Consider the following 41,746-nt stretch of genomic DNA (forward strand, 5'->3'; position numbering starts at 1 on the left):
GCGGTCGCGATGGTCCGCTCGCGATCCAGAAAACCTGCGCCGGCACCCGAAAGTGTTCCAGCGCTCTCGATGGTAGACATGCATTCCTCCCCTAAAGCCGCCCTTCTGAACGGCCTGCCACGACGGTCCTGTTCCTCAGCCTGCAGCGCAGCCTTTGTCCCTGCTGCTCCACAATGATCGACGCGCGCCAGGATCGTCACGCGCATCCGAGACGTTAAACCCCTAACCGTGGGGACTATGCCCGACGCCACGGCCGGGCTTCTTTCGACGGCCCATTTGCTCCGCATATCGCAGGCACGACTCGACCTCCGCGTCTCGGCGGAGGACGTCAATTGGGGCAGAAGTGATGATCGATGTCGATAGACAAAAGGTAGGTATCAACCGAGTGACCGCGAGCTAAGTGGGCGGCGCACCATTGATATTTTCTATCGATCGATCGGCCTTCTCAATCAAGAACACGATGCGCGCGTCGTTGCGCTCGGTGATCTCCACCGTGTCGCCGGTCTCCCGGATCAGGTTCGGAATGTCAATCACCGACAGCGGATCGGTGCAGTACACTTCGAGCTGATCCCCCGGATGCAACGGCTTCAGCGCTTTGCGCGTCTTCAGGGCGGGCAGCGGGCATTTCAGTCCGGTGAGATCGAGCGTCGTTCTGGTCATCGGCGCAACATGGCGGGAGCGACCGATGGCGTCAACGCCGAGCCAGCACCAGCATCACGTTCAGACTCAGAGCAAATCGGCATAGGACAGGAAACCCACGCTCTGCCCCGGCTCGACACGCGTGACCTCCTCATCGAGCTCGATGAGGCCGTCGGTGTCGACCAGAGAGGACAACAGCCCAGCCCCCTCGCGTGGAAACTTGATTGCCTCGAGTGCGCCGTCCTGCGTGCGCCGCAAGGAGGCGCGAACATATTCGCGTCGGCCCGCCTTCTTCTTGTAGGTGAATGCCGCACGCACCGGGATCGGCAACAGCGGCGCCGGCAGGCTGCCCGCAAGCGCCAGCACCGTCGGCCGCACCACATGCACAAAGGTGACGAAACTCGCGACGGGATTGCCCGGCAGTCCGATCAGCGGCGTGCCCGCAATGATGCCCATCGCCACGGGCCGTCCCGGCTTGATCGCCATCCGCCACAACACCAGCGAGCCGATGCTTTCGACCGCGGCCTTGACGTGGTCCTCCTCTCCGGTCGAGACGCCGCCAGTGGTGAGGATCAGATCGTGCGTGCCTGCAACTTGCTTGAGGCCATTCGCAAGCGAGGTACGTTCGTCGCGCAAAATGCCGAGATCGCTGACCTCGCAGCCGAGCCGGCGCAGCATCGCCATCAGCATGAAGCGGTTGGAATCGAACAGCTGCGAGGCCGCGCGCGGCTCGCCGGGCGAGGTCAATTCGTCACCGGTCGAGAACACCGCGACACGTATGCGCCTGACGACGTCGAGCCCGACCAGGCCGAACGCCGCCGCGAGCGCGACATGTTGCGGCAGCAAGCGCTGGCCTGCGCGCAGCGCGATGTGGCCCTGGGGGATGTCCTCTCCCGCAGGGCGGACATTCGCGCCCGGCTTCAGCCCCGGCGGCAGCACGATTCGGCCGGCATCGTCTACGCGCACGTCTTCCTGCATGAAGACAGTTTCGGCATCCGGCGGCATCGGCGCGCCGGTGAAGATGCGCGCAGTATGGTCGGCCTTGATCGGCGCCAGTGCCAGACCGCCGGCCTGGATGCGGCCGTCGAGCGGGAGTGCCCGCTCGGCGCTGTCCGGAAGATCGGCGTTGCGCACGGCGTAGCCGTCAACAGCGGAATTGGTGAAGGGGGGCAACGGCAGCGGCGCCGCGATATCGCGGGCCAGCACCCGCCCATCAGCATCGATGAGTGTCACGGTTTCGAGATCGACAATCGCGTTGACGCGCGTCGTGATCAGGCCAACGGCTTCGGCAACCGACATCATCGGTCCGCCGAAGGCAAAACAATCGTCCGACAATTGCGCCATGGTGCCTCGTCAGCGCATCGCAGCGCTTTTCGCGACTGCTTCCTCGACCGGGATCGCCGCGCGCAGCAGCAATTCCGCGGCGGCGGCGATATCGTCGAGATGGACGGTCGGCAGTCGTGTTTCAATGGCGACATCGGCCGCGATCCCGTAAATTCCGGGATCATCGGGAAACAGCAACGGTTTGTCGTTGGCCGCGCGATGCACCTCGATCTTGCGATGCGGCTCGCGCTTGAAACCCTCGAGCACGACGAGGTCGACGGCTGACAATTTGCTCAACAGTTCCGGCAGTCGCGGCTCCGCCGCCCCGCGCAATTCGTGCATCAGCGCCCAGCGATTTGACGAAGCAACCAGCACCTCGGCCGCGCCGGCCTCACGATGGCGCCAGGAGTCCTTGCCGGGAACGTCGACGTCGAACTGGTGATGCGCATGCTTGATGACCGAGACGCGCAAGCCAAGCGCATTGAAATGCGGGATCAGCCGCGTCAACAGCGTGGTCTTGCCCGCACCGCTCCAGCCCGCAAGGCCGATGACTTTCATTCCAGCTCCGTCTCCGCGAGCGACCAGGTCCCTGATGGAACCACTCTCTCCTCCGTCATTGCGAGCGCAGCGAAGCATCTAGGAATGGATCCACAGCGGCAGCCCGGATTGCTTCGCTTCGCTCGCAATGACGAAAAGGCGGCATTTCGTTCTCTCGCTAGCATGCTTATATCGGCTTGACCCGAATGTCATGCTAACGTCGCGGCCATGATGAAGATCGACAAAGCCCCAGTGCCCCTGATCGTCCCTGATACCGACGACCCGCGCCTCACCGAGAGCGTGAGCGGGACCGACCAGTCCGGCGCCAGAATCGAGATCAAGGTGCCGGTGGAGCGGCCACTGACGCTCTATCTGAATTCGCAGGAGATCGTCACCATGATGACGATCGGCGACTATCCGGAATATCTGGCGCTGGGCTATTTGCTCAACCAGAACATGCTGAAGTATAATGACGCGGTCACCGAGGTCGAATACGACGACGACCTCCAGGTCGTGGTGGTGCGCACCGAGCATCACACCAATTTCGAAGCCAAGCTGAAGAAGCGAACGCAGACTTCAGGCTGCGCGCAGGGCACCGCCTTCGGCGATCTGCTGGAGGCGGTCGAGAGCGTGGCGTTGCCGAAGGCGGAGCTGCGTACGTCCTGGCTCTACCAGATGACGCAGACCATCAACACCATGCCCTCGCTCTATCTGGAAGCCGGTGCGATCCACGGCTGCGTGCTGTGCAGGGAGGGGGAGCCGCTCTGCTACACCGAGGATGTCGGCCGTCACAACGCCGTCGACAAGATCGCGGGCTGGATGTACCGCCACGGCGTCGATGCATCCGACAAGATCCTCTATACCACGGGACGGCTCACCTCTGAGATGGTGATCAAGACGGTCCGCATGGGAATTCCGATCCTGGTGTCGCGCTCCGGCTTCACCGCCTGGGGCGTCGATCTCGCCCGGCAGGTGGGCTTGACGCTGGTCGGCCGCGCGCGCGGCAAACGCTTCATCGCGTTGTCGGGGGAAGAGCGCATCGTCTACGACCAGAACCTCGCTTACGTCGAGGAGGAAGCGGCCAAGCACAAGCGCAAGGGTGAAGGTGGTGACGATTAGCTTTCCGACCACGCAAGGCGTGCTGCTCGCCGGTGGCCTCGCGCGGCGCATGGGCGGCGGCGATAAGCCGATGCGCACCATTGGCGGCCGCACCATTCTGGAACGCGTGATCGCGCGCCTATCACCCCAATGCAGCGGGCTGATCCTCAATGCCAACGGCGATCCCGCCCGCTTCGCCGCGTTCGGTTTGCAGGTCGTTGCCGACGACGTGCCCGGCTTTCCCGGTCCGCTCGCCGGCATCCTTGCCGCACTCGACTGGACCGCGGCGAACCGGCCTGAGGCGAAGTGGGTGCTCAGCGCCGCCGGCGACTGCCCCTTTCTGCCGCGCGATCTTGTCGCACGCTTGCATGACGAACGCATCGCCGCGAATGCCGAGCTCGCCGTTGCGGCGTCGGGCGGCCAGTCGCATCCGGTGATAGGCTTGTGGCGCGTTGGCTTGCGCGACGAACTGCGTCACGCGCTGGTGGTCGAGGATCTCCGCAAGATCGACCGCTGGACCGCGCGTTATCCGCTCGCGACCGTGACGTGGCCGACCGAACCGCTCGATCCGTTCTTCAATGCCAATACGGTCGAGGATATCGCGGAAGCCGAGCGGCTCGCCGCACTGGATGCGGCGTCCTAACCAAGCTCTACGCCGGCCGGAATCCGGCCCGCTCCAGCGCGGCACGCGCTTCGTCCGAGCCGAGCGCATCGAGAAAGGCCCGCACCGCCGGACGCTGCTTCCGCGCCGTCACCAACGCGAAGTCATAATGCTCCTCCGCGAGCGGAATGAAACCGAGGCCGACCGCCTTGGCGACCGGCGCAATGGTCATGCCCCAGTCGGCGCGATGCTGCGCGACCGCCGCGGCCACCGCGTTGTGCGAGCGTGGCTGGTTCCAGTAGCCTTCCGGGCGCGCACCACCGAGCAACCGGTCGATCAGGATGCGCGTGCCGGCGCCCTGGTTGCGGTTGACCATGATGCAGGAGGGATCAGCGAGCGCCGCGACGACGGCGTCCTTCGCGCTGTGGCCTTCGAAACGCTTGTCGCCCTTGCGGAACACGATGCCCTGCATCCGTCGCCAGCCCGGCACGAGTTCGAGACCTTCGACGAGGTAAGGCGCATTGTAGGTCTCGCTCTTGTCGTCGAACAGATGGATCGGCGCCAGATCGCATTCGCCGCGCCGCGCCGCCGCAAGTCCGCCGAGACTGCCGACCGCGATCGAACGCACGGTCAGCCCGGCATGCGCGAGTTGCGCCGTGACGAGATCGAGGCCGGTGCAATGACTGCCGACGATGACGAGATCGGGCACCCGCACATGCGGCGTGAACAGCGTCACCTCGGCTTCGGTCCCGGCCGGCATCTGGTCGGCGAGTGCGTCGATGCGCAGAAAACCGTCGGCCTGCGCGAACGACGTGATCGCACCGGACCCCTTGCCGGAGGGATAAGCGATCAAGCCGTCCTTGCCTTCGACCAGCGAGACCATGACGAATTCGGTGCGGCCGAGCTCGGAAGCAATGCGCACCGGCACGGTCGCGTTCACCTTGGCATCGGAGCGCGGCGGCAGTCCGGCCATTTTGCGCAACACCGGCACGATCATGTCGTGAAAGGTGAACATCGCCGAGGTCGGAAAACCCGGCAGGATCACCACCGGCTTGCCGTCGCACACCGCAAGACACAGCGGCTTGCCGGGCTTGAGCGCAATGCCATGCGCGATGATGCCGGGCTGGCCGAGCCGGCCGATGATGCGATGAGACAGATCGCCCGCGCCTTTCGACGTGCCGCCGGAGAGCACTAGCATGTCGGCGTCCGCCAGCGCACGCCGCATGGCGGCTTCGAGCTGAGCTTCGTCGTCGGGAATGGCGCCGAGGAAAACCGCCTCTCCGCCGTTCTCGTCGATCGCAGCAGTGACGATCGCGCCGTTGGTATCGTAAATCGCAGCAGGCGCGAGCACCTCGCCGGGCTGAACCAGTTCGTCGCCGGTGGAGATCACGGCCACACGAGGTTTGCGCACGACGCTCACCTCGGCAAGACCGCAAGCCGCCAGCATGCCCACCTCGCGCGAGCCCACGATCGTGCCGGCGCGCAGCAGCGCCTCGCCGCGCGCGATATCGGATCCTGCGTATGATATGAATTGCCCGGGCGAGGCGGCGCGACGGACGTCGATGGTGGCCGATCCCGCCGGCTGGGTATGCTCGACCATGACCACGGCATCGGCACCGCGCGGCAGCGGACCGCCGGTGGCAATCGGCGTTGCCGTTCCCGCCGCCACTTGCAGCGCGGGTACGGTGCCGCAGTGAATAGTCTCGCCATTCAGCCCGAGGCGAACTTGCGCACCTTCGCCGGCTGTCGCAAGGTCCGCTGAGCGCACCGCGAAGCCGTCGACGTTGGAACGGTCGAACGGTGGCACGTCGATTGGCGCAGTGATGTCTTCAGCAAGCGACGCGCCGAGCGCTGCTGCGAGCTTGCGTCTTTCGCTTGGGATCGCGCGGGGGAACAGCGCAGCCTCGAAGCGTGCCAGGGCCTCCTCGCGGGAAACGATTTGCAGGAACTGTTCCTGTTCGAGTGCGCTGCGGACTTGCGATTGCGGGATCATGGTCATGCTAAACCCATATCATTCCCGCATCAGATAGGCATCGACCGGCGCGCCCGCTGCAAATCCCTCGTGGCCGGCGGGAACAAGCAGCCATGCATCAGCACGGGCCATTGCCTGGAGCGGCCATTCTCCTACCGCAAGCGGCACCCACGCATGATGTTCCTCGGCCAGCAGGACCATTTCGGCGATGCCGACGCTGGATGCAATCTTTCGCGCGAGCGGCAAGACTATCTGTCGGCGCGGCTGCCGCGCCGACAGAAGGTCGACGAGCGGCAGCACGAGCGCGAGCCAGACCGCGAGCGCATGGTCCGGCGATCCGGGCAAGCCGACGACAGGAATGGTTCCCAGCCGCCCGATCGCGGCGGTGCGTCCGGGCTGGAGCGCAAGACCATGGGCAATCACGTCACCACCCTGGGCCAGCGCCGTGACCGCGGCATCCTTGCGACCGACGCCGCTGCCGCCGATCGTCAGCAGGAGATCGCAGGTAGGCGTCCCCAACGTCTCCGCGATCGATCCCGCGTCTCGCGCGCCGGCCTCGCTCGTCTGCACATCCAGTCCAGCGGCGCGAGCAATGTCCGCGATCAAATGCATGGTCAGCGTTGCACCTGATACATTGACAATGCGCAGCCGCGGACGGCGCACGCTCAGCCGGTCCAGCCCGGCGGCGCGCGCGAGCAAAAGAGCGGCAGGACCGACCGGATACCCCTCTGCGGCGGCAGGCGTTCGTCCGTCGATGTCGCTTCCTGCGCGCCTGACGCCCTGCCCCGGCACGCCCTCCGCCAACACCTGGGCGAGCGGACCAGACACCTCGACTGAATCGGCATCGAGCACACAGTCGCATCCCGCCGGCATCGCGTCGCCGGCATCGACCCAGGCGGGCGCTGTCGGCAGCGGCAGCGGTGAATAGGAGGACGCGCCGACCAGATCATTGGCGCATAACGCCCAGCCGTCCGCGGCAGCGACGTCACAGGATGGTCGCGGCGCGAGCAGCGGATTGCCCGCGGCGATGCAGCCGGCCGCTTCGCTCAGCGGCAACTCCACCGGCTCGAGCGGATCAAGCCCCTTCAGCAACGCGGCGAGCGCGGCGTCGAGTGGCGTCAGCGATGGCGGCAGGCGCTGGGTCATGCGCCATGATGGACCATGCATCGCCCGGTTTGGCAACCGCTGGCGACACGAACGTCAGCCGCCCGATTTGTCCGCATTGGGGAAGAACAGCTGTTGTCCGTCGACCTTGTATCCGGCGATCGCCGCCTGCCCGTCCGGCGAGATCAGCCAGTCGACGAAGTCTTGTCCCAACTCCTTCTTGACGTTCGGAAACTTCGCGGGGTTCACCAGCATCACGCCGTACTGATTGAGCAGCCGCTTGTCGCCTTCGACGACGATGTCGAGATCGCCGCGATCCCGAAAAGCGATCCAGCTGCCACGGTCGGACAGCACATAGGCGTTCGCCGTGCGCGCTGCATCAAGGGCTGAGGCCATGTCCTGCTTGGCTTCGCGATACCATGCGCCCTTGGTACGAGCGATGTCGATGCCGGCGACGATCCAGAGCGCGAGCTCCGCGGCATGCGTGCCTGAGCGGTCGCCGCGCGTCACGAACGGCGCGCCCTTGGCCTCGATCGCCTTCAGCGCGGCCGCGATGTCCTTGCCCTTCACGCCGGCGGGATCGCTCTTCGGCCCGATCAGCACATAGTCGTTGTACATCACGTCAAAGCGCTTCACCGCAAAACCGTCGGCAACGAATTTCTCCTCCTGCGGCCGTGCATGCATCAGCACGACGTCGACTTCGCCCCTTCGTGCCCCCTCGAGCACCTCGTCGGCGCGCCGCGCGATCACCGTCACCTCGATGCCGGTCTTCTCACGGAACATCGGCAGCAGATAGTCGAGCAGGCCGGACTCCTGCGTCGCTGTGGTCGTGGCGAGCACGATCGCGCGGTCCTCCGCGGATGACGCTGCAACGCCGGCGACGAGGCCGCAGAGAAGCGCGAGTGCAACGGAGAGGCGGCGGACGGCCATGATCGGGTTCCCACTGGCTATGACGCGATCATGATGCTGATGGATTGCGCCGCACTCGTGACGCGTTTGCACATTGTGCCCGCAGCGTCGGGAAATTCCGGCAATGCGCCGCGCGCGAAGACCGCAAGATCCACACCACGCGAGCAATTCAGGATCGTTCACCAAGGCAGAGATCGCGCGTGGGGATGTGTTGCAAAGCAGCGAGATGATCGGGCATGGTCGTGGCGGACAAAACTTGAAATGCAGAATTCCACCTGCGTCGAACGTCAAAAAGAAGCAAGAATTTGCATAGGAATGCAGGATGGAATTCCTGACGACCAGCGAAGCCGCCGACTATCTTCGGCTCGGCGAACGCAAGCTTTACGAACTCGTCACCACCGGTGCGATCCCCTGCACCAAGGTGACCGGAAAATGGCTCTTCCCGCGGCACGAACTCGACCTCTGGGTGCTGTCCGGACTGGCGCGCCCGGCCGGCATGCTGATCGCGGAGCCGCCGCCGGTCGTCGGCGGCAGCCAGGACGAGCTGCTGGATTGGAGTCTGCGCGAATCCGTCTCGGGCCTGGGCTCGATGAGCGAGGGCAGCGCACGCGGGCTCGAGCGGTTGCAGCGCGACGAGGTGATGGCCGTGGCAATGCACTTCCACAGCCTCGACGCCGACGGCAATCTTGCCGCCGAGGCCAATGCGACGGTCCTGCGAGACGCTCCGGACCTGCATGATGCATTGCTGGTCGCGTTCGTGCGCCGCGAGCAGGGTCTCGTGCTGCCGCCGGGCAATCCCAAGCGGCTGCGCGGCCTTTCCGACGTGCTCGCGCTCGGGGCCAGGATGGCGATGCGGCAGCAGGGCACGGGCGCGCAGATGCTGCTCGATGTGCTGCTCAGGCGCGCCGGCGCCTCGACGCGCGATTTGCGCCGGATCGAGACGCCGGCCCTGACCGGGCCGGATCTCGCCGAGATCGTCCGCGCGGGACAAGCCGATTGCGGCATCGCGACGCGTGCGTCCGCGCGCTCGGCCGGCCTCGATTTCGTGCCGCTGATCTGGGAGAATTTTGACCTCGCGATGCGGCAGCGCAGCTATTTCCGCCCCGCCATGCAGGGCCTGATCCGGTTCCTCGGCGAAAAGCGGTTGCTCCAGCGCGCCGAGGAGCTGACCGGCTACGATCCCTCCCCGGCCGGACAAATCCGCTTCGCCGCCTGACGTTGACGCCCGCCCCCAAATAGTTGCAAAAGAAACCAATTCAGCCGGGCCATACCCGGGGGTACACCGGCCAACGCGCCGGATCAGGGGAGGACAAATATGAAGCCAACGAGATTTGGACTGCCGGTCGCTGCCGGCTTTGCAGCGACGTTCTTGGCGGCGACGCTGCTGCCGGGCGCCGCAATGGCGCAGGTGTCCGACGACGTCGTCAAGATCGGCGTGCTCACCGACATGAACGGTCCGGCCTCGGCGCCGACCGGCCAGGGTTCGGTGACGGCGGCGCAGATGGCGATCGACGATTTCGGCGGCACCGTGCTCGGCAAGCCGATCAGCATCGTCGTCGGCGACCACCAGCTCAAGGCCGATATCGGCGGCGCCATCGCGCGGCGCTGGTACGACGTCGACCAGGTCGATCTGATCGTCGACGTACCGGTCTCCGCGGTCGGGCTCGCGGTGCAGAACATGGCCAACGAGAAGAAGCGGCTGTTCATCACCCACTCCACCGGCACCGCCGATTTCCACGGCAAGTTCTGCTCGCCTTATGCGATCCAGTGGGTGTTCGACACCCGCGCGCTCGCGGTCGGCACCGCGGACGCGGTGGTCAAGCGCGGCGGCGACAGCTGGTTCTTCATCACCGACGATTATGCCTTCGGCCATTCGCTGGAGCGCGACGCCTCGGCGGTCGTGACCGCCAATGGCGGCAAGGTGCTGGGCTCGGTGAAGCCGCCGCTGGCGACGCCCGACCTCTCCTCCTTCGTGCTGCAAGCGCAGGCCTCCAAGGCCAAGATCATCGGCATTGCGGCGGGTCCGCCCAACAACATGAACGAGATCAAGACCGGCTCCGAGTTCGGCGTGTTCAAGGGCGGCCAGCAGATGGCGGCGCTGCTGGCGCTGATCACCGACATCCACGGTCTGGGCCTGCAGGCCGCCCAGGGGCTATTGCTGACGACGTCGTTCTATTGGGACCTGGACGACAAGACCCGCGAATGGTCGAAGCGCTACTTCGCCAAGATGAACAAGATGCCGTCGATGTGGCAGGCCGGCGTCTATTCGAGCGTGATGCACTATCTCAACGCCATCAAGGACACCGGCACCGACGATCCGCTCAAGGTGGCCGCCAAGATGCGGGAAAAGCCGATCGAGGATTTCTTCGCCCGCAACGGCCGCTTACGCGAAGACAATCTGATGGTGCACGATCTGTGGCTGGTGCAGGTGAAGACGCCGGAGGAAAGCAAATATCCGTGGGACTATTACAAGATCCTCACCACGATCTCGGGCGACAAGGCGTTCGGTCCGCCCGACCCGGCGTGCGCGATGGTGAAGAAGTGAGGGTGTAGCGACGCCGCGCTGACGGTGCACCCTCTCCCCTTGCGGGAGAGGGTGGATTCGCGAAGTGAAGCCGGGTGAGGGGTCGTCTCCGCGAGTCCAACTCGCTGTTGAGTTCGCGGAGAGATACCCCTCATCCGGCGCTTCGCGCCACCTTCTCCCACAGGGGGAGAAGGAAGGAAGCGCGCTACTTCACCACCCCGATCTCGCGAAAGTACTTGATCACGCCGGGATGGATCAGCTCGGGCTTCGGCGCGGCGGCGACGGTGTTCGCGGCCGTAGTCTCGCAGGCTTGCGCGAGCTGCTTGCAGAAGGTCGGCTCGACACCGTGAAGCGTCTTCGCCAGGCGATAGGCGACATCGTCAGGCAAATCTTCGCGTGTCAGCACAAAGCTCCAGGAGCCGAGCGAGGCGATCGGCTCGGACTGGTTCGGGTAGCTGCCGGCCGGCACGGTGAGCGGCTTCAGGAACGCATGCTTGGCGCGGATGCGCGCGATCTCCTCCCCGTCAGGCGCGATGAAGCGCGCGCCTGATGTGCTCGAGGCCACCGCGGCGAAGCCGGGCCAGCCGATGCCGGCGCCCCAGAGTGCGGCGACACGGCCATCCTCGACCATCGCGGGGCCATCGCCGGCGCGGTCGAGATAGATCGCCTTGAAGTCCTCGTCCTGCTTCAACCCGAGACCATCGAGCACATAGCGCGCCAGGATCGGCAGGCCCGAGCCCTTGGCGCCGAATGCGACGGGCTGACCGACCAGATCGCGAATGGTCTTGTAGGCACTGTCCGCGCGCACCACGAACATGCCGGGGTTGGAATAGATCGCCGTGAGGATCTTCAACCGTACCGGCGCGCGGCCGATGCCGGCGAAGGCTTCATAGGCCGGCTCGCCCGCGACCAGGGCGAGATCGAGCGCGCCCTTCTCCAAGAGCGGAATGTTCTCGTTGCTGCCCTTGGTGTTGCGCGGGGCGATGATCACTTGCGGATCGGCCGCGTTCATCACTTGCGCAAAGGCGTTGCCATAGAGCGGAAAACCGCCGCCGGGCGTCGCGGTGCCCAAGCTGATCGTCAGGCTGGGTGTGTTGGTCGGAATGGTGTTGGCTCCGGTTTGAGCGGCAGCGGGGCTTGAAAGCAGCGCCGCGCCGAGAAGGAAAACAAAAGCGAATCTCATGGTCGGTCCCGGCGGGGGCGCGTCAACATCGACTTGCGGCGATGTAGGCAGCGCCCCGATTTTGTGAAAGCATGCAGCCCAACGACAATAGAACATGGGAGGCGTCATGTTGCGAATTTTGCGTAACAGTGTTTTCGGGCTGGTTTTCCTTTCAACGCTGTTGGGCGCCGCACCTCCCGCCTCCGCCGCTTATCCCGACCGTCCCGTGCACTGGATCATCGGCTTCTCCGCCGGCGGCCCGGTCGACATCGTGGCGCGGATCATGGCGCAGTGGCTGACCGACCGCTTCGGCCAGCAGTTCATCGTCGAGAACCGCACCGGCTCGGGCGGCAACATCGCGGCCGCTGCTGCGATCACCTCACCGCCGGACGGCTACACGCTGCTGTTCGTCGCGCCCAACAACGCGATCTCGACCTCGCTCTACAAGAAGCTGCCGTTCGACTTCCTGCGCGACACCGTGCCGGTGGCCAGCATCATGCAGCTCACCAACATGCTGGTCGTCTCCAACGCGTTCCCGGCGAAGACGGTTCAGGAGTTCATCGACTACTGCAAGGCCAATCCCGGCAAGATCTCCTTTGCTTCGTCCGGCAACGGCACCTCGGTGCACATGTCGGCGGAGCTGTTCAAGGTGATGAGCAAGTGCGACATGGTGCACGTGCCCTATCGGGGATCTGCGATCGCCTTCCCCGACATCATCTCCAACAAGGTGCAGCTGATCTTCGACAACCTCCCCTCCGCGATGGAGCAGGCCAAGGGCGGCAACGTCCGCGCGCTCGGCGTCACCTCGCCGCAGCGCTGGCCGAGCGTGCCCGACGTGCCCGCGATCGCCGAGACGTTGCCCGGCTTCGAATCGGTCGGCTTCTACGGCATCTCCGCGCCGAAGGGCACGCCGGCCGACGTGATCGAGATCCTCAACAAGGCCGTCAACGAGGCGCTGAAGGACCCGAAGCTGGTCGCGCGCCTCACCGAGACCGGCGGCATCCCCAAGCCGATGACGCCGGCCGAGTTCGGCAAGCTCGTCACCGACGAGACCGAGAAGTGGCGCAAGGTGGTGGAGTTCGCCGGCGTGTCGGTGGACTAGGCCTGCGGAACTGCCGCGCGCCTGCAGCGCGCCAACGCGACATCGGAGGGGATCGGAAGACCCCTCTCCAACAAAATGTGCGAAAACAACCCCATGCACAGTAGAAAGATCTTGGCATTACAAGGGGTTACAGAATCGAAAACCGAGCCCCCTGGCGCGATTGCCAGAGGGCGGGGACGAAGGCTCGGCGAGATGGGCTTGCGCCGTCGGGCAAAACAGGACTATAAGGGCATCATCGCCAATTTCGGTTATTCAAAAATCCCAAGGCTTGCCGCGCCAACGTTTGCAACCGCCGGCGCCAGCATTGCACCCCCGCCTCCGTCCCTGTAAACGAACCGCGCACCGTTGCCGGCCGCAGCTTTCGCGGCCGTCTCGCGGCGGGGCCTGTAGCTCAATGGTTAGAGCCGGCCGCTCATAACGGTCTGGTTGCAGGTTCGAGTCCTGCCGGGCCCACCACGCTTCGCCCTTCGGGCTACGCGTGGCGCAGCCGCGCGGAGAACGAGGGCGAAGCGTGGTGTCCGGCGTAGCTTGAACGAAGTGAGAGCGAAGACGGACGAACTGCTGCGAGGCCAGCGCAGGCGGCTATGCGAAGGCTGCCGCCCGAGAGCAGACCGTCGAAAGCCGGTTCGTGCTTGCAACTCCAAGGGTCTTTTCGATAAATTTGCGACCATGACCTCCTTTGCTCAAGCCCCGGAGAAAGAGGCTCGTACGCTATGGTGGCTGCCCCTTGTTGCCGCTGTTGCCGGGGTTACGACTGCGACTCCCCTGGCGTGGGACAGCAAGAACTTTGGCACGTTTCTGCTTCTCATCTCACTCTACTTGCCCGCGGTGGCATTGGTTTGCCTCGGACTCTGCATCTGGGCAGGAGTTGAGAGAAACTCACCCCGAGCACGTTCGATCGTCATTTCGCTGGTGGTGATGCTCACGCTGATCGGCGGAACGTTCTGGGCACTGCCGGCAGCGGAAGGATGAACTTCGGTTTCTAGCCTGGTTACGCACTCACAAGGACGCACTGCAATGGTTCGCAGACAGGGACTCGGTAATGCTTGATTGGGAAAGCTGGGGGATGGCAGGTATGGAAAACGACGCTTACCTCGTCTCGAACCCGGGCGATAACCTCACTCAGGACGGCGGAGCTTCGGAGTGGCTCCGCCACGTCGGATCAACTTGCGAAATCGTTGCTTCGAAACGGATGCGCCGTGGAATCTATATCATCACGACTTACAATTGCCCGCTGCAATAAGGAACATGCAGCTGTAGAGCGGAGAGCATCGGTGAAGTTGCGGTGACAGCGCACTCCATGATTGACCCGCTATCGAGCACCCAATTCTTATGAATTAAGTGCACAGTCACCGTAATCCCGCGGTATTGATCTTTCTTGTGGCTCTGTGTGGCATGGCGGTTCTAGCTGAAACGTCATGTCGAACAGACCGAACACCTAAAGGCGCTCCATGCCGAAGATCGAGAGCGGTAAGCCGCTGCATTGCGTTGAGCTAGTAACGGGTGATCGCCTTACGGGAAACGTGTTGATGTCGGACGAAGAGATTCGCGCCGACATTTACAGCTATACGGATTTCTTCCACATTGAGGGGGAGCAACCCGTCTTCCTTCAGACCGAGACGAATGAGATTGTCTCCCTGCATTCCAACATCACGACGACTGCGGGAACGAACTCGCGCAATATCGAGCCCAAGAGAGCTACCCGCCGGCAAGAGATCATCTCAAACGTCGCTGTTGTCGGCCATGATCCATGGACGGCCGAAGACGGAGTAAAGCGGGTTAGCTTCCAGGTGAAGCACTCGAAGCAGTTGATGCATCATAACGCCAAGGTCAAGGCGATCGGCCAGACGAAGTACCCAAATGAGGAGCACTTCACGCTTTTCACCGACACCGCCGGGGGAATGACGCTTCGAGCGTGGTACGGCGCCAGCTATGGCATGGAATTCGACGCCCCCAAGGAACTCTGGCCGAGTTTCGCGATCGAGTTCGAAGAGCCGCGAAGCATCCGGGACTATATCCTGTACGTCTCGGATTACGTCGGCTTCCTGTCGTTTTGCTTCGGCGTGAATCTCAAGCCGTCGGCGATCCGGATCGACCGCCTCTCCTTTACGCAAATGATGGAAGCGATCGAGAAACACGAATATCCCGGCGACCACGAAGTGCACTATGTCTGGCCCGAGGCCGAGATCGACAATCGCGACCTCTGGGTCGGGGGTTCTCCGGTACGATCCTGGGACGATAAGGAACTCGCCTCCTTTCGCGAATGCCTCGTTGCCTGGATGAACCGCGTGGCGGCGTGGCGGCGCCCTGGCGCGCTGATGATAACGAGCTTTGGCCTGAAGAATGTGGTTTCGTCAGAAAGGCTCCTCAACGCCTGCCGCTGGCTTGAGGACATCCCCGTCGCAAAAGCGCAACCCGTTCTCTCGCCGTCGGATACCGACGCAATCGCGGCCACGGCGGCTGCGAAGGCGCAGGAACTAGGGCACGGTCCTGCGATTGCCGAGCGGATCGCGGGCGCCATCCGGTGGATCAGGGCGGAAACGGCCGAGCAGCAGTTCAAGCGTCTTATCGGCACGGTCGAAGCAAAATTCGGCATCGGTGTTCTGCCACCCGAGGCCGTGGACCACCTTAAGCGCGCGATCAGCTTTCGCGGCAAGAGTGCCCATGGCCATTTCAACCCGGAAAGTGACGCCGAATTTCGCGCCTTCTCGAAATCAACGCAGGCGATGGAAGCGCTCTGCTATCTGCTGACGGCCCTGGAGTTGCCGATCGGCGAGGACGGCCTTAACCGAATCGGGTCCAATTCCGTGCTCCGGGACTATCGCATGGCCTACGATTAGCTGCCGGTCGGGCCATGGGAAGAGAGTGGCGATGTATGCAAAGAATCTGGCCCGTATTCTTGGGCTGCTGTGCCAGAACAGCGACGTGTCTTACAGCACGCCGCAGGAATTGGAGCAGCGATTTGAGTCACTGCGTCGCTACGACCGGCTCCCGCGCGGAAGGGAGCGGCGCGAAGAGAAGCTGTCGGGCAAGCATATAGCCGCTGCCGTGTTTGGGCTTGTCCCGACGCATCCCGGTTGGGCCGGGCATGTCGCGATCATACTGGAGGGGTTGCGGCCCGTTGGAGGCACCGAGGCGTCGTTCTTCATGGCCGAGACGCTGAGCGACGTCATTGCTGCGCTTCTGGCAGATGACGGAGCCCGAAAGGAGTTCATCCGGATGACCCTTACCATGGCTGAAACCGGCATGAACAGTCATGGCGGCGCCGAGGTCATGTACCGGCGCAACGGGGAAAAGCAGCGAGTCTATTTTGTACCAAAAGAAGCGGTCTCGCTGATCTCGCCCGGACGCGAAGTCGATTTCGACCCTGACCGCGATCGGATGAATGCGCCAACGCTGCGCGAACTGTCGTTTACGCAGGAGTTCTTTCGCCGGCTGGCCCGGGAATGTGCGCTGGCCGAGCGCTTTCCCGCGCCACCTGACGGCGACGGCTCCGAATACGATTCCGAAGAAGCCGAACAGGAACGTTACCGTAAGCTCGGCGTGCGTAATGGCTCGCGCTATCTCCATGTCGGCGTGGACAATCAGGTCACCTGGCCCAAGGAGGAAAAGCTCATCACGTTCGATCGGTACCAGTTGGTGCTCATGCCCAAGACCAACGAAAACGTGCAATCGGCCCACATCGATCTGACGGCCAACCGCCTCGACGAACGAGGCGCTATGACGGTCATCAACCGCTTTCTTAGCGTGATGGCATGGTGCGACGATAACTTCGCGATTGCACAGCATGGGTGGTCGGGCAATCCCGTCCCCGTTCCGGTCTCAAAGCGCGACCTCGCGTTCACAACAGCGTACGACTACATCTTCGACCGGAAGATACCGGATTCCGAGGAAGCACGGCGCGCCCTTGCGCTCTACCGGGAGGCGCGGAACGCGCAGCAAAATGAATTCGTCAGCTACGCCGTGCTGAACTACTACAAAATCATCGAGATCAGATATCCCGGAAAGGAAGCCGCGCGAAAATGGTTTCTCACGAATCTCGAAACGCTGCGCAGCAAGTCCAAGAGAGACGACGATATCAGCCGCTTCCTCGCCATATGCGGCAGCGAACCGCCGCATAAATATATACACGATTCATGCCGTATTGCGGTTGCGCATGCGGGAAAGCACTCAACGTCCGATCCCGACGATGCCCTTTAGATTGTCCGCCTGCATACGGCTGCCCGCGTCATGCACCGGCTGGCACGCCGCTTCATCGAGCAGGAGTTTGCGGTTTCGGACGTGATGTACTCGGGCGACTGAGGGTATCGCTTTCTACCGACCGACGTAAGATGCGCTATATAAGAGACTTTTGGGCACCTTCAACATCGCAGCGGCCGATAGCCTACAACCGATCTTTTTCGCTTTCGCCGCACCAGCGCTGTCCTCGATGAATTCCACGAGCTCGAAAAGCAGGAAATTTATTTTGCGCCGCCTCAGGAACTCAACGATCCCATGGAGGGAAGCAAGATGTTCGTCTGGCAAGGCGATGCTACCGTCTGGCATAATCTCCTCCGGCACTTCCAAACGCAGACAAGACCGATCATTATCCCGTCGCTCATAGCGGTCTGGTTGCAGGTTCGAGTCCTGCCGGGCCCGCCAGCCTTCGCTCGCTTCGCGAGCTTCGGCTAGGCAAGCCGGAGCCACAAACGAAGGCTGCCGCGCCGAAGCCCAACCGGCGAAGGCGGGCTGCAAAATCAAACTTGGGCCTTGACCGGATTTTCCGGTGGACCGGCTGATTTTGTTGGAGCCAGACATGGTCAGGATCACGATACTCCCCGTTGCGACACGCGATGTCCGCGAGCGCATCCGGCGGCGGATGTGTGGCGCCGCTTCGGCCTCTCTCATGTCGGGACTGATGATGCGAAAGCTTCTGGCGATTTTGGTGATCTCGTGCTGGGCCAGTTTGGCTTACGCACAAAAGGCCGACCTCATTGTCACGAACGCAAAGCTCGTGACGCTGGATCCCGCATCGACGATCGCGCAGGCTCTCGCAGTCCGCGACGGCAAGATCGTTGCTATTGGCGGCAACGATGCCGTGGAAGGCCTGATCGGGCCCGCGACGCGCCGGGTCGACGCAGGTGGACGCACCATCATTCCGGGATTGATCGATTCCCATATTCACGCCGTGCGCGCCGGCCTCACCTACGCAACCGAGGTCAACTGGATCGGCGCAAAGACGATTCCCGAGGCCATGGAACGCTTGCGCCAGGCGGCAACAGCGCGCCCGGCATCCTGGATCATCGTGGCCGGCGGCTGGAGCGAATTGCAGTTTACTGAGAAGCGGCGGCCAACGCTCGCCGAGGTGATGGCGGCCGTTCCCGACAATCCGGCTTACATCCAGCTGTTCTATTCGGCGGTGCTGATGACGCCCAAAGCGCAGCAAGCCCTCGGGATGTCCGCGGATCAGTTGTCGGCCGGGATCACGACCGAACGCGCCGCATCGGGCGACGCCACGGGGTGGCTCAACGGCTCCATCGTCAGTATCTCCGCGCTGTTCGATCGGCTGCCGAGGCCGAATTTCGAGGAGAATGTCGCCGGGACCCGGCAGTTCTTCACGGAGCTCAATCGTCTCGGCGTGACCGGGATCGTGGATCCCGGCGGCTTCAGCATCTATCCCAGCCACTACGCGGCCTTGCAAAAGCTCTGGCGTGACAAATCATTGTCGGTTCGCGTTGCCTTCAGCCTGTTCGCCCAGAATGTCGGCGCGGAATTCGACGAGTACAAGACTCTCACGCCGTTCCTGCCGATGGGATTCGGCGACGACATGCTGCGGTTCAACGGACTAGGCGAGCGGATCACCGGCGCCATGTACAACAACAATGCGCCCGACGCGGCCGCCAAGGACAAGTTCCGCGAGATCATTCGCTGGGCGGCCAAACAAGGGCTGACAGTCACCATCCACTGGCAGGAAGACAAATCCGTCCATCACCTCCTGGACCTCTATGACGAGGTCAACAAGGAGACGCCGCTCGCGCCGTTGCGCTGGTCCATCGCCCATCTCGACAACACCTCGCCCCAAACGCTGGCGCGCATGAAAGCCCTTGGTATCGGCTGGACCATGCAGGACGCGATGTATCTCGGAGGTGACCGTATCGTGGCGCAGGTCGGCGAAGCCGCCCGCAGCATGCCACCCCTCGTCACGGCGTTGCGCATGGGAGTCCATGTCGGGGCCGGCACGGATGCGCATCGGGTCGCATCCTACAATCCGTTCGTGGCGCTGCAATGGATGCTCGACGGCAAGACCGTCGGCGGACTCTCGACGCGCGGCCCGGACGAAACACCCAGCCGCGAAGATGCCTTGCGCCTCTACACCGTGGGAAGCGCGTGGTTCTGCTTCGACGAGACGCGGCGCGGCACGCTGGAGACCGGCAAGCTCGCCGACTTCGCGATTCTCGATCGGGATTTCCTGTCCGTCCCCGTCGAGCAGATTGGCGCCACGGCGTCTCTGCTGACGGTCGTGGGCGGCAAGGTCGTCTACGCAGCGGATGCTTTCTCGAGCGCAAAATAGAGCTGGAGGCTTGTTGTTCAAGGCAGCTGTCGGCTTACCGGCGCGATTGCATCTTTGCGCGGTTTCCGCAGGTGGCCATTTCGCACCAGCGACGGGATCTGTTCTTGGTGCGATCGATGAACAGCCAGTGGCAGTCGTGCTGTGGACATCGTTTCAATCGGTCGAGTTCGTCGCCGCGCAGCAGGTCGACCGCAGCCCAGGCAAGCGGACCAAGGATCCGGTCCCCGTGCGTGAATTCGATGGTGGCCGGCGAACCGGTCAGCAATGCGGCCGTGAAGGTACGGGCCGCAACATCGTGGATCACCGCCATGCCCAGCGCCGGCGGTTCATCGCCGTCCGCGATCGCAGCGCCTACTTTGTCGATCGCGTTGCGCAGGCGCCGGCCATCTTCGGCCAGCAACGCCCGCTGCCTTGCATTAAGCGAAAAATCGACGCCCACCAGTCCAGCATCCCTTGCCCAGGCCAGCATTCCCTCGGCGTCGCGCAAGTGATCGACCTCTTGGTCCGTGCCGCGCCAGCTGATCGTGTTGGCGAAATCGAGCGCCAGATTCCCCGCTACGCGGTGAAGCGGCGGCGGTCGATCGGCGATGCTGCGCAAACGCTTCACGTCGGACGTTCTTCCCAAGGCCGGAGCAGCGCCATCGCGGCGGCCACCAGCATGAGGGCAGCGCCGCCGATCTCGAGCCAGCCGATCGCCTCGCCGAACAACCACGCACCGGTGCCAAGCGCGATGATCGGAGAGACAAAGGCATACAGACCTGCGCGCATCGTACCCCATTCACGCAGCAGCACGAGATAGATCGTATAAGCCACGATCGTTCCGAGCAGCAACAGGAACAACAGGCTGCCGATTGCCGCCGGAGTGAGGAAAGCGTCGAGCGTGTCTCTCGATACGGGTTCCAGCACCAGCGAAAGGCCGAGCAGGGCGGCGCCGCCGATCGCCGCCTGCACCATCGTCAGCGCCAGGGGCTTCACCGGACCGACCAACGGACGCGCGACCACGCTGCCGACGCAATAGCTCACGGTCGCGGCGACGATCGCCGCGAGCCCAAGGCCGCTCGCATCGGACTCGGCCCCGAGCCGCGCCCAGAACAGCCCGATGACACCGACACAACCGATCGCGAGCACGACGGCATGATGCCAGGTCGGCCTCTCCTCGCCGGTCAACGCGGCGAGGGCGAACAGCAGGACCGGAATCAGGGTAAGGTTGACCAGCCCCGACAGCCCTGATGGCACGTGCTGCATCCCCCAGAACAGCAAGCCGTAGGTGCCGGTGTTGACCAGCAGAGCTGAAACGATCGTTGGCCGTGCGCGGCCTTCGGCGAATGCGGCGCCGGCCCCGCGCACCCCGATGGCCAGCAGTGCGGCCGCCAGCAGGTATCGCGCGGCGGCGAGCAGCAGCGGGGGCAGATCGCCGAGCCCGACCTTGATGGCGGCCCAGGTCAGCCCCCAGATCAACGACATTGCGGCGAAGAGGACAAAGTTGCGCACCGTCGTGCTCAGCGCATGCCGTACCGATCGACCAGAACGCGGTGGATTTCCACCCTTTGAGGGAGTTCGATCAGGAGTTCGGGATCGCGGTCGAGGTGATGCACCTTGGTCGGCTCGGCCTTGGTGAAGGCAGTCATTGCCTGCATGTCGGACCAGTAAGAGATGGTCGTGAACCATGTCTCCTCGTCAAGGTCCTCGCGCAGCAGCTGGACGCCGAGCGCCGTCTTCTCGAGCGGCGGAATGCCTTCAGCGGAAGATATTGCTCGTAGCTGTCGGCGATGTCCCGCCGGGTACGACCACGCCAGATTCGTGCGATGGAAGGATTGGTTGGCATGCTTGCTTCCTCCTTTAGGCGGCGAAGGGACACCAGCGCGGCGAAGGCCGCGCCGTGGGACGATCAGGCATGGACACCCGCAAGGAAGGCGCGGACCAGGGGCAGCGCCTCATCGAAATGCGTCTCGAGCAGCCAGTGTCCGGCGCCGTCGAGCAGGTGCAGATCGACATCAGGCAAGTCGCGGCGATAGGCGCGGGCGGACTCGGCCGGCATGTATCCGTCTTCGGGGCCCCACACCACGAGCGTTGGAGGACGGTGCTCGCGCAGATACGCCTGATAGCGCGCGAACCAGCCGAGATTCTCCTCCAGCTTCTCCATCAGCCCGACGCAGACCTGTCGGCGCACTGGCGTGTCCATGAGTGGCCAATGAAGCTTCCAGAGGTCGGGCGGCACCCGGGCAGCGACGTCGTCCGTCACTTCGCCAACGAACTCCGCACGGAAGCCATCCTCGCTCACGGCCTCCTCGAGCGGGCGGTGCCTCGCCGGCGTCTTGTCCGCCCACCAGGCCTTGATGGTCGCGTATTTCGGGCCCAGCACATCCTCATAGATATCGCCGTTCTGGATGATGAGCGCGGCGATCCGCTCGGGGTGAGCGATCGCGTGCCTTAGCCCGATCTGGGAGCCGTAATCGTGGAGCCACAAGGCGTATCGTCCGAGGCCGAGCGCATCGGCGAGGCCGGCCAGCACGTCTGCATAGGCATCGAAATCATAGGCGAATTCCGACGGGTCGGGCGTGCCGCTGTAACCAAAGCCCGGCCAGTCGAACGCGATCGTCCGCCACCGGTCCGCGAGCGCCGGCATCAGCCGGCGGAACTGGAAGGAGGAACAGGGATAGCCGTGCGGCAGCAGCAGGACCGGCGCGCCGGCGCGTCCCGCTTCGCGATAGAAGATCGACATCCCGTTCAACGCCAAGCGCCGGTGCGCCAGTCCGCTCGCCATTCAGGCCTCCATCATCTGACACCACCTAAATGCGTTTAGGCGGTGAACGTTCCGAGGCCGGGGAGCCGTGTGGCGACGAACAATCGGCGCGATCACGCGCCATCGTTGTGCGGGTGGTGCCGAAGCCGACATGAGCGTAGGGCTTATCTGGCACCGTTCGGCTGTTCCGCTGGGCTGCCCCACCAGAAACGCTGCGTGTTCTCGCCGAGAACCCGCCCATACAATGCTCAATCAACCGCTCTTTCGCGGCAGGAGCCGTCCATGACCAATGAAAAAGGCCCGAACATCAAGAAGAAGCAGAAATGCAAGAACTGCGAAGGCAAAGGCCTGCTCAAGAAGGGCGACAAGGTGGTGAAGTGCCAGCGCTGCAAAGGCACGGGCGTGCGGTGATGATGAGGTGATGGCCTCCAATGCGGACGGCGTACTTTCCCAGGTTGCGCAGGCTCGCGACTGACGTTCACCGCATCTGACATCACGATTGGCACTTCCTGCGGCAAGACGCGTTGCGGTCTTTTCGAGGGAGCTGCAGATGACCAAGACCGACACGGAGGGCGTAAAGACCGGGACACCGCCGACGGGTTCGGCGGCGCTCAACCCCGGGGACGAAGCCGCACCGGGGACGATGGGCACCGGCGAAGATGTGTGTCCGGATTGCCATGGCAAGGGGCGGATCGACGGCGCGCCCTGCGCGACGTGCGGCGGCAGCGGGACCGTGATCCGGGCCGTCGGCGGGGCCTGAGCAAAGCGCGGGCCGCGCGGCGCTTGCGCCAGGCTGTGGCTTTCGATTGCGCCTTCATTGTTCCAGCAACGAACGGCCCTCGCCCGTGTTTTCCGGATGCGAGAAACACAATGAGGCGCAGCATGACCAAAGATGCCGGACTGAAGCCCGACGATTTCCCCATCGAAGCCGACAAGGACAAGCTCAGGACCCACAAGGGCGAGCCGGTGGCCTCGGCCGAGTCGGACACGATCGCGGATCAGATCGCCGAACGGCTGAACGAGCATGCTCACCAGGAAGAGCAGGATCGTTGGTCGGCCTAGGCAATTCGCCTTGCCGACACCCATCCGGAAAGAGCAACGCATAGTTTGTAGGACCGAGCTCGCAGGAACGACGTCGTTGGAACGACCTGGGGCCGTTGCGTATTGGGCCGCGCCGGGTCCTTGCGATTCCGGCAATGGCGGCCTCGGCTCGAAGCCCCGCCCCCGGGCCACAGGCCGGGGCCGCCTGACGGGGGATCGGCCCGGCATCTCAGGCCGTCTTGGAGGACTGCGCGAGAGACCATGGAGGCGCCCACACCAGGGATGCAAAACCCGCTTCGACAGGCGCGGCTCTACGGCTACCTGATCGAACGCGAGGGCGCGCTGTTTCATCCCGGCGGCAGCCACCCGCTGTGCAGCGCAGGCATGACGCGACGCATGATCGAGGCGGGCTGGCTGGTGAAAGCCGGCGATCGCTACGAGTTGACGCCGCAGGCGCAGGAACGGATCGCCCCGCGTGCGATGAGCTCGGGATGACTCATCGTCGCTGTCGCGGGATTTCCGCTCCCGCCCAGGAACAGGTGCGTGCCGAGATCTTTGCCTCGGCACGGCATGTGACGACGTCAAGCACAGGAGCGGACATGAAAAAGCTGGTTCTCGCAGGGCTCGTTGCGGCTCTCGCATTCCCCTCTTCCGCATTCGCGCAAGGCGGCGCGGGTGCGTCCAGGACCGGGTCGAGCATCGACTCCTCAGGCACCGGCGGCACGACGGGAGCGGGAGCCTCCGGCCTCAACACGTCATCGGACAACAATGGCGGCGGCGCGAACGCACCGGCCAAGTCCTCCACGACCCGGCCAGGCGACAACGACACCAGGCAAACCCAGGGCGGTCAGCAGGCTATGCCGGGCTCAGGCTCGACGGGAGCGAACCGCAAATAGGCGCGCCGCGAACCGCTGACCGATTGCCCTCACGCAAAAGGCCCGGATGATGATCCGGGCCTTGTCTCGTCACCACCAGGGATCCCAATAAGGCGGCGGAGCGTAGGCGTAAGGCACATAATAGGCCCGCCGCACGACGCGCGGTCCATAATAGCCGTAGGGCGGGCCATAGTAGCGCGGGCCATAATAAGCATCGGCCGCGAGCCCGGCCGCAAGCGCACCGGCAACAAGACCGAAGCCGATGCCGGGACCTCCCCAATGGCCGTGCCAGCCGCCGCGCCAGCCATGGGCTTGCGCCGGCGAGGCCGCCGCCACGAACAGGGCCGAGATCATCGTCAGGACCAACGCAAGTTTCTTCATATGCGACTCCCAGAACTTGGAAACCGACCGCAAAACGCCAGACCGGAATTGAAGTTTCCGAGCGTTCCGTAAAATTTTGCAGCGAGCCGACGGACGCGAATGCCGCCGCCGGCCGGACGCGGGCGAGAGCGGTGGCTCCCGCCCGCCGCTTCATGCTTACTTGCCGTTGATCGCGATGCGCCTCACCTTCTGTTGTGCCGCCGGTGACTTCGGCAGGGTGACGGTGAGAACGCCGTTGTTGAAGGAAGCCGCGACCTTGTCCTGGTCGACGTCATCGACCGGAATGCGCCGCTCGAAACGGCCATAGTAACGCTCGCTGAAGAGACGTTCCTTGTCTTCCGTTTCGCTCTTCTTCTCGCCGCTGATCGTCAGCACGCCGTTGGCAAGCTCGACGTTGACGTCCTTCTGTTCGAGACCGGGAAGCTCGGCGACGACCTTCACTTCCTTGTCGCTCTCGTCGAGTTCGACGTTCGGCCAGCCCATTGCGGTCGAGGAGCCGAACGGACTGAGATCAAAGCTGCGGAAGGCGTCGTCGAACAGCCGGTTCATCTCACGATGAAGCGCAAGCAGCGGGTTGCCGGCTTCGCCGCGCTGAACGGCCATATTGCGTGAGCCGTTGTTCCACGGAATGAGATCGCGTAGTGCCATTGTCGTTTCTCCTTATCTCCTGTCTTGATTGTCGATTGGCGCAGCTCGGCGCGCGGCGAGGGCCACGCACGCGCTGCAAAGCCCGGACGATCAACTCGTCAGGCCGCCTGCTTGTGCTCGATTTCGGGTCGGCATTGCCGGCAGCATCGATCGCGATGCGACGCGGCGGAACGGCGGTCGAAACCGATGGTCGAACGCCAGAGGGGAGACATATCGTCGGTTCTCATAACCACATCCTCCTGTGAGCAACATGGATTAAGAGCATCACCGGGGCGAGCCCCGATGGCCTTGCCGGACCCTGCTTTGGCGTCCGGCACCGCACTCGCATGCGGCTGCCAAAAGAATTAGGAGGCGGCGATTTGGTTTCAAGAGCCGGCTGCCAGGCGCCCGCCGATAGCAGCCCGAACCTTTTCGAACGCGCGCATTTCGATCTGCCGCACCCGCTCGCGTGAAACGCCATACCGTGCCGCGAGCTGCTCAAGTCTCAGCGGCGGCTCGGAGAGCCAGCGCGCCTCGAGAATGTCGCGCTCGCGCGGCTTGAGGACGCCCATGGCGCCGGCGAGGGCTTCACGCCTCCGTCTGGTTTCTTCCTGCTCGGCGTACGCGGCTTCAGGACTGGACGCGGGGTCGACGAGCCAGTCCTGGACTTCGCCGCCGTCGGCGTCGCGCACCAAGGCATTGAGCGACAGGTCGCCGCCGAGGCGCCGGTTCATCTCGATGACGTCGTTCTCCTGCACGCCGAGCCGCCGCGCGATCCGGCTGGCGTGCTCGGGGCGGAGATCACCATCCTCCAGGGCGGAAATTTCCGCCTTGGTCCGGCGAAGCTTGAAGAACAGCTTCTTCTGCGCCCCGCTGTTGGCAATCTTGACCAGCGACCAGGACCGCAGGATGTATTCCTGGATCGACGCCTTGATCCACCACATCGCGTAGGTCGCGAGCCGAAAGCCCCGCTCCGGCTCAAAACGCTTGACGGCGTGCATCAGGCCGACGTTTCCTTCGGAAATGATGTCCGCAACCGGCAGGCCGTAGCCGCGATATCCCATCGCAATCCTGGCAACGAGCCGCAGATGGCTTGTGACGAGATGATAGGCTGCCTCGCGGTCGCCGTGCTCGCGCCATCGCTTGGCGTAGGCGATTTCCTGATCGGGCCGCAGCATCGGAAACTTGCGAATTTCCGCCAGGTAATGTGTCAATCCGCCCTCAGACGACAGCATCGGAACAGTTGCAGTGCTTCCCATTGCCCACCTCTTCGAGTTGGTCTGCTTACGCTCCAAAATCGACATGACAAAAAATGGTTTCGGCCGACGATGTAACGACCGGTGGGGCCGGCGCGTGAGTTTGCGGCGGCTCTGGCCGGGTCACGAGATAGAGCTCGCCCGCCACCAACAGGAGGGCAGCGACGGCCAGGGCCAACATGCCGAGCACCAGATCGCTGTAGTCATCCATGCGCGTTCGAAAGTATGTCGATGTCGAAGATCGGCAGCCATCGCTTTTGGCTGTCCGCGACGTCGAACGTCGTCACCGGAATTTTGTTCCGGACTTTCGGCGCCCCGCCGGGACGCGGCCTCACCCCGCCAGCGAATTCCTCGTCGCGCGAAGAATATCGTCCGACAGCTTGGGATCGTCCACGGCGCGGGCAAGCACGAGGGCTCCCACCATGGAGGCGGCGGCGGCGAGCGCCTTGTCCTCGCGCTGGCGTGGCTTCAGATCGGTGGCCATTCGGCTGCTCAGCAAGCCGATCACGCCGCGCACGCCGGCGGTGAAACGCTGCTTCAGGCCGCTGCTTTGACGTGACACTTCACAGGCGAGCGCAGCGAAGGGGCAGCCGGCGGCGGGATCGTCGCGATGCCCCGGCGAGAGATAGTGCGAAACATAGTCCTCGAGCTCGAAGGCCTCGGGGAATTCCTGACCCTTGGCGTCGATCGCATGGGCCACCGCCTCCTCGACCAGCCGCTCCTTGGAGCCGAACTGGCTATAGAGGCTGCCGTGCGTCATCCCGGCCGCCTCGGCGAGCGCGTCGACACCGACGCCGGCGATGCCGCGCTCCCGCAGCAGGCGCGAGGCGGTCTCGAGAATATGCTCGCGATTTTTGGCGGCCTGTTCCTTTGAGACGCGCATGGGACCGATCCTTAGAGGCGGGGCTTGACTTTTATAATTACGATCGTCATGTATATCAATAGTTACGATCGTAATCAAACGATTTCAGGCCCGGTAGTGGCGTCGGAGAGGCATTATGAACAGGATTACACCGAAGATCGCGCTAGTGACCGGCGCCTCCTCAGGCATCGGCCAGGCGACGGCGGAGCGACTCGCGAACGCCGGCTACAAGGTGTTCGGCACCAGCAGGCGGGGCGCGCAGGCGGGCAAGCAGGCGTTCGAGATGCTGGCTCTCGACGTCACCAGCGATGCATCGGTGGAAGCCGCCGTCGGCGAAGTGATCCGGCGCGAGGGTCGCATCGACCTGCTCGTCAACAACGCCGGCTTCGGCGTTGCCCCTGCCGGCGCGGAAGAGAGCTCGATGGAGCAGGCGCGCGCGATTTTCGAGACGAACTTCTTCGGCCTGATCCGGATGACGCGCGCCGTCGTGCCGCACATGCGGCGCCATGGAAGCGGCCGCATCATCAACATCGGCTCAGTGCTCGGCTTTCTGCCGATGCCTTACGGCGCGCTCTATGCCGCGACCAAGCACGCCGTGGCAGGCTATTCGGAATCGCTCGACCATGAACTGCGCACGCGGGGCATCCGGGTCTCCGTAGTCGAGCCCGCCTACACCAAGACGCCGTTGGACGCGAACTTCATGGAGCCCGACGCCACGCTCGACGAATATCGCGAGGCGCGCGCCGGCGTGACCAAGCGGGTGAACGAGGTGATGGCGACGGCCGAACAGCCCGGCGTCGTGGCCGATGCCGTGCTGAAGGCCGCGAGCGCGGTGCGCCCGCAACTCAAATACGCGGCCGGCAGCCTTGCGAAGCGCCTGCGATTTCTGCGCCGGTTCGCGCCCGCAGCCCTGGTGGATGCCGGAATCCGAAAGGATTTGCGGCTGGATGCGACGGCGGCGCTGCAGCCCGCCCGCACCGCGCGGGCTTTCTGAGGGCCGCAATCTTGCCAGTGCGAAGAACCTTCGGACCGAGAGAAAAAATGAGAGCCCTCGTGTTCAAGCGCTACGGCAAGCCGGACCAGATCGCGTTGGCCGATATCCCGCGGCCGACGCCGAAGCCGAACGAAATCCTGGTCCAGGTTCATGCCGCGGGGTTGAACCCGATCGACAACATGATTCCGAAGGGAACGTTCAAGCCGATCCTGAAGTTTGAACTGCCGGCCACGCTGGGCAGCGACCTGGCGGGCGTCGTCGTCGAGGTCGGAAGCCGCGTGACCCGCTTCAAGCCGGGCGACGCCGTCTTCGCCAGCATCTTTGATCTCGGCACAGGCGCTCTCGCCGAATTCGCGACCGTGCCGGAGGATGCCGCCGCGCTCAAGCCGCCGAACCTGGACTTCGTGCACGCGGCCTCGATCCCGATGGTCGGCCTGACATCGTGGCAAGCTCTTAGGGAGCGCATACGTCTCAAACCCGGCCAGAAAGTCTTCATCCCCGCCGGCGCCGGCGGGATCGGCACGTTCGCGATCCAGCTCGCGAAATATTTCGGCGCCAAAGTGGGGACGACGACCAGCACTGGAAATATCGATCTGGTGCGCAGCCTCGGGGCTGACGAGGTGATCGACTACAAGACCCAGCAATTCGAGGAAGCGCTGCGGGACTACGACGCGGTGCTGGGCACGCTCAGGGGCGATGCGGTCGAGACATCGCTTCGGATCCTGAAGCGGGGGAGCAGGATTGCCTCGCTGGTCGGGCCGCCGGACGCCGCGTTCGCGCGCGACCGCGGGATGAACGTCGTCATGGTGTTCCTGTTCGGATGGCTGAGCCGCAAGATCATTCGCCGCGCCGGCAAGATCGGCGCGGAGTATTCGTTCGTGTTCGTGCACCCGGACGGCAGGCAACTCGCCGAGATCGGCGAGCTTCTCAAGGCGGAGCGTATCCGGCCGGTGATCGACAAGGTCTTTCCGTTCGAACAGGCGAAAGACGCGCTGGCCTATCTCGAAAAGGGACGAGCCAGGGGGAAAATCGTCGTCCAGATGAGATGAGGGCGTGGATCCGCCCCGCGCGCAATCGCCTCAGTCCCCACCCCGCCACCGCTCCGGCACGCTCTTGAGCCCACACCCTCGTTCATCGTCGTTTCGAAAACGCAGATGCGTTTTCCGATACGCACGATCGCCCATGTCGGGCCTGATGCAATCTTCTGCATGACACCACATCATCGCTGCAGCGCTCTCATCAGCACGGGAAGACAGAATCCATGATGTCACAATCTGACGAGTCCGCGCCGATGGCGGACATTCCGTACGGTGAGCGGACGAAGATCACCATCGAGCGCAAAGGCCACATCGTGCTGATCGGCATCAACCGGCCTGGCATCGACAATCGGCTGGACCCGGAGGCGACAGAGAGCCTGGCGAGAGCCTACTACCAGTACGATCGAGATCCCTCGCTGCGTGCAGCGGTTCTGTTCGGCTACGGCGAACGCTTCTCCAGAGGTGTCGATGTCGACGCCTACAAGGCATTTGCTCAATCGGGAAAGACGATGATGGAGGGACCCGGCTTCATCGACCCTCTCGGGCGGACCAAACCGGCGCTCACCAAGCCGCTGATTGTCGCGGTGCATGGCGATACCTGGAATATGGCGCACGAAATCTTCCTCGTTGCGGACATCCGCATAGCATCGGAAGACACGGATTTCGGCCAGGACGAGAACACGCACGGCCGCTTTCCCGGCGGCGGCTCAACCGTTCGCTTCCCACGAGAAGCCGGCTGGGGAAATGCCATGCGGTTCATTCTGACGGGCGATCATTGGGATGCGAACGAAGCGCTCCGGATGGGAACGGTTCAGGAGGTGGCAACAAACCGCGACGCCGCTCGCGCGAAGGCCGTCGAGATCGCCGAGAAGATCGCCGCATGCGCTCCCCTCGGCATCAAGACCTCGATTGCGTCCTCGCACCTTGCGCTCGAAGACCCCGAGGCCGCGCTTGCCCAACTTGGCGACCAATATCGTGCGCTGCTCACGACCAGGGACTTCCAGGAAGGGCGGGATGCCGAGGCACAGAAGCGTCCACCCGTTTACGAAGGACGGTGAGAGCTTCACCCACTCTCACCCCTCCACTCTATAGAGTCTCCATTTTTCCGGCACGCCCTTGAGCCGGTGAATGCCGTGATCTTTCAGGTTGATCGCCGACTGCGACGCCATCAGCTCCTTCACCGCGCTCGACACCAGCACCTCGCCGGCGCTCGCCTTTGCGGCGACGCGGGTGCCGATGTGGAAGGCCAGGCCGACCGCCTCAGTGCCACTCACGGTGTATTCGCCGGCATGCAGGCCGACCCTGATCTCGAGGCCGAGCGTACGCACGGCCTTCTGGATCGCGGTCGCGCAATTGATTCCGGCGGCCGGCGTCTTGAACGTCGCCAGCACGCCGTCGCCCGTCGTCGTGACTTCCTTGCCGCGCGAGCTCTTCAGCTCCTTGCGGACCGCCGCGTAATAATGGCCCATGATCTTGGTCCAGCGGACATCGCCGAGCTTTGCGGCTTTTGCGGTGGAGCCGACGATATCGACGATCAGGATCGTGGCAAGCGCCCGCTTGAGCTCGGTGTTGCCTGCGGCCGGTCGGCGCCGGAGCACGATCGCGCCGGTCAGCGGTTCATAGCGATGATTGCGGCGCCGCGCGATCGCGGCCTTGGCGTAATCCTGGGCGCGCTGCGCGCTGCCGCAGCGAATTGTCTTCTGCTGCGGCAGACGCGTCCAGTAGACCTTTCGTCCGTCACCCGCGCCCTGGACTTCCACGGCGCCCCATTTCAGGAGGATCGCCGTGCCAACGCGCCGGACACACCACGCCTTCGACGTGTAACCCGATACGTTCGACTGATGGATTCCGATGCGGAGGAATTTTGGCATGTACTGCGGCCGATCGATGACACGCTTGGACGAAACGCTTGGTTGCGCTTCGCACCGAGCGTAGTCACACAATCCTGCGTTGGCAACAGGACTCGATGATCGCCCGCTGCTTAGCCGGGGGCCTCCGTCATCTTCAAAACGCAAAAAGCTCGATCGGATCGCTGAAGCCGCGCACCTCATATTTTCCGACATGCTCCAGCTCGAACTCTCGCTCGACCAGCTCGGCAAAGTCGCGTGACAGCAACACTTTCTTTCCCAATTGCTTGGTCAAGGCTTCGAGGCGTGAGGCCATGTTGACGGCGGGACCGATCACGGTGAAGTCGAGCCGGGTGGACGATCCGATATTGCCGTACATGACGTCGCCGACATGGACGCCGATGCCGTAGTTCAGCGGCGCTCGGCCGGTGCCGTCGTTGCGCGCGTTCAACGCGATCATGGCCTGCCTGGCTTCGGTCACGGCATGCAGCAGGTTTGCGCAGGCCTTGGGCTCGCTCAGCGGAAAGATGGCGAGCAGGCCGTCACCGATGAATTTCAGGATCTCGCCGCCATGCCGCGCGATCGGCTCCGACATCGCGTCGAAATAATCGTTGAGCAGATCGATGACGTCGTCGCGCGGCCAATTGTCGGAAATCTTGGTGAAGTCGCGCAGATCGCAGATCATGATCGCGGCGCGCACCGTCGTACCGGTACCGCGCCGCGTGGCGCCGGCCAGGATGAGCTCGCCGGCATGGGAGCCGACATAGGTCTCGAGCAGCGTTCGCGCCAATCGATTCTTAACGCGGATCTCGCTGACCAGCGCCAGCACAGGCAACAAGTTCTTGAGGGCAGCGACATGGGTGTCGTCGAAGCCGCCGGGCCGGTTGGTCGCGAAGGTGACGAGATGGCGCTTGCCGAGCGTATGATAGAGCGGCCAAGCCACATAGTCGGTGAGGCCCTGCGCGCGCATCTCGCGGTAGAGCGCGTGATTGCGGCCGAGCGCTGGGTCCTGCTCGAGATTTTCGCGCAACTCGGTCGCGCCGTCGAACATTTCGTTGGCGGGACTGCCGATATATTCAGACCGCTCGCGGACGTCATGGTCGACCCGTGCAATCTCTGCCTCGCGCATGCCGTCGGCCCACATGAAGCGGGCGCCCAGCCATTGCGGGTGCTGGATCAGCACGTGAAGGGTTGAGCGCGCCAGCGGAATGCCGGCCTGCTGAAGCCGGATGCACATCTCGGCAAAGATATTGTCGATAAAGCGCTGGTCGCGCGTGCCGTTGATCAACCAGTCGACGACGCCGTCGGACAGCGTGGCGGATTTGTTCTCTGGCGCGGTCATATCTGCCCGTTCATATCGTGGCCACCCATATCGCGCTTGGGGCGGCGGCCTGCATCAAGGCAGATATCGTGCTCCGGCGCGACGGCGTCAACCTAGCCAGTTGCATGGATTGTACGCATCGCTCTGATCGGCGGGAACGCCGTTCAGCCGACGACCTGGATAGAGCCCAGCACGGCCAGCCCCGAGACGAGCGCAAGCGTCGATGCCCCCGTCAGTTCGACTTTCAAGGTGTTTTCGTGCGAAATCGAAAAATCCGTGCCTTCGAGACGGATAGTGCAGTCGCCGCGCGCCGCATAAATTAGATGCGTGCCGGCGGAAAATCGCCGCTCACCGGGCTCCTTAAGCGCTTCGAGCTCAAGCGCGACCGCACCGCGCCGGCCCATCAAATTCACCACCTCGACTCGCCCTTCCTCGAGCCGGGTCACGATCTCGAGCTCGCCGGTGAAGCGCACCGTCGTAAACGGCTCGCGCTCGTCGAATTCCTCGGTGGGCGACTTCAGCACCAGCCCGCGTCCGCCGACCACCATCTGCAGGCGGTCGATGCCGGGCATATGGGAGAATGGCCCCGGCGCCACAATCGGCGTGGTCGCGAAGCGCCAGAGCAGGCTGTCCCAATCCTTCACGGATTCAGCGCGATGGGCATCCGCAATATCGGTGAAGATGCCGCCGCCGTTCTTCCAGGGCGAGCGGGCGTAGTCTTCGGATTTCAGCAGTGTGGTTTTCATGCCTTTGAGGCTTATCAGATGAGCAGGCCCTGCGAAACTGTCGCGTCGAGCCGCAGCCTGTTACGGATCGACGTCACATCCCGCTCAGGCCGCTATCGACCGCGAGCGTTTGCGCGGTGACGTAGACGCTCTCGTCCGAGAGGAAGAACAGCACGGCATAGGCGATTTCCCAGGCGGTGGCCTGGCGGCCGAACGGGACGTGACCCTTGCCGCGCGAGGGGCGGCCGGCGCCGGCCTCGCGACCGTTCGGCGTGTCGACGAGACCGGGATAGACGAGGTTGGCGCGGATGCCGCGGCGCGATCCGAGATGGGCGATGTTGCGCATGAGGCCGCCGAGCGCGGCTTTCGAGGAATCATACACCGCCATCTGCGAGCCGGCCTTCAGAGCGGCGATGGAGGAGATGAAGACGATCGATCCGCCGTTGCCGTATTTCGGCAGGCCGCGCGGCAGCACAGCATCGGACCGCGAACGTTGACGTCGTAGATCGCATTCCACTCCTCGGGGCTGACGGCGTCGAGGCCGACCTTGCCGAAGGTGCCGATGTTGAGGACCATGCCGTCGAGCCCGCCCATGGCGCGATGTGCTTCCTCGATCATGCGCTGGACGTCGGATTCAGAGGTGACATCGGCCGTGATGGCAAAGCCCTCGCCGCCTTCGTCGGTGATGTGCTTGACGGTCTGCTGCGCGGAGGTGTGGTTGAGATCGGCGACCGCGACCTTCGCGCCCTCGCGCGCGCAAAGAATGCTCATGGCGCGGCCGTTGCCGATCGGATCGGTGGCGGCGTCGAACACACGCTGGCCACCGGCGACGATCAGGATGCGACGCCTCTCAAGGCGTCCCCTGCCCGGCGCTTCGCCCAGCGATTCCGCACTCGGCGCGCGAACATAGCGCTCCAGCCTGGTCTCGGAATTCTCACGCATGCGCGCCGCCTATCTCTTGCCGCTGTCGTAGACCTTCATGCCGGCTGCCGGGTCGAGATCGGTCTCGGTCGCCTCGGTGACACGCGCCATCATCATGTAGAAGCCGAGCGCGACAATGGATTCGACGATCTCCTGGTCGCTGAAATGCGCGCGCATGGCGGCGAAGATCTGCTCGGGAACGCGAACGTGCTCGACCACTTCGCGGCCGAATTTCAGCAGCGCGCGCTCGGCCTCGCTCAAACCGGCAGCATCGTAATCGGCGCGCTCGACCGCATCGATCTGTGCTTGCGTGCAGCCGACACCAAGCGCGATCGGCACGTGCTGGCGCCATTCATAGGCACCGCCTTCGAGCTGGGCGGCCTGAAGGATCAGGAGCTCGCGATGGACCGCACTGAGCTTCTGCTTGTGCAGGATCGAATTGCCGAGCCGCATCGCCGGGATCATGTTGGCCTCGGCATGGGCCATCATGCGGAAAATATTCAGCTTGACCGGCATGCGGTCGAACGAGGCGCGGATGTTGCCGCTCGTCGTCTCCGGATCAATCAGGGGCAGCCTTGCCACGAGTCTCTCCCTTGGCTTTTCGTTTCTTATTGTCCTGTGTCCCGCCATCCGCCGCGATCAGCGACAGGAAGAAGGTGAGATAGCTGTCGATCGCCTCGATCACCTTCGGCCGCGGCGACGGTGCCGCGCCCATCACGTAATGCTCGAGACGGATGTAGATCAGCCCGGCCGCGAACAGCCGCGCGGTCTCGCGTGGGTCCGGCGTCGAGACGAGACCGGCGAGCGCAAAGCCGCGGAAATAATCCGTCATCATGCTCTGCTCGCGCGCATAGAAATGATCGGCGAATTTGGCGCGGATGCCGGGCACGCGGTTGCGCTCGGCGGTGATCACTTTCTGGAACTGGTGCTCGCGCGGATCGGACCATTGCTCGACGAGATCCAGTGCAAACTGGCGGCAGAACGCGGCGGGCTGGCGCGCGAGCTGCTTGTAGCGCGGCTCTTTCAGCCGGCTCGCCGAGCTGGCCGGGCCGTGCTCGCTGACGATCGCCTCGAGGATCGCGGCCTTGCCGGCGAAGTGATTGTAGAGGCTGCTCTCGCGAATGCCGACGCGACGCGCGAGCTCGCGCATCGAGGCGCCGCCATAGCCGCTCTGCGCGAACAGATCGAGCGCCTCGGCGAGAATGCGCGCGCGGGTCGTGGGCGCAGCCGCTTCCGCCGCGCTGGTGGTGTGGACAGCCATGCGGGCTTGACTAACGAACGATCGTTCGCTAGTCAACCGCCGGCACGATCGCTCGTTCGGTCTTGCGCTTCAACTCCGCTGTCAAAAGAAGCGGAGAGCAATCTGGGGAGATCAGGTCATGGCGCGCTTCGTCCATTTTCGTCTGCTGCGCGCCGCAACTTTGTCATTGGTCATAACGTTCTCGGCAGTGCTGCCTGCGCGGGCCGAGGATCCGGCCGCCTATCCCACGCACAAGATCAGGATGCTGCTGCCTTATGCGGCCGGTGGCGGCGGCGACGTGATCGGACGACTGCTCGGCGACAGGATAGGCAAGACGCTCGGACAGAGCGTCTATATCGAGAACCACACCGGGGCTGCCGGCACGCTCGGCACCCAGATGGTCGCGGCGTCGGCGAATGACGGCTACACCATCACCGTAGGCGGCATGACCACGCATGTGCTGGCGCCGGCGATCTATCCGAAACTGCCTTACGATTCGATCAAGGATTTCACCACGATCGGGCGCATCGGCACGTCCTCGATCATGCTGGTGGCGACCAAGGATTTTGCCGCCAACGACATCAAGGGCCTGATCGCGCTGGCCAGGAAGGGCGAGCCGATCCAGTACGGAAGCTGGGGCGTCGGCTCGACCGGACAGTTCTGCGCGGAAATCCTGATGCAGCAGACCGGAATCAAGATGGACCACGTGCCGTTCAACGGCATCGCCAAACTGGCCGGCGATCTGCTCGGCGGCCACATCTCGCTGGCGACGCTCGACATGGCGACCGCGACGCCGCTGGTGAAGGACGGCTCGATCAAGGCGCTGGCCGCCTGCGGCGAACGCTCGCCGAGCCTGCCGGATGTCGCAAGCTACAAGGAACAAGGCGTGCCGTTCGACCGCAGCCTGTCCTGGGCGATGTATGCGCCTGCGGGGCTTGCCGAACCGATCGCAAGAAAGCTGTCCGCGGCGCTGAAGGACGCGCTCGCCGATGCCGAGGTGAAGGAGAAGCTGCTGGGGCTTGGCATCACGCCGCAATTCGTGCCGGGCGACGAGCAGCGTGACATCAACGCCCGCGACATCGCGGCCTGGAAGCAGGTTGCCAAGGACGCCGGCATTGAACTGAAGTGATCAAGCTGACAAGAGGAGCGCGGGCATGAGCCGCATCTTCGGCGCGGTACGCCAGAACGGTTATGTGGTGCGGGACATCCACTCCGCGATGAAGCACTGGATCGAGGTGATGGGCGTCGGTCCCTGGTACTACATGGACCGCGTCAAGACCGACTGGTTTTGCCATCGCGGCGAAAACTCCGCCGTCGAGATGAGCATCGCGCTGGCCAATTCCGGCGATCTCCAGATCGAGCTGATCCAGCAGCGCAACGACGCGCCCTCGCTATACAGGGAATTCCTCGAGTCCGGCCACGAAGGCCTCCAGCACATGTCCTACTGGAGCCACGACTACCAGGCGCTCTACGACAGGGCGCTCGGGCTCGGCTACAGGATCGGCCACGAGGGCCAGATCGGCGGCGACAGAGGGCGCTTTGCCTATTTCGACACCCAGGCCCATCCAGGCACCGTGATCGAGATCTCCGACATCAGCGGCACCAAGGGGCCGTTCTTCGAGAAGGTCCGGCAGGCGGCTTTGAGCTGGGACGGCACGCGGCCGATCCGCGAGGTCGGAGGGGGCCGATGACGCTGGCCGGCGAAGGCGATGCAGGAACCGGCCGGGTTCACCGCGCTGCTGGCGCGGTAGACGGCAATCCATGGTAACGTGAGCCTCGTCTCCGAACTTCAGCGAGGCAAGCATGTCCAACACTGACAAGGTTTTCGCCGGCTCGATCCCGAAGCTTTACGACGAATATCTGGTGCCGATGATCTTCGCCGTTTACGCCGACGACATCGCAAGACGTGTCGCGGCCCGGTCTCCCTCCGTGCTGCTCGAGATCGCGGCAGGCACCGGCGCCGTGACGCGCGCGGTGGCGGCGGCGCTGCCGCGCGGTGTCCGTTATGTCGCCACCGACCTCAACGAGCCGATGCTCGCCGTCGCGGCGCAGCGTCAGGCAGACGACGATCGAATCTCGTGGCGCCAGGCCGACGGGTCGGCCCTGCCCTTCGACGATGCAGCCTTCGACGTGGTCTGCTGCCAGTTCGGCGCCATGTTCTTTCCGGACCGCGTGAAGGCCTACGGGGAAGTGAAGCGCGTCCTCAACGGCAATGGCACGTTCGTGTTCAACGTCTGGGATCGCATCGAGGACAATGTGCTGACGCATGAAGCGACCGTCGCGCTCGAAAAGCTGTTTCCCGACGACCCGCCTCGTTTCATGGCCCGGACGCCGCACGGCTATCACGACAAGGCCGTCATCAGAACCGACCTCGAACGCGCAGGCTTCCGTGACATATCGATCGAAACGCGAGCTGAAATAAGCCGGGCCCCGTCGCCCGAGCACGTCGCGATCGCGCTCTGCCAGGGCACGCCGCTGCGCAGCGAGATCGAGGCACGCGATGCCAGCAAGCTTCAGGCTGCGACCGACATCGTCGCCGAGGCGATCCGAACGCGCCATGGGTCCGGACCGATCGAAGGCAAGATCCAGGCTATCGTCATCGAGGCGCGGCGATAGTGCGAGCTTCGATCCGCCCGCTCCTACCAGAAGCCCCGCTGCATCGGCTGTGCCGGCTGATAATATTGATACTGGCCGCGCCGGCGCGGATTGACGGGCTGCGGATTCGGATCGCGCTGGAAGAAGAAGCCGAAACCGTTGCCGCCATTGTCCCAGCCGTCATCGCTCGCCATGGCCATCGGAGGCGCGGTCGGCTTGCGCGTGATGAAACCGCCCTGGGGCTGGTTGCTCAGCACTGCGACGAACTCGGTGCGGTAGTTGGTCTCGCTGCTCAGCGGCTCGTCCGAGATGATGATCGAGGAGCGCGGCAACGCGGTCGGCGCGATGCGATCGAGCACCTCCTGTGGGATGGTGATGCGGTCGAGTGCGTTCTTGGCGTTGTCGCTGTCTTCGATCGTGACCACGCTCCAGCGCAGGCCGGTGTCGGTCTTCGCCATCGCGGTGAAGATATGCGTGCCGAGCGGCTGATCCGGATTGCGGATCGTGACGGGAACCTCGATGCTGGTGTCGAACACCTCGCCGCCGCCGTCCGGTGCCGGCTTGTGCGTGTTCCGCCGCACGTAGAGCTTCTGCGTCGCGCGGCTGATGTAGACCGAGACCGGCTCGAGTGCGAGCTTTGCGTCGGTCGCGGCCTTCACGGCATCGGCCTTCCTGGCCGCTGCCGCCTTGGCGGCCTCTTTCGTGGCAGCCACCGCGTCGCGCTTCGGTTGTGCGGCGCTCTTGGCGGCATCGAGCTGCGTCGCCGCGTCGGCGGCCTTCTGCTTCAGCTCCTCGGCCTTGGCGCGGGCCTGATCGGTCTTGGCGGCCGCGAGCTGCCTGTCGGCGAAGGCGAGCTCGGCGTCGGCGCGGGTCTTCTGCTGTTCCAGCTTGCGCAACGAGGCCGGCAGCGATGCCGCCTCTTTCGCGGCCGCCGTCGCGGCCTTCTTGGCCTCGTCGGCCGCCCTTGTGGCCTCCTCGGCCTCTCCGGAGAGCCTGCCGATTTGGCCCGGCGCCGCCGCAATGGCGTCTCGCTTCGGCATGAACAGTGCGGGATGAACGATGTCGATCGGAGCCGCGTCGTTCGGCGAGATGATCACCCGCATCCCGATGTTGGTCTTGTCGAACAGGCCCTCCGCAAAGCCGAACGGCATCCGCACGCAGCCATGCGAAGCGGCGTAGCCGGGCAGCGGCCCGCCATGCAGCGCGATGCCGTTCCAGGTGATGCGCTGCATGTTCGGCATCCAGGCGTCGTCATACATGGTCGAGTGGTGGTCCTTGTCCTTCTCGATGATGGCGAAGACGCCGGCCGGCGTCTCGCGTCCCGTCGTGCCGGTGGAAACCGGCGCGCGAAAAATCCAGCCCTCGGCGTCGTAGAAGGTGACCTGCTGGCTCTTGATCGACACGATCGCCATGATCGGTTCGCCGGCCTCGCGCGGTGCCACCGCCTCGGCCGGCTGACGCGCCTGCTTGGCCGCATTGGCCGGAGCCACGGCCGCAAAGGCGAGCATTGCCGCCAGGGTCACAATTCCGGGGGGCCCCCAACGCCGCATCGCCACGGTGGATTGCGCCGTTGTCATCAGGTTTCTCATGCCATCCTCGGTCGAAATGCCAGTCCGCCGGTCATTGATCAGATTGCGATCTTTGAATTAAGAAATCGCAGCCGCCTTACGTTCCGTCTGTGGCGACATTCGGCACGTTCCGGCGATAAATCTCATATACGACGGTTAACGCAGGCGGAAGGGCGCCGCGCGGCCGAAGCTGGCGGTCTATCGCTGCGACAGAATGACCGGGGATCGGTGACACGGCTGCCAGCGCCCGGCGTCGGACGGCGAAGCCACGTTGAACGGCCGCTAGACGCCCATCGCGTTCCGATCGCGCGGATTCACGCCGGTCGGCGGCCGCGCGGGGCGGCGTAAAGCTAAGCCACTGGAGTCAAGGCTGCCTTTTCAAACAAGGCTGCCTTGCCAAACAAGGCTGCCTCTCCAAAGGAGACGAGCCGCTGCCGTTCCTCGTCCCACAAGGTCAGCCGCACGGTCCGCAAACTCTGGAGCAGCGTGATCCGCCCGACACCAGCGAACTGCGGATGGTCGCGCAATACGTCCTGCAAGCGATAGCAGGGAATTCGACTGGACAAATGATGGATGTGGTGGACGCCGATATTTGCCGTGAACCATCGCAAGACACCCGGCAATTGGTAGTGAGAGCTGCCGTGCAGCGCGGCGTCGTGAAAGTTCCAGGTCTCGTCGTGGGCCCAATGCGTGTGCTCGAACTGGTGCTGGACGTAGAACAGCCACACACCGATCGACGCCGCCAGGACAACGATCGGCAGATGCACAAGCAGCAACGGCCCATAGCCGACCAGCCAGATCATCGTGACGGCGAGAACCGCGAGGGCGATGTTCGTGCCCATCGTGCTCAACCAGGGTTTCCAGCCGCGACGCATCATCCCGACCGGCAATCGGTGCTTCAAGATGAACAAATACGAGGGACCGGCGCCAAACATCACGAGGGGATGTCGATACAAGCGATACAGCGTCCGGCGCCATCGCGACCGCCCGAGAAATTCGCGCGTGGTCAACGTATCGATGTCGCCCAAGCCCCTGTGGTCGAGATTGCCGGAATTCGCGTGATGGCCCGCATGGTTATGCCGCCAGTAGCCGTATGGCGTCAGTGTCATCACGCCGATGGCACGGCCGACCCAATCGTTGGCAACGCGGCCGCGGAAGAACGAGCCGTGTCCGCAATCGTGTTGGATCATGAAGAGGCGGACCAGCAAACCCGCCGCGGGCACCTCGAGCAGGAGGGCAAACCAATAGCCCTGGTCAAGAGCGACCCAGATCAGAGCCCAGATGACGACGAACGGGATCGCCGTGATCGCCAGTTCGAGGACACCCCGCGTATTGTCAGGCTCGCGATAGCGGGCAAGCAACTGCGCCGATGCGCGGATTTCCGGCGTTCCTTGGGTCATATCTGCTCTGCTCCCGACATGCCGCCCAAGAAGCACAGTTATGGCCACGGACGCAACAAAATCGCCCTCCGCCCTAGACCCGGGCGGCTGTGCGCTTCCGGTCGGAACCGAGCCATCGCCAGGCCAGGCGGCGCTTTCAGAGCTTCAGACGCTGAGGCCGAGCCTCGTCAGGCATCGCGGCTTAAACGCCCAGCGCCTTGCGGTTGAAGGTTCGCAGGAAACGCAGCGACAGCGTCCGGACGTTTGCGATGTTCAGCAACCACGCGGCAGCGGCATAAGCGAGCCCGCCGGCGAGGCTCACGAGCATGAGCGGGACGAGGCCGATGCCATTGACCTGGGATCGTGCCACGAGGATCGCAGCCGCCATCGCCGCGGCGGAGACCGCAACGCCGGCGAGGCGGTGGAGGTCGAACGGGACCGGATGGGCGCGATGCATCAGCACGACGGCAACGAGGAAACCGATCGCTTCGGTTGCAAGGGTCGCCAGCGCCGCGCCGTAGAGACCATGGCCGGCCACCAGCACGAACATCAACGCCACGCTGACGACCAGCGTCAGGAACGACTGCGCCGCCAGCATGAACGGTCGCTCGGCAAGCTGGAAGCTGATCTGCACATAGAACTGATTGGCGATGCCGAACAAGCGCGCGAGCACCAGGGTCGGCAGCAATACCGACACGCCGGCGCGGAAGTCGACGCCGACGAGCGTGCCGGCGACCTGGTCGGCTGCGAGCGCGAGCCAGACCGCGACGGGCGCAACTACGACGAGCAGAAGTTCGAGGCTCTCGGTCAGCC

Annotated in this window: 45 protein-coding genes, 1 tRNA gene and 2 pseudogenes; 21 read left to right on the top strand and 27 right to left on the bottom strand. The window is 64.0% G+C overall.

Going from position 1 to position 41,746, the window contains the following annotated elements; genetic code table 11:
• The 4 genes from IVB32_RS31800 to mobB form a co-directional block, all read right to left on the bottom strand.
• The coding region (locus IVB32_RS31800; RefSeq protein WP_247412652.1) for a hypothetical protein at positions 1–206 on the bottom strand (206 nt) is incomplete at its 3' end.
• A 190-nt stretch (positions 207–396) separates the two neighbouring features.
• Positions 397–660: a sulfurtransferase TusA family protein gene (locus IVB32_RS31805; RefSeq protein ID WP_018456154.1), complete on the bottom strand. Its 264-nt coding sequence runs from the start codon at positions 658–660 to the stop codon at positions 397–399.
• A 66-nt stretch (positions 661–726) separates the two neighbouring features.
• Complete coding sequence (gene glp / locus IVB32_RS31810; RefSeq protein WP_085384381.1) at positions 727–1,983, bottom strand: gephyrin-like molybdotransferase Glp; 1,257 nt, start codon at positions 1,981–1,983, stop codon at positions 727–729.
• 9 nt (positions 1,984–1,992) lie between these two features.
• Positions 1,993–2,520, bottom strand: coding sequence for a molybdopterin-guanine dinucleotide biosynthesis protein B (mobB, locus tag IVB32_RS31815; RefSeq protein ID WP_247372524.1), 528 nt, complete (start codon positions 2,518–2,520; stop codon positions 1,993–1,995).
• A gap of 207 nt (positions 2,521–2,727) precedes the next feature.
• Between mobB and fdhD the strand changes: the two genes are divergently transcribed.
• Both fdhD and mobA read left to right on the top strand, forming a co-directional pair.
• A complete protein-coding gene (fdhD, locus tag IVB32_RS31820) occupies positions 2,728–3,618 on the top strand; it encodes a formate dehydrogenase accessory sulfurtransferase FdhD (RefSeq protein ID WP_247372521.1) in 891 nt (296 codons plus the stop codon).
• Positions 3,605–4,240, top strand: a complete 636-nt coding sequence (gene mobA, locus IVB32_RS31825) for a molybdenum cofactor guanylyltransferase MobA (RefSeq protein WP_085384396.1) — start codon at positions 3,605–3,607, stop codon at positions 4,238–4,240. The genes fdhD and mobA overlap by 14 nt, the downstream gene beginning before the upstream one ends.
• 7 nt (positions 4,241–4,247) lie before the next feature.
• Here the strand turns inward: mobA and IVB32_RS31830 are convergent, their stop codons facing one another.
• From IVB32_RS31830 to IVB32_RS31840, 3 genes are read right to left on the bottom strand one after another with little or no spacing between them, the layout of a single operon-like run.
• Positions 4,248–6,197 (bottom strand): molybdopterin biosynthesis protein, encoded by a 1,950-nt coding sequence (locus tag IVB32_RS31830; RefSeq protein ID WP_247372519.1) that lies wholly within the window; start codon positions 6,195–6,197, stop codon positions 4,248–4,250.
• Between the two features lie 12 nt (positions 6,198–6,209).
• Complete coding sequence (locus tag IVB32_RS31835) at positions 6,210–7,316, bottom strand: molybdopterin-binding protein (RefSeq protein WP_247372516.1); 1,107 nt, start codon at positions 7,314–7,316, stop codon at positions 6,210–6,212.
• A 54-nt stretch (positions 7,317–7,370) separates the two neighbouring features.
• On the bottom strand, positions 7,371–8,204 hold the full coding sequence (locus IVB32_RS31840; RefSeq protein WP_247372513.1) for a substrate-binding domain-containing protein: 834 nt from the start codon (positions 8,202–8,204) through the stop codon (positions 7,371–7,373).
• A gap of 301 nt (positions 8,205–8,505) precedes the next feature.
• On the opposite strand from IVB32_RS31840, the gene IVB32_RS31845 reads away from it, so the two are divergent.
• Positions 8,506–9,399 carry a helix-turn-helix transcriptional regulator gene (locus IVB32_RS31845; protein WP_247372511.1) on the top strand — a complete coding sequence of 298 codons (894 nt, stop codon included), beginning with the start codon at positions 8,506–8,508 and terminating at the stop codon, positions 9,397–9,399.
• Between the two features lie 99 nt (positions 9,400–9,498).
• Positions 9,499–10,728: an ABC transporter substrate-binding protein gene (locus tag IVB32_RS31850; RefSeq protein WP_018456163.1), complete on the top strand. Its 1,230-nt coding sequence runs from the start codon at positions 9,499–9,501 to the stop codon at positions 10,726–10,728.
• A 184-nt stretch (positions 10,729–10,912) separates the two neighbouring features.
• On the opposite strand, the gene IVB32_RS31855 is transcribed toward IVB32_RS31850, so the two are convergent.
• Positions 10,913–11,890: a TAXI family TRAP transporter solute-binding subunit gene (locus tag IVB32_RS31855; protein ID WP_247372509.1), complete on the bottom strand. Its 978-nt coding sequence runs from the start codon at positions 11,888–11,890 to the stop codon at positions 10,913–10,915.
• Between the two features lie 106 nt (positions 11,891–11,996).
• On the opposite strand from IVB32_RS31855, the gene IVB32_RS31860 reads away from it, so the two are divergent.
• From IVB32_RS31860 to mauJ, 5 genes are all read left to right on the top strand, one after another.
• Positions 11,997–12,971, top strand: a complete 975-nt coding sequence (locus IVB32_RS31860) for a tripartite tricarboxylate transporter substrate binding protein (RefSeq protein ID WP_035969311.1) — start codon at positions 11,997–11,999, stop codon at positions 12,969–12,971.
• A 380-nt stretch (positions 12,972–13,351) separates the two neighbouring features.
• A tRNA-Ile gene (locus IVB32_RS31865) sits at positions 13,352–13,427 on the top strand.
• A gap of 213 nt (positions 13,428–13,640) precedes the next feature.
• Positions 13,641–13,943: a hypothetical protein gene (locus tag IVB32_RS31870; protein ID WP_247372506.1), complete on the top strand. Its 303-nt coding sequence runs from the start codon at positions 13,641–13,643 to the stop codon at positions 13,941–13,943.
• A 479-nt stretch (positions 13,944–14,422) separates the two neighbouring features.
• Entirely contained in the window at positions 14,423–15,811 is a 1,389-nt protein-coding gene (locus IVB32_RS31875) for a hypothetical protein (RefSeq protein WP_247372504.1), read from the top strand.
• Positions 15,812–15,842: 31 nt separating this feature from the next.
• Positions 15,843–17,171 (top strand): methylamine utilization protein MauJ, encoded by a 1,329-nt coding sequence (gene mauJ, locus IVB32_RS31880; protein WP_247412654.1) that lies wholly within the window; start codon positions 15,843–15,845, stop codon positions 17,169–17,171.
• Between the two features lie 114 nt (positions 17,172–17,285).
• Here the strand turns inward: mauJ and IVB32_RS31885 are convergent, their stop codons facing one another.
• A complete protein-coding gene (locus IVB32_RS31885) occupies positions 17,286–17,780 on the bottom strand; it encodes a hypothetical protein (RefSeq protein ID WP_247412656.1) in 495 nt (164 codons plus the stop codon).
• Here IVB32_RS31885 and IVB32_RS31890 point away from each other — a divergent pair.
• Complete coding sequence (locus tag IVB32_RS31890) at positions 17,767–19,521, top strand: amidohydrolase (RefSeq protein ID WP_247372499.1); 1,755 nt, start codon at positions 17,767–17,769, stop codon at positions 19,519–19,521. The genes IVB32_RS31885 and IVB32_RS31890 overlap by 14 nt on opposite strands.
• Before the next feature lie 34 nt (positions 19,522–19,555).
• Here IVB32_RS31890 and IVB32_RS31895 read toward each other — a convergent pair whose 3' ends face one another.
• From IVB32_RS31895 to IVB32_RS31910, 4 genes and pseudogenes are all read right to left on the bottom strand, one after another.
• Positions 19,556–20,128 (bottom strand): ABATE domain-containing protein, encoded by a 573-nt coding sequence (locus tag IVB32_RS31895; protein WP_085350352.1) that lies wholly within the window; start codon positions 20,126–20,128, stop codon positions 19,556–19,558.
• Positions 20,125–21,012: an EamA family transporter gene (locus IVB32_RS31900; protein WP_247372497.1), complete on the bottom strand. Its 888-nt coding sequence runs from the start codon at positions 21,010–21,012 to the stop codon at positions 20,125–20,127. Before IVB32_RS31900 ends, IVB32_RS31895 begins: the two co-directional genes overlap by 4 nt.
• An 8-nt stretch (positions 21,013–21,020) precedes the next feature.
• A pseudogene (locus tag IVB32_RS31905) lies at positions 21,021–21,346 on the bottom strand (hypothetical protein).
• A gap of 63 nt (positions 21,347–21,409) precedes the next feature.
• Complete coding sequence (locus tag IVB32_RS31910) at positions 21,410–22,285, bottom strand: alpha/beta hydrolase (protein ID WP_247372495.1); 876 nt, start codon at positions 22,283–22,285, stop codon at positions 21,410–21,412.
• A gap of 261 nt (positions 22,286–22,546) precedes the next feature.
• On the opposite strand from IVB32_RS31910, the gene IVB32_RS42865 reads away from it, so the two are divergent.
• The 5 genes from IVB32_RS42865 to IVB32_RS31930 all read left to right on the top strand — a co-directional run bounded on the left by IVB32_RS42865 (position 22,547) and on the right by IVB32_RS31930 (position 24,201).
• On the top strand, positions 22,547–22,675 hold the full coding sequence (locus tag IVB32_RS42865) for a hypothetical protein (protein WP_018455653.1): 129 nt from the start codon (positions 22,547–22,549) through the stop codon (positions 22,673–22,675).
• 139 nt (positions 22,676–22,814) lie between these two features.
• Positions 22,815–23,024, top strand: a complete 210-nt coding sequence (locus IVB32_RS31915; RefSeq protein WP_018455654.1) for a hypothetical protein — start codon at positions 22,815–22,817, stop codon at positions 23,022–23,024.
• A gap of 122 nt (positions 23,025–23,146) precedes the next feature.
• Positions 23,147–23,326: a hypothetical protein gene (locus IVB32_RS31920; RefSeq protein WP_247372493.1), complete on the top strand. Its 180-nt coding sequence runs from the start codon at positions 23,147–23,149 to the stop codon at positions 23,324–23,326.
• Between the two features lie 240 nt (positions 23,327–23,566).
• Positions 23,567–23,800, top strand: a complete 234-nt coding sequence (locus tag IVB32_RS31925; protein ID WP_026232996.1) for a hypothetical protein — start codon at positions 23,567–23,569, stop codon at positions 23,798–23,800.
• Between the two features lie 104 nt (positions 23,801–23,904).
• A complete protein-coding gene (locus tag IVB32_RS31930; RefSeq protein WP_026232997.1) occupies positions 23,905–24,201 on the top strand; it encodes a hypothetical protein in 297 nt (98 codons plus the stop codon).
• Positions 24,202–24,270: 69 nt separating this feature from the next.
• Here IVB32_RS31930 and IVB32_RS31935 read toward each other — a convergent pair whose 3' ends face one another.
• From IVB32_RS31935 to IVB32_RS31955, 5 genes are all read right to left on the bottom strand, one after another.
• Positions 24,271–24,561, bottom strand: a complete 291-nt coding sequence (locus tag IVB32_RS31935) for a hypothetical protein (protein WP_085350348.1) — start codon at positions 24,559–24,561, stop codon at positions 24,271–24,273.
• A 156-nt stretch (positions 24,562–24,717) separates the two neighbouring features.
• On the bottom strand, positions 24,718–25,209 hold the full coding sequence (locus tag IVB32_RS31940; RefSeq protein WP_085350347.1) for an Hsp20/alpha crystallin family protein: 492 nt from the start codon (positions 25,207–25,209) through the stop codon (positions 24,718–24,720).
• Positions 25,210–25,574: 365 nt separating this feature from the next.
• Positions 25,575–26,447: an RNA polymerase sigma factor RpoH gene (gene rpoH, locus IVB32_RS31945; protein ID WP_247372491.1), complete on the bottom strand. Its 873-nt coding sequence runs from the start codon at positions 26,445–26,447 to the stop codon at positions 25,575–25,577.
• 25 nt (positions 26,448–26,472) lie between these two features.
• Entirely contained in the window at positions 26,473–26,655 is a 183-nt protein-coding gene (locus IVB32_RS31950) for a hypothetical protein (protein WP_018455661.1), read from the bottom strand.
• Between the two features lie 120 nt (positions 26,656–26,775).
• Complete coding sequence (locus IVB32_RS31955) at positions 26,776–27,327, bottom strand: TetR/AcrR family transcriptional regulator (protein WP_204513726.1); 552 nt, start codon at positions 27,325–27,327, stop codon at positions 26,776–26,778.
• A 115-nt stretch (positions 27,328–27,442) separates the two neighbouring features.
• Between IVB32_RS31955 and IVB32_RS31960 the strand changes: the two genes are divergently transcribed.
• From IVB32_RS31960 to IVB32_RS31970, 3 genes are all read left to right on the top strand, one after another.
• Complete coding sequence (locus IVB32_RS31960; RefSeq protein ID WP_247412657.1) at positions 27,443–28,300, top strand: oxidoreductase; 858 nt, start codon at positions 27,443–27,445, stop codon at positions 28,298–28,300.
• Positions 28,301–28,347: 47 nt separating this feature from the next.
• Positions 28,348–29,349, top strand: a complete 1,002-nt coding sequence (locus IVB32_RS31965; protein WP_247372488.1) for an NADP-dependent oxidoreductase — start codon at positions 28,348–28,350, stop codon at positions 29,347–29,349.
• A 212-nt stretch (positions 29,350–29,561) separates the two neighbouring features.
• Complete coding sequence (locus IVB32_RS31970) at positions 29,562–30,395, top strand: enoyl-CoA hydratase-related protein (protein WP_247395445.1); 834 nt, start codon at positions 29,562–29,564, stop codon at positions 30,393–30,395.
• 15 nt (positions 30,396–30,410) lie between these two features.
• On the opposite strand, the gene IVB32_RS31975 is transcribed toward IVB32_RS31970, so the two are convergent.
• The 6 genes and pseudogenes from IVB32_RS31975 to IVB32_RS32000 form a co-directional block, all read right to left on the bottom strand.
• Complete coding sequence (locus IVB32_RS31975) at positions 30,411–31,208, bottom strand: adenylate/guanylate cyclase domain-containing protein (protein ID WP_247372482.1); 798 nt, start codon at positions 31,206–31,208, stop codon at positions 30,411–30,413.
• Between the two features lie 133 nt (positions 31,209–31,341).
• Positions 31,342–32,526, bottom strand: coding sequence for an adenylate/guanylate cyclase domain-containing protein (locus IVB32_RS31980; protein ID WP_247372480.1), 1,185 nt, complete (start codon positions 32,524–32,526; stop codon positions 31,342–31,344).
• Positions 32,527–32,669: 143 nt separating this feature from the next.
• The gene (locus IVB32_RS31985) at positions 32,670–33,251 is read right to left on the bottom strand and encodes a HutD family protein (protein ID WP_247363737.1); all 582 of its coding nucleotides are present in this window, start codon (positions 33,249–33,251) and stop codon (positions 32,670–32,672) included.
• Positions 33,252–33,324: 73 nt separating this feature from the next.
• A pseudogene (locus IVB32_RS31990) lies at positions 33,325–34,172 on the bottom strand (SDR family oxidoreductase).
• A 9-nt stretch (positions 34,173–34,181) separates the two neighbouring features.
• Complete coding sequence (locus IVB32_RS31995) at positions 34,182–34,733, bottom strand: carboxymuconolactone decarboxylase family protein (RefSeq protein WP_247372478.1); 552 nt, start codon at positions 34,731–34,733, stop codon at positions 34,182–34,184.
• Positions 34,711–35,412 (bottom strand): TetR/AcrR family transcriptional regulator, encoded by a 702-nt coding sequence (locus IVB32_RS32000; RefSeq protein WP_247372476.1) that lies wholly within the window; start codon positions 35,410–35,412, stop codon positions 34,711–34,713. The genes IVB32_RS31995 and IVB32_RS32000 overlap by 23 nt, the downstream gene beginning before the upstream one ends.
• Before the next feature lie 118 nt (positions 35,413–35,530).
• Here IVB32_RS32000 and IVB32_RS32005 point away from each other — a divergent pair, with 118 nt between their 5' ends.
• The 3 genes from IVB32_RS32005 (at position 35,531) to IVB32_RS32015 (ending at position 38,007) form a co-directional block, all read left to right on the top strand.
• A complete protein-coding gene (locus tag IVB32_RS32005; RefSeq protein WP_247372474.1) occupies positions 35,531–36,520 on the top strand; it encodes a tripartite tricarboxylate transporter substrate binding protein in 990 nt (329 codons plus the stop codon).
• A 25-nt stretch (positions 36,521–36,545) separates the two neighbouring features.
• Entirely contained in the window at positions 36,546–37,082 is a 537-nt protein-coding gene (locus IVB32_RS32010) for a VOC family protein (RefSeq protein ID WP_247372473.1), read from the top strand.
• Between the two features lie 112 nt (positions 37,083–37,194).
• Complete coding sequence (locus IVB32_RS32015; RefSeq protein ID WP_247294648.1) at positions 37,195–38,007, top strand: class I SAM-dependent methyltransferase; 813 nt, start codon at positions 37,195–37,197, stop codon at positions 38,005–38,007.
• 23 nt (positions 38,008–38,030) lie between these two features.
• Here the strand turns inward: IVB32_RS32015 and IVB32_RS32020 are convergent, their stop codons facing one another.
• The 3 genes from IVB32_RS32020 to IVB32_RS32030 form a co-directional block, all read right to left on the bottom strand.
• Complete coding sequence (locus IVB32_RS32020; RefSeq protein WP_247372470.1) at positions 38,031–39,575, bottom strand: L,D-transpeptidase; 1,545 nt, start codon at positions 39,573–39,575, stop codon at positions 38,031–38,033.
• Between the two features lie 329 nt (positions 39,576–39,904).
• The gene (locus IVB32_RS32025; protein ID WP_018455677.1) at positions 39,905–40,954 is read right to left on the bottom strand and encodes a fatty acid desaturase; all 1,050 of its coding nucleotides are present in this window, start codon (positions 40,952–40,954) and stop codon (positions 39,905–39,907) included.
• A 181-nt stretch (positions 40,955–41,135) separates the two neighbouring features.
• Positions 41,136–41,746, bottom strand: a 611-nt coding sequence (locus IVB32_RS32030; RefSeq protein ID WP_247412658.1) for a polysaccharide biosynthesis C-terminal domain-containing protein, incomplete at its 5' end; no start/stop codon positions are given.

The sequence above is a fragment of the Bradyrhizobium sp. 23 genome (assembly GCF_023073295.1).
Classification (GTDB): domain Bacteria; phylum Pseudomonadota; class Alphaproteobacteria; order Rhizobiales; family Xanthobacteraceae; genus Bradyrhizobium; species Bradyrhizobium canariense_D.

What these genes read in the sequence shown, in the direction of transcription:
- IVB32_RS31955 (WP_204513726.1), bottom strand. Translation starts at nt 27,327, where the DNA reads ATGCGCGTCTCAAAGGAACAGGCCGCCAAAAATCGCGAGCATATTCTC.
- IVB32_RS32020 (WP_247372470.1), bottom strand. Translation starts at nt 39,575, where the DNA reads ATGAGAAACCTGATGACAACGGCGCAATCCACCGTGGCGATGCGGCGT.
- mauJ (WP_247412654.1), top strand. Translation starts at nt 15,843, where the DNA reads ATGTATGCAAAGAATCTGGCCCGTATTCTTGGGCTGCTGTGCCAGAAC.
- IVB32_RS31830 (WP_247372519.1), bottom strand. Translation starts at nt 6,197, where the DNA reads ATGACCATGATCCCGCAATCGCAAGTCCGCAGCGCACTCGAACAGGAA.
- IVB32_RS31980 (WP_247372480.1), bottom strand. Translation starts at nt 32,526, where the DNA reads ATGACCGCGCCAGAGAACAAATCCGCCACGCTGTCCGACGGCGTCGTC.
- IVB32_RS31910 (WP_247372495.1), bottom strand. Translation starts at nt 22,285, where the DNA reads ATGGCGAGCGGACTGGCGCACCGGCGCTTGGCGTTGAACGGGATGTCG.
- IVB32_RS31970 (WP_247395445.1), top strand. Translation starts at nt 29,562, where the DNA reads ATGATGTCACAATCTGACGAGTCCGCGCCGATGGCGGACATTCCGTAC.
- IVB32_RS31960 (WP_247412657.1), top strand. Translation starts at nt 27,443, where the DNA reads ATGAACAGGATTACACCGAAGATCGCGCTAGTGACCGGCGCCTCCTCA.
- IVB32_RS32000 (WP_247372476.1), bottom strand. Translation starts at nt 35,412, where the DNA reads ATGGCTGTCCACACCACCAGCGCGGCGGAAGCGGCTGCGCCCACGACC.
- IVB32_RS31850 (WP_018456163.1), top strand. Translation starts at nt 9,499, where the DNA reads ATGAAGCCAACGAGATTTGGACTGCCGGTCGCTGCCGGCTTTGCAGCG.
- IVB32_RS31935 (WP_085350348.1), bottom strand. Translation starts at nt 24,561, where the DNA reads ATGAAGAAACTTGCGTTGGTCCTGACGATGATCTCGGCCCTGTTCGTG.
- IVB32_RS31845 (WP_247372511.1), top strand. Translation starts at nt 8,506, where the DNA reads ATGGAATTCCTGACGACCAGCGAAGCCGCCGACTATCTTCGGCTCGGC.
- IVB32_RS31965 (WP_247372488.1), top strand. Translation starts at nt 28,348, where the DNA reads ATGAGAGCCCTCGTGTTCAAGCGCTACGGCAAGCCGGACCAGATCGCG.
- IVB32_RS32015 (WP_247294648.1), top strand. Translation starts at nt 37,195, where the DNA reads ATGTCCAACACTGACAAGGTTTTCGCCGGCTCGATCCCGAAGCTTTAC.
- IVB32_RS31805 (WP_018456154.1), bottom strand. Translation starts at nt 660, where the DNA reads ATGACCAGAACGACGCTCGATCTCACCGGACTGAAATGCCCGCTGCCC.
- IVB32_RS32010 (WP_247372473.1), top strand. Translation starts at nt 36,546, where the DNA reads ATGAGCCGCATCTTCGGCGCGGTACGCCAGAACGGTTATGTGGTGCGG.
- IVB32_RS31920 (WP_247372493.1), top strand. Translation starts at nt 23,147, where the DNA reads ATGACCAAAGATGCCGGACTGAAGCCCGACGATTTCCCCATCGAAGCC.
- IVB32_RS31875 (WP_247372504.1), top strand. Translation starts at nt 14,423, where the DNA reads ATGCCGAAGATCGAGAGCGGTAAGCCGCTGCATTGCGTTGAGCTAGTA.
- IVB32_RS42865 (WP_018455653.1), top strand. Translation starts at nt 22,547, where the DNA reads ATGACCAATGAAAAAGGCCCGAACATCAAGAAGAAGCAGAAATGCAAG.
- fdhD (WP_247372521.1), top strand. Translation starts at nt 2,728, where the DNA reads ATGATGAAGATCGACAAAGCCCCAGTGCCCCTGATCGTCCCTGATACC.
- glp (WP_085384381.1), bottom strand. Translation starts at nt 1,983, where the DNA reads ATGGCGCAATTGTCGGACGATTGTTTTGCCTTCGGCGGACCGATGATG.
- IVB32_RS31985 (WP_247363737.1), bottom strand. Translation starts at nt 33,251, where the DNA reads ATGAAAACCACACTGCTGAAATCCGAAGACTACGCCCGCTCGCCCTGG.
- IVB32_RS31925 (WP_026232996.1), top strand. Translation starts at nt 23,567, where the DNA reads ATGGAGGCGCCCACACCAGGGATGCAAAACCCGCTTCGACAGGCGCGG.
- IVB32_RS31950 (WP_018455661.1), bottom strand. Translation starts at nt 26,655, where the DNA reads ATGGATGACTACAGCGATCTGGTGCTCGGCATGTTGGCCCTGGCCGTC.
- IVB32_RS31860 (WP_035969311.1), top strand. Translation starts at nt 11,997, where the DNA reads ATGTTGCGAATTTTGCGTAACAGTGTTTTCGGGCTGGTTTTCCTTTCA.
- IVB32_RS31855 (WP_247372509.1), bottom strand. Translation starts at nt 11,890, where the DNA reads ATGAGATTCGCTTTTGTTTTCCTTCTCGGCGCGGCGCTGCTTTCAAGC.
- IVB32_RS31915 (WP_018455654.1), top strand. Translation starts at nt 22,815, where the DNA reads ATGACCAAGACCGACACGGAGGGCGTAAAGACCGGGACACCGCCGACG.
- rpoH (WP_247372491.1), bottom strand. Translation starts at nt 26,447, where the DNA reads ATGGGAAGCACTGCAACTGTTCCGATGCTGTCGTCTGAGGGCGGATTG.
- IVB32_RS31890 (WP_247372499.1), top strand. Translation starts at nt 17,767, where the DNA reads ATGGTCAGGATCACGATACTCCCCGTTGCGACACGCGATGTCCGCGAG.
- IVB32_RS31835 (WP_247372516.1), bottom strand. Translation starts at nt 7,316, where the DNA reads ATGACCCAGCGCCTGCCGCCATCGCTGACGCCACTCGACGCCGCGCTC.
- IVB32_RS32025 (WP_018455677.1), bottom strand. Translation starts at nt 40,954, where the DNA reads ATGACCCAAGGAACGCCGGAAATCCGCGCATCGGCGCAGTTGCTTGCC.
- IVB32_RS31975 (WP_247372482.1), bottom strand. Translation starts at nt 31,208, where the DNA reads ATGCCAAAATTCCTCCGCATCGGAATCCATCAGTCGAACGTATCGGGT.
- IVB32_RS31870 (WP_247372506.1), top strand. Translation starts at nt 13,641, where the DNA reads ATGACCTCCTTTGCTCAAGCCCCGGAGAAAGAGGCTCGTACGCTATGG.
- mobB (WP_247372524.1), bottom strand. Translation starts at nt 2,520, where the DNA reads ATGAAAGTCATCGGCCTTGCGGGCTGGAGCGGTGCGGGCAAGACCACG.
- IVB32_RS31930 (WP_026232997.1), top strand. Translation starts at nt 23,905, where the DNA reads ATGAAAAAGCTGGTTCTCGCAGGGCTCGTTGCGGCTCTCGCATTCCCC.
- IVB32_RS31840 (WP_247372513.1), bottom strand. Translation starts at nt 8,204, where the DNA reads ATGGCCGTCCGCCGCCTCTCCGTTGCACTCGCGCTTCTCTGCGGCCTC.
- IVB32_RS31940 (WP_085350347.1), bottom strand. Translation starts at nt 25,209, where the DNA reads ATGGCACTACGCGATCTCATTCCGTGGAACAACGGCTCACGCAATATG.
- IVB32_RS32005 (WP_247372474.1), top strand. Translation starts at nt 35,531, where the DNA reads ATGGCGCGCTTCGTCCATTTTCGTCTGCTGCGCGCCGCAACTTTGTCA.